Origin of the sequence: Pseudomonas sp. fls2-241-TYG-175 (genome assembly GCF_030209155.1) — a bacterium.
Lineage (GTDB): Bacteria > Pseudomonadota > Gammaproteobacteria > Pseudomonadales > Pseudomonadaceae > Aquipseudomonas > Aquipseudomonas viridiflava.
The window spans coordinates 57,672-115,342 of sequence record NZ_JARVSO010000013.1; the positions used below are offsets into that span (position 1 = coordinate 57,672).

A 57,671-nucleotide genomic window follows, 5' to 3' on the forward strand; every position below is an offset into this window, starting at 1 on the left:
GCAACTTCTCGGTATTCCAGAGCCTGCCGGACACCTGGGCCATTGGTCAGGTGCTGCCGATCCTGCCGCTGCATCGCCTGGGCGAAGAACCTGTACGCCGCGCCGTGCTGCAGGACCTGACCTGCGACTCCGACGGCAAGATCAAGCAATACGTCGACGAGCAGAGCATCGAGACGAGCATGCCGGTCCACCCGCTGAACGAAGGCGAAGACTACCTGCTGGGCATCTTCCTGGTGGGCGCCTATCAGGAAATTCTCGGCGACATGCACAACCTGTTCGGTGACACCGATTCGGTGAACATCTATCAGAACCCGGATGGCAGTGTTTACCACGCCGGCATCGAAACCCACGACACCATTGAGGACATGCTGCGCTACGTGCACTTGTCGCCGGAAGAACTGATGACCCATTACCGGGACAAGGTCGCCAGCGCCAAGATCACCCCGCGTGAACGTACCTACTTCCTCGACGCCCTGCGTCTGGGGCTGACACGCTCTTCCTACCTGTCTTCCTGAACCTGAACGGATGATCGCTCCCTCGCGGGGGCGATCATCCGTCACAGCCCCCTGTGTAAGCCCCTTCCTGCGTGCCGTGTAGGCAACTTCCTTTTCTGTGTGCCACCTCTTTACCGCACGGTCTTCTCCGCCAGAATCGCTGACCGCATTTTCGGTAGAGAACACTTCATGCCCGACTCAGCCAGCGCACCCTTCTTTCGTCTGGAGATTGCAAGCCTGCGTCGCCATTTCAGCGTGTTGTCCTTCAGCGCCACCGAGGCGATAAGCCAGCCGTACGTCTTCCAGTTGCAGGTCAGCGGCGATGAGGTCGACCTGGCGAGCCTGATGTACACCTCCGCCTTTCTGAGCTTCAACGGTAGCCCGCAAGGGTTTCACGGCCAGATTCAGGGCGCCACCCGCGTGCATTATCGACCGGGACCTGCGTGCTACCGGCTGACCGTCGGCCCGAGGCTGACGTGTCTGGGTCAACGCCACAATCACCGGATCTTCGAGCAGATGAGCGCTAACCAGATCATCGCTCAGGTGCTCAAGGAGCATGGGCTGAAAGACAGTTACCGGTTCGACCTGAAGAAAGAATGCCAAACGCGCAAAACCTGTTTTCAGCACAACGAGTCCGACCTGATGTTCATACAGCGGCTGTGCGCCGAAGAGAACATTCACTACCACTTCCATCACTACCGACGTCGCCATGAACTGATATTCAGCGAAGGACTGCGCGGGTTTCGGCGCGCCCCCATCGCAGCCTTGAGCCAGTTTCAGCATCAGCCGGGCGTTACGCAGTTTGCCGTGACCCGGACAGGGACGGACAACCGGGGACCGCAGCGTGCGCAAGGCGAAAGCACCCTGCCCTTCGTCACCAGCGGATTGCTGCTGCCGCTGGCAGGGCTTCCCGAGCGCGACTGGAATCACATGTGGCTGATCACCGGGGTCGAGCACCGCTTCGACGATCAGGCAGCAAAGGATGGCGCGACCCGGCAGCCCTATTCGAACCGTTTCCAGGCCGCGCCCTGGCAAGACGGCTTCGTCTCGGACGAACCCTGGCCGTGGTCCGTCTTCGCCCGGATGCAGCGCGCCTGGCTCACGGGCACTGCGGGCGAACTGCAGGAGCGCGATCCGGACGGACGGGTTCAGGTGCAATTCGAATGGGCCAGACAAGGCCCCGATGCGCGCCACACCACGTGCTGGCTGCCTGTCGATCCGGCGTTGCGACTCTTGTGCCAGGGCGGCATGCAAGTGGTGGTGGATTTCAGGGTGAACGATCCCGACAACCCGGTCATCGTCGCGACGCTGCATTCCGGCTCCACGCAACCTCTCGTGCTGTTGGGCGCAGAAGACGTACAGGACGCGCCATGCGTACGGCTGCTGCTCGACTGGCACAGCGTCCCCGGTGACAGCCAGAGACTGAAGCTGAGCGACGGATCCAAGATTCACCTGGAGCGTGACGGCGATTTGCTGCTGCAGGTGGGCGCCAGTCAAGTCAGGTTCGACTCGGACGGGATGACACTCATCAGCCCGCGTATCGTGCTCGATAGCGAACGACCTGCATGGGAACCTGATGACCGGGATGAACCAGAGTTCACTTACTAACGTACCGAGGTGATGTAACTATAGGGCCTTGCCACAGTCCGAACCTGGACTGACTGATCCGGCCACTTCCCCCTTATCGAGACTCCACCATGCCCCGAGCGATTTTCCGTACGCTGATGACCGGTGCCCTGCTGACGATATTGTCGGGTTGTTCTGTGTTCAAGGTGCTCAATACCCTGACCCCGGCCAACGGCGTTCACGAGGTCCCCGATGTGGCGTACGGCCCGGAAGTGCGCAACCGGCTGGACATCTATACCCCGAAGGCGAACGTTGAACAGGCGCCGGTGGTGGTGTTTTTCTACGGCGGCAGTTGGACCCATGGAGAACGAGCCAACTACGCCTTCGTCGGCAGAGCACTGGCTGAGCGTGGCATCGTGGCCGTCATTGCCGATTATCGGCTGTACCCTGAGGTCACCTACCCGGACTTCGTCGAAGACTCGGCCAAGGCCGTGGCCTGGACCCGCAAGCACATCAAGACCTATGGCGGCGACCCTGACCGGTTATTTGTAATGGGGCACAGCGCGGGTGCCTACAACGCCGCAATGCTGGCACTCGATCCGCGCTGGCTGGCCAGGGAAGGTGTTTCCAACCACATCATCCGTGGCTGGATCGGCCTGGCCGGGCCTTATGACTTCCTGCCCATCAAGGATCCCGAGATCCAGCGTGCGTTTCTGTTTCCGAACACACCTCGCGACTCGCAGCCCATCAACCACATAAATGCCGGCTCGCCAGCGGCCTTGCTGTTGGCGTCAAACAAGGACAAAGAGGTCGACCCGAAGCGAAACACAGGCGGTCTGGCCATGAAGCTGCGTGAAGCCGGCTTGCCGGTCCGCGAGTTGTATTTCTCGCGAACCACTCACGGCTCGCTGGTCGGCGCATTCGCCAAACCCTTGCGCAGTCTGGCCCCGGTGATCGACGAGGTGGTCATGTTCGTGAACGGCCCGCACCCGACTGCAGTTGCAGCCAGCCCGGTGACAGCGCCTTAACGGACGAACCAGCCGTCATTGCGCGTCAGACGCAGGGCAATGCTGCCCAGGCTGATGCCGCGCAACAGGGTGAACGCCAGAAAGGTCAGCCATAGCGCATGATTGCCGTGGCTGGCCGCCAGATACGCGACGGGCGCGATGGCGGCTGCGCTGATCAGCATTGCATTGCGCATCTCACGGGCACGGGTGGCACCGATGAACAACCCGTCGAGCAGATAACTCCAGACGGCCAGCAACGGCATCACAGCCAGATACGGCAGGTAAACCATGGCGGTTTCGCGCACGTCTGGAATGTCGGTCTGCAAGCGAATGAACCACTGACCGCCCGCCAGAAACAGCACGGCAAACCCGACACTGGCAATCAGCGACCAGCCTCCGGCCACTACCAGCGAGCGACGCAGGGTGACTCGATCACGCGCGCCGATGGCATGGCCGCATAGGGCTTCCACCGCATGGGCCAGTCCGTCCAGCGCGTGGGAGGTCAGCAACAGGCCGTTGAGCAGCAGCGCGTTGGCAGCGACCGTCGCATCGCCCAGCCGTGCGCCCTGCACCGTGATCAGAAACATCACTGACTGCAGCGCCAGCGTGCGCAGAAAGATATCGCGATTGACCGCCAGCAGCGGTCGCCAGTTGCTCCACAGCTTCAGCGCCGCCCAGACGATCTGACCGGGCCAGGCGCGCAGCACCTTGTTTGCCAGGATCAGGCCGAGCACGACCCCGGTCCACTCGGCCAGCACCGAGGCCCGCGCCGAGCCGACCACGCCCCAGTCAAGACCCATCACGAACCAGAGATTGAGTGCGATGTTCACCAGATTGGTGGTCAGCAGAATCGCCAAGGGAGCCCGTGCGTTCTGTGTGCCCAGAAACCAGCCGACCAGCGCATAGCTGGCCAGTGCGGCGGGCAGGCCGAACAGTCGGGTGTGAAAGAAATCCAATGTCATCTGCTGCAGATCGGCAGACGGTTGCATCATCGCCAGCGCCAGTTGGCTGAAGGGCACAGCGAGCACACCCAGCAGCAGCGCCAGGCCGACCGCAAGAAGCAGGCCCTGCAACAGAATCTGGCGTAGCGCGGCACCGTCCGAGCGCCCCGCCGCCTGCGCTGCAAAACCGGTGGTGCCCATGCGCAGAAAGCCCATCGCCCAGGCGAGAAAGGTATACAGCGTCGCGCCGACCGCCACCGCGCCCAACTGGTGCGCATGCGGCAAATGGCCGATCACCGCGCTGTCGACCAGCGCCACCAGTGGCACGGAAATGTTCGACAGAATCATCGGCGCGGCCAGCGCCCAGACACGACCGTGGGTGGGGCGATGACGCCAATCGTGGAACAAACTGGACATGAGGACTCCCGGCAAGGCGGGCATTGTAGCCAGCGCTGCGCGGGTTTGCCGACTGAAGATTTTTGCGCCAGCCATAACACTGATTGTTCGGCACGCTCCGCGCTCGGCGTTATACACAAGTCATCTGGCTATGATGATCGTTCCTACGCTCTGCGTGGGAATGCCTCCCAGGACGCTCCGCGTCCGGTTGCGCCACCTGCGAACAACGTCTCAATACGAAGGTCTATTCGCGCGCTTTGTAATACTTGTAACCTTGGCTGATATATAGTCTCACCCGTTACAGCTCCCCCCTCTCAATTGCCGTCGATGAGTGCCCAAATGTTCAACAAAGGACTGTTTTTGGCTTGCGCGCTTGCGCTGCTGAGCGCCTGTGATTCTTCAACCTCGGAAAAGCCTGCGCCCGCAGCAGCGCCAGCCACTCAGGCGGCAACCGAGGCCAAGCCCAAGCCGGCGGTGGATCTGGCTGCGCTGAGCAAGCGCTACGCGGGCCGTGAACTGACGGTCATCGATGTCTCGGAAATCCAGGTCGACGGCGCCAGCACGCTGTCGGTGAGTTTTTCCGTACCGCTGGACCCGGAACAGAAGTTTGGTGAAAAACTGCATCTGGTGGACAGCAAGAATGGCAAGGTCGATGGCGCGTGGGAGCTGTCCGACAACCTGATGGAGCTGCGTCTGCGCCATCTGGAACCGCAACGCAAACTGGTCCTGACCGTCGATGCCGGGCTACTGGCCGTCAACAAGACCAAGCTGGCTGCCGAATTCATCAGCCGTCTTGAAACCCGCGACCTGCAACCCAGCGTGGGCTTTGCCAGCCGTGGCAGCCTGTTGCCGACCCGCCTTGCCGAAGGTCTGCCGGTGATCGCGCTGAACGTCGACAAGGTTGATGTCGAATTCTTCCGCGTCAAAGCCGACTCGATGCCCAACTTCCTCGCTCAGTGGGATGGCGCATCCAGCCTGTCCAGCTACAGCTCCGAGGAACTGCTGCCGATGGCTGATCTGGTGTACGGCGGCCGCTTCGACCTCAAGCCAGCCCGCAACACCCGCGAAACCCTGCTGCTGCCGATTGCCGGGATCAAGGCCCTGCAACAGCCGGGCGTTTATCTGGCGGTGATGCGTGCTTCGGGCACTTACAGTTACTCGCAGCCTGCGACCCTGTTCACGCTCAGCGACATTGGCCTGTCGGTGCACCGTTACAGCAATCGCCTGGACGTGTTCACCCAGGCGCTGGAAGGCGGCAAGGCCATCAGTAACGTCAACGTCGAAGTCTACGATGACAATGGCAAGGTGGTCGCCCAGGGCAAGACCGAAGGCGACGGCCATACGCAACTGCCCTTGCCCGCCAAGGCTGCAGTGGTGCTGGCGCACAAGGATGAACAGACCAGCATGCTGCGCCTGAACAGCTCGGCGCTGGACCTGGCGGAGTTCGATATCTCCGGCCCGCAGGCGCATCCGCTGCAGTTCTTCATCTTCGGCCCGCGTGATCTGTATCGCCCCGGCGAAACCGTATTGCTCAATGGCCTGCTGCGCGACAACGATGGCAAGAACGTCAAGCCTCAGCCGATCACCGTGGAAGTACGCCGCCCTGACGATCAGGTCAGCCGCAAGTTCGTCTGGGAAGCCGACAAGGACGGCTTCTATCAGTATCAATTGCAGCTCGCCGACGAAGCCCCGACCGGGCGCTGGCAACTGGTGTTCGACCTGGGCGACGGCAAGCCGCAGCTCTATGAGTTCAAGGTTGAAGATTTCCTGCCGGAGCGTCTGGCACTGGAACTCAAAGGCAGCGATGTGCCGGTCGCGCCTGCCGATAATCCCGAGTTCGACATCACTGGCCGCTACCTGTATGGCGCGCCAGCCTCGGGCAACACCCTGACCGGTCAGGTGTACGTGCGTCCGTTGCGCGAAGCCGTGCCCAAACTGCCGGGTTATCAGTTCGGTTCGATCACCGAGGAAGACCTCAAGCACGACGTCGATCTTGAGCCTGTCACCCTCGACCCCAACGGCCATACGACACTGGCTGTTGAAACCAAATGGTCCGAAGCCAAATCCCCGTTGCAACTGATTCTGCAGGCCAGCCTGCAGGAGTCCGGCGGCCGCCCGATCACCCGTCGTCTGGTCCAGCCGATCTGGCCTGCCGAGCAGTTGCCCGGCGTGCGCGCGCTGTTCGGCAAGAGCACCGGTGACGATGAATACGACGAGGACGCCAGCAAGGGCGAAGCCCAGACCGATGGCGACGGCCCGGCCGAATTCGAAATTGTCATGGCAGACGCTGCGGGCAACAAGCTGGCAGCAGACAACGTCAAGGTGCGCCTGATTCGTGAGCGCCGCGATTACTACTGGAACTACTCGGCCGATGATGGCTGGAGCTATCACTTCAACGAGAAATTCCTCAACCTGAACGAAGAAACCGTCAGCCTCAAGAAGGACTCCACGGCCAAAATCAGCTTCCCGGTCGAGTGGGGCCCGTACCGCGTCGAAGTGGAAGATCCATCCACCGGCATGGTCAGCAGCATGCGTTTCTGGGCCGGTTACCGCTGGCAGGACAACACTGATGGCGGCGCGGTGAGGCCGGATCAGGTCAAGCTTGCACTGGACAAACCCGCTTACAACGACGGCGACACCGCCAAAATCACAGTCACGCCGCCTGCCGCAGGCAAGGGTTATCTGCTGGTCGAGTCCAGTGAAGGGCCGTTGTGGTGGAAGGAAATCGACGTGCCGGTCGAAGGCAAGTCGTTCGATATCCCGCTGGACAAGAAGTGGGCACGCCACGACCTGTACGTCACCGCGCTGGTGGTACGTCCCGGCGAGCGCAGGGCCAATGTCACACCCAAACGCGCGGTCGGCGTTCTGCACCTGCCGCTGGACCGTTCGCAACGCAAGCTGGCGCTGCACGTCACCGCTCCCGAGAAGATGCGTCCCAAACAGCCGCTCAAACTCAAGGTCGCCGCGAAAAACGCCGACGGCAGCGTGCCGAAACAGGTCCGCGTGCTGGTCTCGGCCGTGGACGTCGGCATCCTCAACATCACGAGCTATGCCACACCGGATCCGTTCGCCAGCCTGTTCGGGCGCAAGGAATACGGTGCCGACCAACTGGACATCTACGGCCAGTTGATCGAAGCCGGTCAGGGTCGTCTGGCCAGCCTTGCCTTTGGTGGTGACGCCCTGGCCAAGGGCGGCAAACGTCCTGACACCAGCGTCACCATCGTGGCCCTGCAAAGCACGCCAGTGACCCTGAACGACGCCGGAGAAGGCGAAGTCAGCGTGGACATTCCAGACTTCAATGGCGAGTTGCGCATCATGGCGCAGGCCTGGACCGAGGACCGCTATGGCATGGCCGAAGCGAAGACCGTGGTCGCCGCGCCGATCATTGCCGAGCTGTCGACACCGCGCTTCCTGGCCGGTGGCGACCAGACCACGGTAGCGCTGGACGTCTCCAACCTGTCGGGCGCCGCTCAGAAGCTGGACGTGAAGATCAGCGCCGAAGGGCAGTTGAGCATTCCCGGCGGCGACCAGCTGAAACCGCTGCAACTCAAGCAAGGCCAGCGCGTCACCCTGAAAATACCCGTGCTGGCGCAAGGCGGTCTGGGTCAGGGCAAGATCAAGGTGTTGGTGGAAGGCCTGAACCTGCCGGGCGAAAACCTGCCTGCATTCACACGCGAATGGACCGTTGGCGTGCGTCCGGCCTACCCGGCGCTGCTCAGGCATTACCGGGCAACGCTGAACGATCAGCCCTGGAACCTGCCGGAAGGCGCGCTGGAAGCCTTTGAACCGGCCGGCCGCGAAGCCATGCTGTCGCTGTCGAGTCGTCCGCCGCTGAACCTGGGTGAGCAGATTCGTGCACTGAAAGCCTACCCTTATGGCTGTCTGGAGCAGACCGCGAGCGGCCTGTACCCGTCGTTGTACGCCGATGCCGCCACGCTCAAGCGTCTGGGCCTGACCGGCGAACCGGATGCCGAGCGCAAGCGCAAGGTCGAAATCGGTATCGAGCGCCTGCTGGGCATGCAGCGTTACAACGGCAGTTTCGGCCTGTGGGGCTCGGACAGCGAAGAGGAATACTGGCTGACCGCTTACGTCACCGACTTCCTGCTGCGCGCCCGCGATCAGGGCTTCGCCGTGCCGCCAGACTCGCTGAAGAAAGCCAACGAGCGTCTGCTGCGCTACTTGCAGGACGCCGGTCAGATCCAGGTCAACTACAGCCAGAATGCCGAGCACACCCGCTTTGCGGTTCAGGCCTACGCCGGTCTGGTGCTGTCGCGCAGTCAGCAGGCGCCACTGGCGGCCCTGCGCAGTCTGTTTGATCGCCGCAGCGATGCACGCTCCGGTCTGCCGCTGGTGCAACTGGCCGTCGCGCTGGAGAAAATGGGCGACAAGCCGCGTGCCGATCTGGCACTGACGGCAGGTCTGGCAATCAGTCGCAAGAACGAATGGCTGGCCGACTACGGCAGTTCGTTGCGTGATCAGGCGCTGATTCTGGCGCTGCTGGAAGAAAACGACATGGCCAAGGACAAGCGCGATGAACGCTTGTTTACCCTGGCCGATGAGGTCGCCGCCAATCGCTACCTGTCCACGCAGGAAAGCAATTCCCTGTTCCTGGCCGGTCGCAACCTGCTGAACAAGCCGGACAAGGACTGGACGGCAAAACTCACCAGCGGCACTGAAACGCGTGACCTGAGCAACAAGCAGCCAGCCCTGAAGCTCGACGGCCCGCTGCTGGCGTCGCCACTGTCGGTCCACAACGAAGGCAGCGACCCGCTTTATCAGCAACTGACTGTGTCGGGCTACCCGACTCAGGCACCGGTTGCCGGTGGCGAAAACCTTACGATTCGTCGTGAGTACCTGAGCCTGAGCGGCGCGCCGCTGAACGTCGGCGCGCTGAAAACCGGGCAATTGGTGCTGGTGCATCTGGAAATCGGCGCCCGTCAGCGCGTGCCGGATGCGCTGGTCGTCGACTTGCTGCCAGCCGGTCTCGAGTTGGAAAACCAGAACCTGGCGCAAAGTTCGGCCAGTCTGGCAGACGCCAGCGAAGAGGTGAGAACCCTGCGCGAGTCGATGGAGAACGCCGGGATCAAGCATCAGGAATACCGCGGTGACCGCTATGTGGCCGCGCTGGATATCAACGGCGGAACCAGCGTGCACCTGCTGTATCTGGCCCGCGCTGTGACACCGGGCACCTATCGTGTGCCGCCGCCGCAAGTGGAGTCGATGTATCGGCCGAACTGGCAGGCCCTGGGTGATGCGCCTGCGCAGATGGTTGTGAAGGGTAAGTGATCTGCCTTACGTGCCCGCTTGCACAGGGGCACGTCGCAGGGTGAAGGGCTGAATCAGTGAATGATCCAGCTCAGCAGCCAAAGGCCCAGTGCCAGCCAGATGATCCCGAGGATGATCGACGCACGCATGAAGGCACGGACGGCGGAGTACAGCAGCATCAGCCCGATGACCAGCGCCACGATGCTGATCAGCGAGGTGTCCATGCCCAATGTGCGGGACAATCCGTCGACAAAGTTGCCGCCCGCGTGGGTGAAACCGTTGAACAGCCATGCCAGACCGTCGACGAAGAAGCGGATGACCGCGCCGATCGCCTGCCCGAGCCACTCAAAAAAGCCTTCTACCTGCATATGTCCATCCTGATTGGGGCCATGAATAAAATGATCTGTGCGCTTTGGCTGTCGCCAGGCGTTTCAGGTTCCGTGGATCATAAAGGCTCTTTGCGTTGAAACCTGAATTTCTTGTGCGTCTCATGACAGTTCTCCAGCCTGCACCGGGCTCGCTGCGCACGTCGCGCCTCTACAAATGCGTGCGCTGGACGGTCTGTGCCTTGCTGCTGTTGGTCGCCCTGCTCTGGCTGGCGGACCGCATCTGGCCCCTGCCGCTGCCCAAGGATGATCTGGCCCGCGTGGTGCTGGCCGAAGACGGCACGCCCTTGTGGCGCTTTGCCGATGCCAACGGCGTGTGGCGTTACCCGATCAGCAACGATCAGGTGTCGCCGTATTACCTGGAAGCGCTGCTCACCTACGAGGATCGCTGGTTCTACAGCCATCCCGGCGTGAACCCGCTGGCGCTGGTGCGCGCCACCTGGCAGAACGTCAGCGGTGCGCGCGTGGTGTCGGGCGGCAGCACGCTGTCCATGCAGGTCGCACGCCTGCTCGATCCGCATTCACGCACGCTGTCCGGCAAGCTGCGCCAGTTGTGGCGCACGGCACAGCTGGAATGGCACCTGTCGAAAGACCAGATCCTCGGTATCTACCTCAACCGCGCGCCGTTCGGCGGCACGCTGCAAGGCGTGGCCGCTGCAAGCTGGGCGTACCTGGGCAAGTCGCCGCACAACCTGACCCGCGCTGAAGCGGCGCTGCTGGCGGTACTGCCGCAGGCACCCAGCCGCCTGCGTCCGGATCGCCATCCGCAACGGGCTCAGGTCGCACGGGACAAGGTGCTCCGGCGCCTGGCCGAATTTCAGGTCTGGCCACAGGGCAGCGTGAACGAAGCGCTGGAAGAACCGTTGTGGCTGGCGCCGCGTCAGGAGCCAAGCCTTGCTCCGCTTTTGGCCCGACGCCTGAATCGTCCGAACAGCCCGCCGCTGATTCGCACCACGCTGGACGCCAGCCTGCAACGACGCATGGAAGACCTGCTGCTGGGCTGGCGGGCGCGTCTGCCGGAGCGCACGTCGGCGGCCATTCTGGTGGTCGAGGCCGAAACCATGGCGGTACGCGCCTACGTCGGTTCGGTGGATATCAATGACGCCAAACGTTTTGGCCATGTGGACATGGTCACCGCGCTGCGCTCGCCGGGGTCGACGCTCAAACCGTTCCTGTATGGCATGGCGATGGATGCCGGGCTGATCCATTCCGAATCACTCATGCAGGACGTGCCGCGCCGGTATGGCGATTACCGGCCGGGCAATTTTTCGACCGGATTTGGCGGCCCCGTCGCGGCCAGTTCCGCGCTGTCAATGTCGCTCAATCTGCCTGCGGTGCAGTTGCTGGAAGTCTACGGACCGAAACGCTTTGCCGCCGAACTGCGCAACGGCGGAGTGCCGCTGACCCTGCCGCCGCTGGCGGAGCCGAATCTGGCGCTGATTCTGGGGGGCGCGGGCAGTCGGCTCGAGGATCTGGTGACCGGTTACAGCGCTTTCGCTCGTGGCGGGCGCAGTGCAGATGTGCGCCTGCAGCCACAGGACCGTTTGCGCGAGCGGCGCATGATGTCGCCCGGCGCGGCATGGATCATTCGGCGGATTCTCAGCGGCCAGTCGCGCCCGGACATCGACCCTCGCGCCGAACTGGTGCAGCGCCCGCAACTGGCCTGGAAGACCGGCACCAGCTATGGCTTCCGCGACGCCTGGGCCATTGGCGTGGGGCCGCGCTTTCTGGTCGGTGTTTGGATCGGCAGGCCGGACGGTACACCCGTGCCGGGACAGTTCGGGCTGGCCTCGGCTGCGCCCCTGATGCTGCAAGTGCACGATGTACTAGTCAATCGCGACAGTCAGCGCGGCATTGCTGCGCCTGTTCAGCCTGTGCCCATGAACGTTGGCGTGGCTGCGATCTGCTGGCCACTGGGTCAGCCGATGAGCAAGAGCGACCCGAACTGTCGCCGCCAGCGTTTTGCCTGGACCCTGGACGGCACCACGCCGCCCACGCTGCAAGCGGCCGACCAGCCGCTCGGACTGGGGTTACAGGAAAGAATCTGGATCAACGCCAAGGGACTGCGCGTCGCCGCCAGTTGCCCGGATGCTCAGCCACAGGACATCGCGCTGTGGCCCGCCCCGCTTGAACCCTGGTTGCCCCGAGCCGAACGCCGTGAAGCGCGCCTGCCTGCTGCCGACCCGGACTGCCCGCCCCAGAACCTCAATCTGGCGCCGCCACTGAGCATCGTCGGCGTGCGCGAAGGCGACCACCTGCGTCTGCCCGCCGCCAGCCGTCAGGCCTTGCGCCTCAAGCTCTCGGCACTGGGCGGCAGCGGTCGCCGCTGGTGGTTCATCGATGGCGCACAAGTGGCGGACACCGAAAACCAGCAGGACTTCACCCCGACCCTGAACAGACTGGGGCGCTATCAACTGAGCGTGCTCGACGAAAGCGGTCAGACGGCCCGGGTGGAATTCAGCGTGGTGGATTGAGGGCCTGCGATCGTTTCCACGCTCCGCACTCATCGTTATACACAAGTCCGGAAGACGCGCAAAACGGGGGGCCAAAACGAAAGTGACGACTGAACCCATACCCCGTGGGAGGCGGCTTGCCGGCGATGGCGTCAGTTCAGTCACTGATAGGTCGCGTCAGAAAAAGCATCGCCGGCAAGCCGCCTCCCACAGTAGTCCGTGGTCGCAGCAAGACCTGGGTATAACGCTGAGCGCAAGCATGGGCACGATCAGTGTCGAGGCAGACTTGTGTATAACGATGAGCGCTCCGCATGGTAACGCCGCCCAGGACGCTCCGCGTCCGCGCTCGAATGTGTCACAGAGCGTCACTGGATGCATGCTCACGCAGAGCGATGGGCACGATCAGTACCGATCAGAACAGGCACAGGGACTCACTGAACCTGAAAGATCTTCGGCTCGGGAAAGAGGTTGTTCAGGGTTTCCAGCAGGCGGACGTGGTAGATGGGTTTGCGGAACAGGTCCAGCACATGCAGCCGCAGCATGTCGCTCACGTCGTCCATGTCGGCATGGCCGGAGGTGACGATCACCGGCAGGTGCTGACGCGAGGTGTGTTCCCTCAGATGTTTGATCAACTGCAGACCGCTTTCCTCGGGCATGCGCAGATCGGTGATCACCAAAGCAATGTCCGGGTGAAGGGTCAATTGCTGCAAGGCCATCTTGACCGACGATGCGGTGAAGCAGCAGAACCCTTCACCTTCGAGCAATTCCGCCAATTCTTCATTGGCATCTTCTTCATCATCGACCAGAAGCAGCTGTTGGCGGGTAGGCTGGACGGCCATCGTGAATACCTTTAAACATAAGTCGTCGCGAGCAGGATATCCAGATTTCCCCGTGTGAAAAAGAGCATCACGGACAATTACCGCTCAAATCACAACGCATTCTGGATACTGGTGAACATTGTACTGAGCTTCCCACTGATGGTCGGCACAAACGCAACCAACGCAACCGCGACCATCGCTGCCAGTAGCGCATACTCGATGCCTGACGCCGCCTCCCTGTCCTTGATAAATGAACTGATCCGGGTGTGACACTCAACGTAAAGCGCGGTAAGGAACATCTTATTTCTCCTTGCGCCGGGAATGGCGCGACATGCATGCACATGTGAAACCGTCTGCACCTACAGCATTGTCTCCAATCCACAAACCCACAATCGTAATAAAGCATTAGTCGAAAAGTGATAGTCGACGTTACACGCGACTTGCTGAAAGATCCCGCCAGCCCAGACTACGCCTCCTCTTTCACTCACCCGTGCAAGAACGCAATCCGACAAAGATGTGGGCACTTTGATAGGCCTCCGAATGGCGTTTTGACTGCATTGGGCTACTTTCATAGAACGAAATGGATGCGTTCATCCTTGCCCGCTTGCGCAGTTCACGCATGGGTTCGAGGTTGTCGTGCGATGACAAAGGGAAAGTTGCCATGAGCAGTCGTATCACCATGGTGCTCGCCGTGCTGTTTTTGCTGGGCGCGATCATCGCCGGGTATCTGGGAATCATCGTGAGTCGCCAGCCTGAAGCCGAACAGCCCGTCGCTGCTCCGCAGGCGCCTGCAGAGCCTGTTGCAGTGCCAGCCGCTCCGGTCACCGCTCCGATGGAAGACACTTTGCGCCAGAACGTCGTTGTGCTGGCGCGGGATGTTCCGGCCTACACGCCGATCACGGCGGATGACCTGACGGTGGAACGCCTCAAGGTCGCACCGGTCGGCAGCTTCGACTCCATCGAGGCTGCCGTCGGTCGCATGAGCTGGCGCGCGCTGAGCGCAGGGGCCTGGCTGAACCAAAGCAGCTTCGACGTCGGTGGCACGCTGGCCCGCATGATTCGCCCGCAGGAACGTGCGCTGGCCCTCTCGGTGGATGAAGTCACTGGCGCGGCCGGGCAGTTGAGTCCTGGTGACTACGTGGATGTACTGCTGTTTCTGCCGACCGACGCCGACAACCCTCGTCGCTCCAGTCAGGTGGCGGTCCCCGCGCTGCGGGTCCTGAGTGTGGGCGAATTGCTCGGACCAGGTCTTGACGGCAAGCCGGTCGATGCCATCAGCGCCAGTGACCGCATCAAACAGGAAGAGCGCCGCGCCACCGCTCGCACTGTGGTGGTGGCCGTACCTCAGGCCTTGCTCGCCCGACTGATGCTTGCCACCCAGAGCGGTACACTGCGTCTGGCCGTGCGCAGCGCGTCCGAGGGTAACCTGCAGGATTACTGGGCCAGCGAGAACACAACTCGCGCCGTGGCCGAACGTCTGGATTCAGCCAATCGCCAGATGGTCAGTTTCAGCCAGTTGAGCCTGAGCCCGGCAGCGGCCCCCATTCAAACCGGTGCACCTCGTACAAAGCATGAAGTCGAGGTCATACGCGGTAACCAGATTACGCAACAAACTCCCTGATCGAGCAAGGATTGCCATTGATGAGCTGTTGTTCTCTGTCCGCTACAAAACGCAGATTGCTGGCGTTGCTGTTAACTGCCTTATCGGCCCAATCGGCTTGGGCAGCGTCTGAAAAGTGCACCGGGCTCGCGGCGCTGCCCGCCGTGGTGGAAGTCAGCCAGGGCGTGCAGCAGAACGTCCAGTCGCCGGTAGCGATCACGCGGATTGCCGTGGGCGATCCGAAAATCGCCGATGTGCATGTGAGCAGCAATGACGGTTTTCTGCTCACCGGCGTTGCCCCCGGCACGACCAGTCTGATGGTCTGGACGGCCTGTTCCAAAGCCCCGCGCCAGAGCATGGTGTTCGTGCGCGGCCGTGCGACCGCTTCGATGGTAGACGTACAGCCCCTGCCCTCTGCCGATGCGCAACTGCCCAGCCAGGTTCAGACCGATATCCGCTTCATCGAAGTGAGCCGTCGCAAACTCAAGGAAGCCAGCACCTCGATCTTCGGCAAAGGCTCGAACAATTTCCTGTTCGGCGCACCCGGCACCGTGCCTGGCGTGAACGTCACACCGGGAACCGTCAGCGGGACAAGGCCGAGCATTCCGCTGAACAACGACACCTTCAACATCGTCTGGGGCGGCGGCAGCAGCAAGGTGCTGGGCATGATCAATGCCATGGAAAACAGCGGCTTCGCCTACACGCTGGCGCGCCCGAGCCTGGTGGCGCTCAACGGACAAAGCGCGAGCTTTCTGGCCGGCGGCGAGTTTCCCGTGCCGGTGCCCAATGGCGAAGGCAACGGCATTTCGATCGAGTACAAGGAGTTCGGCGTACGTCTGACCCTGACGCCGACCGTGGTGGGCCGCGACCGAATCCTGCTCAAGGTCGCTCCAGAGGTCAGCGAACTGGACTTTACCGCAGGGATCACCATCGCAGGCACCTCCGTTCCGGCATTGAACATCCGGCGTACCGACACCAGCATCTCGCTGGCCGACGGCGAAAGCTTTGTGATCAGCGGGCTGATCAGCTCCAGCAACGTCTCGTCGGTGGACAAGTTTCCCGGCCTCGGCGACATCCCGATTCTGGGCGCGTTCTTTCGCAGTTCACAGATCCAGCGCGACGAGCGCGAACTGCTGATGATCGTCACCCCGCACCTCGTCCAGCCGCTGGCCGCCAATGCGCAGCTGCCGTCGCTGCCCGGCGAAAGCCTGCGCAACTACGACCCCAGCTTTCTACGCATGTACTTCCTGGAAAACGGCGACTTTGATCGCCAGGGCGGTTTGTCCCAATGAGTCAGAGCCTGAGCCAGACGTTTCTGGCAATCACCCGCAACACCACGGACCTTGAGTGGCTACAAGGCGCGCTGGGCTCGCTGGGTCAAGTGGTCAGCGCAGGCACCGGCAGTCTGGATGACCTGCTGGCTCTGGTGGATGTCACCTTTGCCAGCGTGGTGTTCGTGGGCCTGGACCGGGAACATCTGATGAACCAGAGCGCGCTGATCGAGGGCGCGCTGGAAGCCAAACCGATGCTGGCGATTGTTGCGCTGGGCGATGGCATGGATAACCAGTTGGTGCTCAACGCGATGCGCGCCGGGGCACGGGATTTCGTGGCCTACGGTTCACGCTCCAGCGAAGTGGCGGGGCTGGTCCGGCGCCTGAGCAAGCGCCTCCCCGCCGTCGCACCCAATCCCAACATGAGCGGGCTGTCGATGCTGTATGGCGCGCAAAGCGATGGCGACGGCGCGCTGATTGCCTCGCATCTGGCCATGACAGTGCAGAAAAGCGGACAACGCGCCCTGCTGCTGGATCTGGGTCTGCCGCGTGGTGACAGCCTGGCCATGCTCGGCCTGGAATCCTCGTTCAGTTTCGGTGATGCCCTGCGCCACTTGCGCAGGCTCGATGCAACGCTGATCGACAGCGCCTTCACGACACACGAAAGCGACTTGCGAATCCTCGCCTACACCGAAGCCGATGATCATCTGGAGCAATCCAGCGCCGCCGAGCTGTACATGCTGCTCAGCGCCCTGCGTCAGCACTTTCAGCACGTGATCGTGAACCTCGTTGGTCAGCCGGACAGTGAAGCGTTGCGCACCCTGGTCAGTCACTGCGACCAGTTGCTCTGGTACACGGACCAGAGCGTGCTGGGCTGTCGACGCAATCTGAACGTGCTCAACCTGTGGCGCGAAAAAGGCATGAAGCTGCAACACGCAGGGCTGCTGGTCGATCGCTACCTGCGTTCGGTCGCGCCCAATTCGGACACCATCGGCAAGACATTTGGCCTGCCGGTACGCGCCGTGCTGCCCTACGCCCCGGAATTGCGCCTCAACGCCAAGAATCAGGGAGTGACGCTGTTCGAGCTGGCCTCGCGGGATTCGCTGTGTTCCGGGTTACGCAGACTGGGCGAGCACCTGGCAAGCAACTCCGAAGCCGACGACAAACCCGGACAAGGCTGGCTGGCCCGGCTATGGGGGAACAGGTAATGGCGGAAAAACTGTTTGGCGTCTCTTCGCGCTCGCAAAACAACGCCGATGACGGACAGGGCCTGAAACTGGTGCTGCACCGCTACATCATCGACGGCATCGAAGAAAGCGGCAAAAACCTGCTGGAAGGTTCAAGGCCGGTGCTGGCGCAGTTTGTCATCGACAAGGTTGCCGAGTACGTCGCACGCCTGCGACTGGCCATTTCACGCTACGAAATGGAGCGTCTGGCAGAAGAACTGGTCGACGAACTGACCGGTTTCGGCCCGCTGGAAGTCCTGCTGCGCGACGACTCGATAACAGAAATCCTCGTCAACGGACCGAGCAAGGTCTTTGTCGAGCGTGACGGTGTGCTGCATCACACCGACCTGCGTTTCATCGACTCGCATCACGTCGAGCGCGTCATGCAACGCATTCTTGCCCCGCTCGGACGCCGACTCGACGAATCGTCCCCCATGGTTGATGCACGACTTCCCGATGGCAGCCGCGTCAACGCGATCATCCCGCCCATTGCTTTGGACGGGCCCTGCCTGTCGATCCGGAAATTCCGTCGCGAGATGTTCAAAAGCGCGGATCTGGTGGCGATGCAGACCATCGACCAGCCGATCTTCGACTTCTTTGCCGAGGCCGTGGGCAAGCGCTGCAACATACTGGTCAGCGGCGGGACCGGCACAGGCAAGACCACTATGCTCAACGTACTCAGCCAACTGGTCGACACGCACCAGCGTCTGGTGACCATCGAGGACGTGGCCGAACTTCAGCTCAATCACCCGCACGTTGTCCGTCTGGAAACCCGACCGCCCAACGCCGAAGGTCACGGTGAAGTCCGCGCCAGCGATTTGATCCGCAACTCGCTGCGGATGCGCCCGGACCGCATCATTCTTGGCGAGATCCGCGGCGTCGAGGTGCTGGACGTACTGACCGCCATGAACACCGGTCACGATGGTTCGATGAGCACTGTGCACGCCAACAATGCCCAGGACGCCCTGCTGCGTCTGGAAACGCTGGTCGGTCTGACCGGACGACAGATTCCGGAAAAGACGCTCAGACAGATGATCTGCGCGGCGCTGGACGTGATCATTCAGCTCACGCGCCTGCCCGACGGACGCCGTGCGGTCAGTGAGGTGGTGGAAGTCGTGGGCATCCGTGACGACGTCTATGTCACCAATACCCTGTTCCGTCTGGATCGCCGCACCGGGTTCGGATTTCAGCGCGAGGCGATGCATGCCGCGGGCGAAAAACTGCGCCCCGGATACTGAGACGAAGGAGGCCCTGACATGAGCGCATCACTGTGGCTGGCCATCATCGCCGCGCTGTTGCTCTGCGCCTCTGCCTGGCTGTTTCTGACGGCGTTGAGTCGCGCCGACAGCGAGCGGATCATGGAGCGCCTGATTGCAGGCCAGGTAAAGCCAATCGTTGAAAGGCCGGGCTGGGTCTATCTGGACCGGGCTTTCCTGCGCGCAGGCCTTGGGCACCCGACCGAGCGTTTCCGTCTGGTGCTGATGACATGGGCGGGAATGATCCTGATCGGCTATCTCATGCTCGGCTGGTTTGGCGCCGCGACAGGCCTGATCGGCATGCCCTTGATGCTGCGGCTATTCGTTTCGTGGCGCTACCACAAGCGAGTGCGACGCATGGTCGAGCAGTTGCCGCAGTTGCTCGATCACACCGTTCGCAGCCTCAAGTCCGGCAGAACGCTGGCGGACGCCGTTCTGCATGGCATAGAAGCCGCCGACCAGCCGTTGCGGGACGGCATGAGCCGCATCGAACGCAACGTGCAACTGGGCGTCGGCCTGCCGGATGCTGCACGGGACTTTGCCGAACTGTACGAACGGGACGAGTTTCACCTGTTCGCACTGGGCCTGCGCGTCAACCACCGCTACGGCGGCAACGCCAGCGAGCTGATGGAAAACCTGATCAGGTTGATTCGCGAGCGGGAACAGGCCAGTCGTCAATTGCGCGCCATGACCGGCGAGACGCGCATGACCTCCGTGGTGCTGGCGCTGCTGCCAGTGGGCATGGCGGGCTACTTCCTCGCGGTGAACCCGACTTATCTCATCCACATGTGGAACGACAGCGGCGGCCGAATCATGCTGATGGCAGCCTTCATCCTGCAAGTAGTGGGCTGTCTGGCGCTGTGGCGCATGTTGCGGAGTATCTGAAATGGCCATCGCACTGTGCGCAATGATGCTGGTGGCTGCCGCACTGCTTGTGCTGTCCAATATCGCCCGCCAACGTCGCAGTGAGCGTCTCGTCGTTCAGCGTCTCAAGGGCCAGACCGTGCGCGAAAGCCGCATCGGCAGCTGGCTGCGCCTGCTGGGTGACACCCGCCTGGGCCAGCGCACTGTCAGCCTGGACAAAGAAACGCAACTGCTGCTCAACCGGGTCGGCTGGCGGCGGGCCAGCAAGCGCTCTTTGTATGCAGCGTGCCAGATCGGCGTGCCGTTCGGGCTGGTTACTGTGGTGGTGCTGGCTCAGATGCTGTTCTTCAAAGAGGTCCCACAACCGTTGGTCGCGCCCATGTTCGCGCTGTGCATCGGCTACCTGCTGCCCAAAAGGGTTCTGGCCGCCTACGCCAAGGCACGCCAGAAACAGGTCGTCGTCGAGATATCCACCTTTATCCCGCTGCTGCGCATTTTGTTCGAATCCGGCATGGCGGTGGAACAGGCGTTGCGAGTACTCAGCAGTGAAGGCAAGGACCTGCTGCCGGTCCTGTCGGAAGAAATCCGCGTCATTCTTACCCGGGTCGACTCGGGTCTGGAGCTGGGTGAAGAGCTGCGCAAGGCCTCGATCCTGATGGATGTGGATGAATTCAGCGACACCTGCGTGATTCTCAACCAGTTGATCCATCAGGGCGGCGGTGCGTTGAAATCGCTGCTGACCCTCAAACAATTGATCGACGATCGCCGCCTGACGCGCCTGCAGGAGTACATCTCCAAGCTGTCGGCGAAGATGTCGGTGGTCATGATGCTGTTTCTGTTTCCCGCACTGCTGATCGTGCTGGCAGGCCCCAGTTTTGTCGCCCTGAGCCGTGCTCTGGGCGGTTGAGGTTCAGGTTGTTCAAGGAAGAGATGCAATGAAGGCAATCATCACGTTACTCGGGCTGTTAGTGCTGAACGGCTGTGCCAGCGACGGCAGCGCGCTCTGGATGCAGTCATCCACTCAGGCACAGAGCTGTCCAAAACTGACATCGGATCAGGAGCTGGCCCTGAATCTGGCCCAGAACATGGCGGACGAAGGCCGCCTGCACGCCAGCCTCGCCCATCTGGAAGAGCTGCCGGACAACCTGGGCGAAGTGCGCCTGCGCAAGGCCCGAGTGTTGCGGCTGCTGGGCAGCAACGAGGCAGAACCGCTGTACCGCAGCCTGCTCGGCACCTGTCGCGCGGCTCAAGGTGAACATGGTCTGGGGCAACTGGCCGCCGCACGGGGTGACAATGCCCAGGCTCAGCAGCATTTGCTCAGGGCCAGCAAGCTGGAGCCCACCGACGAGAAAATCCGCAATGATCTGGGCGTGGTCTATCTGAATCAGTTGAAGCTTGAACAGGCGCGCTTTCAATTCCTGACGGCCATGGAGCTCAAGCAGTCCGATCCGCTGGCAGCGGTGAATCTGGTCACCCTGCTGATTTATCAGGACAACTGGAAACAGGCAGCCGAACTGGCATCACGGGCCAACCTGACGCCCGAGCAGATCACCGACGCGACCGCGCGGGCTGAAAAGCTCAAGGTCGCGGCCGCCCAGCCTGCGACCCAGAAGACCCCGATCACCGCCAGGCTTGATCAGCCAGGCCAAGGAGCACGACCATGACCCGTACGACCCGGACGTTCTGCATCATGTGCGCTGCCGCAATCTTTTTTTCATCTGGCGCTCGGGCCATTGATGGCGGCACCTCGTCAAACAGTCAGCCTGCGAGCCAGAGCCAGACCGAAACCTGGCTGAATGTACAGGCCAAGGGCTCTGCCGCTTCTGCGATACCTCAGACCAGCACCTCTGCCGAGCGTGATCTGAGCCTGCAACGATGGCTCGACACCTTTAAGCATGAGATACCGGCGTATTACGACCAGAAAGCCGGTGGCAGCGTTTCTTCCGGCAAGTAGGATCGGCCCTTCGGAGTCCTCCTGAAATTGGCTCTTACAATCCTTGCCGCAGCACGCAGCGAAGCACTCCGTTATCATGCGCCAACTTCGAGCTCCGAGATTCTGGACTGCCATGCGCCGCTTGCTATGCCTGATGCTGTTGATCCTGACCTTGCCCGCCTTCGGCGCAAGCCTGCTGGAAAGTCGTCCCGCCCCGACTCTGGGCGGCGCTGCCCTCGATAACAGCAAGCAATTCCTGCCCGTTCGTCAGGCCTTTCAACTGAGCCTCATCGAAACCACACCCGAATCGATCAAGCTGCGTTTCGTCGCCACCGAAGGCTACTACCTGTATCGCCATCGTTTTCAATTCCGCACCGAGCCGGCCGACATTGGTCTGGGCGAGGCACAACTGCCCAAAGGCGAGCAGAAGCACGACGAGTACTTCGGCGACGTTGAGGTCTACCACGGCATTCTGGACATCGACCTGCCGCGCAAACCCGGCGAAGAGCGACCTTTTACCCTTGCTGTCACCTATCAGGGCTGTGCCGACAAGGGCTTGTGCTATCCGCCCGAGACCGAACGCCTGGACATTGGTGATGTGAAGGCCAGTCAGCCTGCTTCCACGTCAGCCTCCGTTGCAAAAACCGCGTGGAGCTGGAAAGAGCTGGCGCTGTTTTTCCTGGCAGGTGTGGGCCTGACGTTTACGCCGTGCGTGCTGCCGATGCTGCCGATTCTGTCCGGCGTGGTACTGCGCGGACAGGTCGGTGGTCTGCGTGGTTTGAGCCTGTCGCTGGCTTACGTGCTGCCGATGGCGATCTGTTTTGCATTACTTGGCGCGCTGATGGGCATGTTCGGCGCAGGTCTCAATCTGCAGGCACGCCTGCAATCGGCCTGGGTGCTGGTGCCCTTCTCGGCCTTCTTCGTCATTTTCGCCATTGCCATGTTCGGCCTCTTCGAACTGCGCCTGCCGCAGGGCCTGAGCAATCGTCTGGATCGCATTGCGGGCAAGACCGAAGGCGGCTCGCTGTGGGGCGCTGCGGTGTTGGGCGTAGTTTCCAGTCTGCTGGTATCGCCCTGCGTTTCAGCACCTCTGGCGGGCGCACTGCTGTATATCAGTGCCAGCGGCGATGCAGTGGGCGGTGCCTTGAAACTCTTCGCATTGGGCCTGGGCATGGGCGCTCCGCTGCTGCTGGTGGCTACCGGTGGCGCCGCTTGGCTGCCGAAAAGCGGACCTTGGCTGGTCACGGTAAAAAACGCCATCGGCGTGTTGCTGCTGGCATTGGCCATTGGCTTGCTGAGTCGCGTTCTGCCCGGCCAGATCACCCTGTTGCTGGTCGGTTTGTTGAGCGCTGGTGTCGCACTGTTCATGGGTACGCTGCAACTGACCGACAAAACGCCTCGCCAAAAGCTCGCCCAACTCATCGGCCTGCTGCTATTGGTCTACGCTCTGGCATGCTGGTACGGCGCATTGACCGGCCAGACCGATCCCACACGCCCGCTGGGCCGCGCGCAGACGACGGCCAGCAGCGGTGCGGTAGCGTTGGCGGCCAACCCATGGCAAACCATCACCACCTCCGCAGAGCTGGACCGCGTGCTCGACGAAGCGAAGCGCGACGGCAAACCGTTGATGCTGGACTGGTACGCCGACTGGTGCATCAGTTGCAAGGTCATCGAACATGAAGTGCTGCCTGACCCTGGCGTTGTTGCACGATTGTCGGGCTATCGACTGGTGAAGTTCGACATGACGGAGAGCAACGCCGAGCAACGCGCACTGCTGGATCGCTACAAGCTGTTCGGCCCGCCAGCGTTGCTGTTTTTCAGCAAAAGCGGCGAAGAACTACAAAACGTTCGGGTCGTCGGCGAAATCGACGCTGCGGGGCTGATCGAGCGCCTGAATGGAGCAAATGACCAAATCTAGCGCCCGAGTCACAAACTTTGCGCGAATATCGCTCATCGTGCTGGCTACTGTTGTTAACTGGACAGTCCATTGCCCTTCCGGCATAGTCGCCGGGCGTAAACGCTCGCAGACAATAAAAGGACTACACAATGGCGACCATTCTGGTTCTTCACGGACCTAACCTGAATCTGCTGGGCACTCGGGAACCGGGTGTCTACGGCACCGTCACCCTGCCTCAGATCAATCAGGACCTGGAACAGCGCGCCCGCGACGCTGGCCACCATCTGATGTACCTGCAAAGCAACGCCGAATACGAACTGATCGACCGAATTCATGCCGCTCGCGACGAAGGTGTGGACTTTATTTTGATCAATCCGGCCGCTTTTACGCATACAAGTGTGGCAATACGTGACGCGCTGATGGGAGTGAGCATCCCATTCATCGAAGTGCATTTGTCAAACGTGCACAAGCGCGAACCTTTCCGCCATCACTCCTACTTTTCAGATGTCGCTGTAGGAGTGATCTGCGGCCTTGGCGCCAGCGGTTACCGACTGGCCCTGGAGGCCGCCCTGGAACAATTGGCCGTTGGCTCCAGGCCATGAATGGTGCAGCCAGACGCTGACCTCATGGCTTGAACCGGCTGCCGAACTGACTTACAGACCCCTTGGGAGTTGATGATTGATGGATATTCGCAAAGTCAAGAAACTGATCGAATTGCTGGAAGAGTCCGGCATCGACGAACTGGAAATTCGTGAAGGCGAAGAGTCCGTACGAATCAGCCGTCACAGCAAGACCCCGGCGCAACCGTATTACGCACCGGCGCCAGCGCCTGTAGCTGCACCGGTTGCCGCACCTGCGACAGCCGCTCCGGTTGCTGCCGAAGCGCCATCGGCCCCTGCGCTGAACGGCCACGTCGTCAAATCGCCAATGGTCGGTACGTTCTACCGCACCCCTGCGCCGACTTCGCCTGCATTCGTTGAAGTGGGCAAGACCGTCAAGGTCGGCGACACCATCTGCATCGTTGAAGCGATGAAAATGATGAACCACATCACGGCCGAAAAAGCCGGTGTGATCGAATCCATCCTGGTAGAAAACGGTCAGCCGGTTGAATTTGACCAGCCGCTGTTCACAATCGTTTGAACCGGGGAGAGCCTGCGATGTTGGAAAAAGTTCTGATCGCCAACCGCGGCGAAATTGCCTTGCGCATCTTGCGTGCCTGTAAGGAACTGGGCATCAAGACCGTCGCTGTACACTCCACGGCAGATCGCGAGTTGATGCACCTGGGCCTGGCAGACGAGACCGTCTGCATCGGTCCGGCGCCAGCCAACCTGTCCTATCTGCACATCCCTGCAATCATCGCGGCCGCCGAAGTCACCGGCGCCACGGCGATTCACCCGGGCTATGGCTTTCTCGCGGAAAACGCCGACTTTGCCGAGCAGGTCGAGAAATCGGGTTTTGCCTTCATCGGCCCCAAGGCCGACACCATTCGCCTGATGGGCGACAAGGTATCGGCCAAGGACGCCATGAAACGCGCCAACGTGCCTACCGTTCCAGGTTCCGATGGTCCACTGCCTGAAGACGAAGCCACTGCGCTGCGTATCGGCCGTGAAGTCGGCTACCCGGTGATCATCAAGGCCGCCGGTGGCGGTGGTGGTCGCGGCATGCGTGTGGTTCACAAGGAAGAAGACCTGATCGAAGCTGCTGCCCAGACCCGCGCCGAAGCGGCTGCCTGGTTCAGCAACCCGATGGTCTATCTGGAAAAATACCTGACCAACCCGCGTCACGTGGAAATCCAGGTCATTTCCGACGGCCAGGGCAATGCGATTCACCTCGGTGATCGTGACTGCTCGCTGCAACGCCGCCACCAGAAAGTACTGGAAGAAGCACCGGCTCCGTTCATCGATGAGCAGGCGCGCAAAGACGTCTTCGCTGCCTGCGTCAAGGCATGCGTCGACATCGGCTACCGCGGCGCGGGCACGTTCGAGTTCCTGTACGAGAACGGCCGCTTCTACTTCATCGAAATGAACACCCGTGTTCAGGTGGAGCACCCGGTTTCGGAGATGGTCACCGGTATCGACATCGTCAAGGAGATGCTCAGCATCGCCGCCGGCAACACGCTCTCGTTTACTCAGGATGACGTAGTCATCAAGGGTCATTCGCTGGAGTGCCGGATCAACGCTGAAGATCCGAAAACCTTCATCCCGAGCCCAGGCCTGGTCAAGCATTTCCATGCACCGGGCGGTAACGGCGTTCGTGTCGACTCGCACCTGTACAGCGGTTACAAGGTGCCATCGAACTACGACTCGCTGATCGGCAAGCTGATCACCTGGGGCGCGACCCGCGAAGAGGCCATGGCACGCATGCGCAACGCCCTGGACGAAATCGTGGTCGACGGGATCAAGACCAACATCCCGCTGCACCGTGATCTGACCCGCGATGAAGGCTTCTGCGAAGGCGGCGTCAACATTCACTACCTGGAGCACAAACTGGCCAATCAATAAGCCAGTGTGTTTCAAAACGACGAAGCCGCAGTGATGCGGCTTTGTTGTTTGCACCGCTTGGAAGTAAACTTGCCCGCTTCTCGCGGCCAAGCCCGCACTTATTTTTGAATCGAAGGTAATCCGCCATGCCTTGGCTGCAAGTCCGTCTCGCCATCAGCCCAGAACAAGCCGAAACCTACGAAGACGCTCTTCTCGAAGTCGGCGCCGTGTCCGTGACCTTCATGGACGCTGAAGACCAGCCGATTTTCGAACCCGAACTCAACACCACCCCGCTGTGGGCACACACCCACCTGCTGGCCCTGTTCGAAGCCGACACGGACGCCGATCTGGCGCTGGCGCACCTGCGCCTGCTGACTGACGCCGAATTGCCCGAGCACACCGCCGAAGTCATTGAAGACCAGGACTGGGAACGCAGCTGGATGGACAACTTCCAGCCAATGCGCTTTGGCCAGCGCCTGTGGATCGTCCCGAGCTGGCATGCCGCACCCGAGCCTGAGGCGGTGAATCTGCTGCTCGATCCAGGCCTGGCGTTCGGCACCGGCACGCATCCGACCACCGCACTGTGTCTGGAATGGCTCGACAGCCAGGACCTCAAGGGCTGCAACGTGCTGGATTTCGGCTGCGGATCGGGCATTCTGGCCATCGCCGCACTGTTGCTGGGCGCCGAACAGGCGGTCGGCACCGACATTGACGTGCAGGCCCTTGAAGCCTCCCGTGATAACGCCGGGCGCAACAACATCGCCGAACAACGCTTTGCGCTCTACCTGCCGGAAGACCTGCCCCGTGAACCCGCCGATGTACTGGTCGCCAATATTCTGGCCGGCCCGCTGGTATCGCTGGCACCGCAACTGGCAGAACTGGTCAGGCCGGGCGGGCGTCTAGCGCTGTCCGGCATTCTGGCCGAGCAGGGAGAAGACGTGGCTGCAGCCTATGCTGCTACATTCGATCTGGACCCGATCGCGAACCGTGATGGCTGGGTACGCATCACGGGCCGTCGCCGTTAACCGCCGCCTGAACCGGACCGCCGCATGACCGACAGTTTCGTCACCCAGTGCCCTCACTGCCAGACCAGTTTCCGAGTCAGCCACGCGCAACTGAGCGTGGCACGCGGCGTGGTGCGCTGCGGCGCCTGCCTGCAGGTCTTCAACGCCGCCCGACAATTGCTGGAGCAGCGAGCGAGCGACGAGCCCGGGAAACCGGTGCAGACCGACGCGCCATTGATCGTCGACCCGCCGATTGCCGAGCCTCTTCAGCCCACTCTGCCCGTTGCGCAGGTGCCCGCTGCAGAGCCTGCTGCGCCAGCCCGCGTCGAGCCAGCCAGAGTTCAGGACGAAGACGAGGACCTGTGGCAGGTCAGCGAAATGGACCTGGACAACCTGAACCTGGACGAAGAACTGGCGCGCCTCGAAAAGCGCGACAACCCGCGGTCAGACAGCTTTGCGCGCCACAACCGTAACGATGACAGCATGCTGACGGCGCAGCGTGACAACCCCAAGGCGGATGAATCCGCGTGGGTCGACACGCTGCACAACGATGACGTCAGTCATCTACCTGAACTGCAGGCCGAAGTGGTCGACGAGCCTGCGCATCATGATGATGAAGAGCACAGGCACTCAGACAACGACCGCACCGAACCCTCGCTGTCGGCAGGCAACCACCTGGACGATGACGAGCCTATGGCGCCGCCGGTCAGTCTGCGCAAACAGCCTGTAACCGAAAAAGCCGAACGCTGGTCCGCAGTCGACGACGATGACATCGATGATCATGATGACGAATACGTCAACGACGAGCCGGAACCAGATCCGCGCAGCAAACGCACGCGCAATGAACCTGCGGTACGCGACAAGCCCCTGATTGACCTGACAGACGACCCTCTGCAACTGGACTGGCAGCCACCAAAGCCGCGATCGGGCCGTCGCCTTGCGTGGGCACTGCTGATCCTGCTGGCCCTCGTGGGACTTGCCGGGCAATACATCTGGTATCACTTCGATCAACTGGCACGTCAGGATCAGTACCGCCCATGGTTCCAGCAGTTGTGCCCGCAGATTGGCTGCAAGGTGCCGTCGAAAGTCGACATTTCCCTGCTCAAAAGCAGCAATCTGGTGGTGCGCAGTCATCCCGAATTTCAGGGTGCCCTGATCGTGGATGCAATCATCTATAACCGGGCCTCTTTCTCCCAGCCGTTTCCACTGCTGGAGCTGCGTTTTGCTGACACCAGCGGTCAACTCATTGCCAGTCGTCGGTTCAAACCGGGCGAATACCTGAGCGGTGAAATGGCGGGCAAGGAAGAGATGCCGCCGCAGACTCCCATCCATATTGCGCTGGATATCCTCGATCCGGGGGCGAAGGCCGTGAATTACAGCCTGAACTTCCGTTCGCCCGAATAGCGATCCTGCAGGGTGAAACCACCCTGCACAGACCTGCTTTATCTGTTGTTTTCCCCGAACAACCCAGCATTTTCGCCAGGCATTCTCTGACAATCGCTCTGGAATCCCGGTCTTGGCGAGATGGAAAAAGTTGTTCAGATTTTATCCAATTCAGCCTTTATCCAGTCATCGAGAGCGGGTATCATGCCCACCCTTTTTCAAACTCTCGGCTCGGTCTGACGGTTGCACAAGCAGCTGGCTGAACGACCCGTTGCAGACCGTGTGAAACGGTTGTTTACACGGCCTGCGGATGATTCGGCCCCACTATAGGTAAGGCTATGTCGGCGGTACGCATCGGCCCATATACATTGCAGAACGGCTTGATCCTCGCCCCTATGGCGGGCGTCACTGACCAGCCTTTCCGTCAGCTGTGCCGTCAACTCGGCGCAGGGCTGGTGGTCTCGGAAATGGTGACCAGCGACATGAGCCTGTGGAACAGCCGCAAATCGCGTCTGCGCATGATCCACGAAGGTGATCCCGAGCCCCGCTCGGTACAGATCGCCGGTGGAGATCCGCAGATGCTGGCGGACGCGGCACGTGCCAATGTCGAGCTGGGCGCCCAGATCATCGACATCAACATGGGCTGCCCGGCCAAGAAGGTATGCAACAAGGCAGCCGGTTCAGCGCTGTTGAAAGACGAACAACTGGTGACCGAGATCCTGCAGGCGGTGGTGGCTGCGGTCGATGTGCCGGTCACGCTGAAGATACGCACCGGCTGGGACCGGGAGAACAAAAACGGGCTCACCGTCGCAAGAATCGCCGAGCAGGCCGGCATTCAGGCCCTCGCGGTCCACGGGCGAACCCGTGCAGACCTTTACACCGGTGAAGCCGAGTACGACACGATTGCTGCCATCAAGCAGGCTGTGTCGATCCCTGTATTTGCAAACGGCGACATCGATTCACCTGAAAAAGCCCGGTATGTATTGCAGGCCACCGGAGCGGACGGGTTACTGATTGGCAGGGCAGCCCAGGGGCGGCCGTGGATTTTTCGCGAGATAGAACACTACCTGCGTACCGGCGAGAAACTCCCGGCGCTGCAGCTCGGTGAGGTGGAGCGGATCCTGCTGGAGCATCTGGCAGCACTTCATGTGTTCTATGGCGACGTGATGGGCGTGCGAATTGCACGCAAACATGTCGGCTGGTATCTCGCAACCTTGCCGGGCGCCAGGGAGTTTCGCGCCCGATTCAATCGATTGGAAGATACGGAAGCACAGTGCGCCAACGTTCGGGAGTTCTTCAGCCAAGGCTGCAAGGGCCCGGATAACCAGAACGATAAAGAGGTGGCCGCATGACGATGATGACCGAGACTTTAGTGAGTGGAACAACACCCGTGAGCGACAACGTCAATTTGAAACAACACCTGAACACGCCGAGCGAAGAGGGTCAGACCCTGCGCGGCAGTGTCGAGAAGGCGTTGCACAATTATTTCGCCCACCTCGAAGGCGCATCCGTCACTGACGTCTACAACCTGGTGTTGTCGGAAGTCGAGGCTCCGCTTCTGGAAAGCGTGATGAACTACGTCAAGGGCAACCAGACCAAGGCCTCCGAGCTGCTGGGCCTCAATCGCGGCACGCTGCGCAAGAAACTCAAACAGTACGATCTGCTTTAAGCATTCAAAACAGAAAAGGCGACCCACCTGACAGCGGTCGCCTTTTTTTGCTGACTTCTTTTGCTTTTGATGGAAATCGAGATGACCGACCAGACTACCCGCCTGCCGATCCGCCGCGCTTTGATCAGCGTATCCGACAAGACCGGAATCCTCGAATTCGCCCGCGAGCTTGAAGCGCTGGGCGTCGAGATCCTGTCCACTGGCGGCACGTTCAAGCTGCTCAAGGACAATGGCGTTGCGGCAGTGGAAGTGGCCGACTACACAGGCTTCGCCGAAATGATGGATGGCCGGGTCAAGACCCTGCACCCCAAGATCCACGGCGGCATTCTGGGTCGTCGCGGCATCGACGATGCAATCATGAACGAGCACGGTATCAATCCGATCGACCTGGTTGCCGTCAATCTCTATCCGTTCGAAGCCACCGTCTCCAAGCCGGGCTGCGACCTGCCGACCGCGATTGAAAACATCGACATCGGTGGCCCGACCATGGTCCGTTCCGCCGCCAAGAACCACAAGGACGTCGCCATCGTCGTCAACGCGAGCGACTACGGCCAGGTGCTGGAAAGCCTCAAGGCTGGCGGCCTGACCTATGCCCAGCGTTTCGACCTGATGCTCAAGGCGTTCGAACACACCGCCGCCTACGACGGCATGATTGCCAACTACCTGGGCAGTGTCGATCAGACGGCACAGACCCTGAGCACCGAAGGCCGCAGCCAGTTCCCCCGCACCTTCAACACCCAGTTCGTCAAGGCACAGGAAATGCGCTACGGCGAGAACCCGCACCAGAGCGCGGCGTTCTACGTTGAAGCCAAACCTGCCGAAGTCGGCATCGCGACCGCCACCCAGCTGCAAGGCAAGGAGCTGTCGTTCAACAACGTGGCCGACACCGATGCCGCGCTGGAATGCGTGAAGAGCTTCGTCAAACCTGCCTGTGTGATCGTCAAGCACGCCAACCCGTGCGGCGTCTCGGTCTGCCCGGACGAGGAAGGCGGTATCCGCCAGGCCTACGAGCTGGCCTACGCGACAGACACCGAGTCGGCCTTTGGCGGCATCATTGCGTTCAACCGTGAGCTGGATGCCGAGACGGCCAAAGCCATCGTCGAGCGTCAGTTCGTCGAAGTGATCATTGCCCCGAGCGTCAGCGCCGAAGCGCAGGCCATCGTGGCCAGCAAAGCCAATGTGCGCCTGCTGACCTGCGGCCAGTGGAGCGAGCGCACCCCTGCGTGGGACTACAAGCGCGTCAACGGCGGTCTGCTGGTGCAGAGCCGTGACATCGGCATGATCACGGCCGACGACCTCAAGGTCGTTACCAAGCGCGCCCCGACCGAGCAGGAAATCCACGACCTGATCTTCGCCTGGAAAGTCGCCAAGTACGTGAAGTCCAACGCCATTGTCTACGCCAAGAACCGCCAGACCATCGGCGTCGGCGCAGGCCAGATGAGCCGCGTGAACTCGGCACGCATCGCCGCCATCAAGGCCGAGCACGCCGGTTTGCAGGTTCAGGGCGCAGTCATGGCTTCCGACGCATTCTTCCCGTTCCGTGACGGCATCGACAACGCGGCCAAGGTCGGCATCACCGCTGTCATCCAGCCGGGCGGTTCGATGCGTGACAATGAAGTCATCGCCGCGGCAGACGAAGCCGGTATTGCGATGGTTTTCACCGGTATGCGCCACTTCCGCCACTAACTCAGGAAACGGCCGCACTGCCGCAGGCGTCTGCTGCGTTGGATGGGGCTCCGCTGATGCTCATTGCCAGGAGGCAACTCCGCTCAGCGAAGCCCCATCCGCCTTGCATACACCTACGTCATTGCGACCTCGTACCGCGGGGTCATCTGACGATGAACTGCCGCGTTACCTCCCAGAATCAGCGTCATCGAGGTTTTTGACATGAATGTTTTGATTATCGGCAGTGGCGGTCGTGAACACGCCCTGGCATGGAAAGTCGCGCAGGATCCACGTGTAGAGAAAGTATTCGTTGCGCCGGGCAACGCAGGCACGGCCATCGAAGCCAAGTGCGAAAACGTTGCAATCGACGTGCTGGCGCTGGAGCAACTGGCTGACTTCGCCGAGAAGAACGTCTCGCTGACCATCGTCGGCCCGGAAGTGCCGCTGGTCGCTGGCGTCGTGGACCTGTTCCGCAGCCGCGGCCTGGATTGCTTCGGCCCGACTGCCGGTGCAGCCCAGCTTGAAGGTTCCAAGGCGTTCACCAAGGACTTCCTGGCACGCCACAAGATCCCGACCGCCGATTACCAGAACTTCACCGAAATCGAGCCTGCGCTGGCCTACCTGCGCGAAAAAGGCGCACCGATCGTCATCAAGGCCGACGGCCTGGCGGCCGGCAAGGGCGTCATCGTTGCAATGACCCTGACCGAAGCCGAAGACGCCGTACGCGACATGCTGGCAGGCAATGCCTTTGGTGACGCAGGCTCGCGCGTCGTGATCGAAGAATTCCTCGATGGCGAAGAAGCCAGCTTCATCGTCATGGTCGACGGCAAGAACGTTCTGCCCATGGCCACCAGTCAGGATCACAAGCGTGTCGGCGATGGCGACAGCGGCCCGAACACCGGCGGCATGGGTGCCTACTCCCCTGCCCCGGTGGTGACCGCCGAGGTTCATCAGCGGGTCATGGACCTGGTCATCTGGCCGACCGTCCGGGGCATGGCAGAGGAAGGCAACGTTTACACGGGCTTCCTCTATGCTGGCCTGATGATCGACAAGGCTGGCAACCCCAAGGTGATCGAATTCAACTGCCGTTTCGGCGATCCGGAAACGCAGCCGGTCATGCTGCGACTGCAATCGAGTCTGGTCCTGCTGGTCGAGGCCGCCCTGGCACAGGCGCTGGACAAGATCGAAGCGCAATGGGATCCACGCCCGAGCCTGGGGATCGTTCTGGCAGCAGGCGGCTACCCTGCCGACTACGCCAAGGGCGATTTCATCAACGGGCTGGATGAAGCCGCTAAACTCAATGGCAAGGTTTTCCACGCGGGCACCGCTCTGCAGGATGGCCGTGTCGTGACCAGCGGTGGTCGTGTACTGTGTGCGACAGCCCTGGGCGACAGCGTGGGCACCGCTCAGCAGAACGCCTACGCGCTGGCGGCAAAGATTGATTGGGAAGGTTGTTTCTATCGCAAGGACATTGGCTACCGGGCCATTGCCCGTGAGCGTGGTGAGAGCCAGGAATAAAAGACCAGGCCAGCCCTTTTCGGAGGCTGGCCGGTGTTCCCGGCGCTGCGCAGTTTTACCAGGTATTCACTCACGAAGGGATTTCATTGTGCGCTGGCTCAGGATTGCCATAGCCTCAACCGTCGGGTTGATGACCTTGCTCTTCATGCTCTCGGCTCAAGCCGAACATGGATCGGGCTGGTCAACGTTGCTCGACGAAAAGGCAAGCCTGGACCTGGAGGAAATCCGTTCGGCGCGCTATCAGAATCAGTTCAGCCCTGTCGAACTCGAACGCGTCACTGCAGCGGGCAGACACAGTGCTGTCTGGCTGCACTATCGACAGCATCCGACACAGCACGAGCAACTGCTGCGTATTTTCGCACCCGACCTTGCCACCGCCGACATGTACGTCATGGACGGAGATCGTCTGGTCGATTACATGCGCACAGGCAATGAAGTACCCAGGCAGGATCAGCGACTGCCATCCAACGACTTTCTGCTGACCGTACCGCAGAGCAGCGTCCCGCTGGACATCTACCTCAGGCTGGTTTCAACCCAGCAAATGCGCCCCAGCATCACGCTGGAGCCCGCCATCGAAAGCGCGGCCGACGAAACCGAGCCGTTTCTGTTCGGCCTGCTGTTCGGTGCACTGGCCATGCTCATTGTTCAGAACCTGACCCGCTACGGACACTCACGTTCGCGCAGCAACCTGTGGCTGGCGGCCTGTGAGGCCTTGCTGGCACTGAGCGCCCTGCTGCTGCTCAACCTGCTCAGCCCACTCGAGTCCTGGAACATCGCACAGACTCCCGGCGCCCATCTCGCCTTGCTGATGGCCGCCATTGCCGGACTGATCTACACCTACTGCTTCTTTGTGCATCGCAACGTGAAAGTGCTGGATCGTCTGCTGCTGGGCAATGCCGTGCTCATGGGCATCGGTGCGCTGCTTGTGATGCTCGACGATGACCTGCCCATCAACATCCTGACGTTCGTACTGGTTTCCATGACCACACTGAGCATCCTCGCGGTCTCGGTGTGGCACTGGCAGAAAGGCTACCGCTCGGCGCGTCTGTTCGTGCTGGGCATGATCACCTTCAACATCGGCTACATGATCGTGCTGCCCGGCCTGCTGTGGCTGAGTCTGGTGCCGCCACAGTGGCTGATCCTCGCCCTGCTGTGCGTGTTCTGCATCAGCGGGCTGTTGATGAGCATCGCCCTCAGCGAGCGCCAGCGCAGCATCACCGAGGACCGATTCAGCATCAGCCGCGATCAGGCCGCCAGCACGGCCGAAATCAACGCCAAGGCCGAATTCCTGGCCAAGATCAGTCATGAAATCCGCACCCCGATGAATGGCGTGCTGGGCATGACCGAACTGCTGCTGGGCACACCGCTGTCGGTCAAGCAACGCGATTACGTGCAGACCATTCACAGCGCAGGCAACGAACTGCTCACGCTGATCAACGAAATTCTCGACATCACCAAGCTTGAATCGGGGCAGATCGAGCTGGACGACGTGCAGTTCGACATCAGCGCACTGGTCGAGGACTGTCTGAACATCTTCCGCGCCAAGGCCGAGCAACAGCAGGTCGAACTCATCAGCCTGATTCAGCCGCAGGTGCCTCGCGTGATCGGCGGTGACCCGACCCGACTGCGCCAGACACTGTTGAGCCTGCTGGAAAACGCACTGAAGAAAACCGAAGAAGGCGAAATCCTGCTGGCCGTTGCGCTGGACAGCGCAAAGTCCGGCACGCCGCGTCTGCGCATCTCCGTGCAGGACACCGGTGAGTCGCTGTCGGATGAAGAGCGTGACGCGTTGTTGCATGCGGAACTGCACAGCAAGAATTTCCTGGCCAGCAGCAAGCTGGGTGGCCACCTCGGGCTGGTGATCGCACGGCAACTGATCGTGCTGATGGATGGCGAATTCGGCATTCAGAACAGCGGCACGCCGGGCAATACCCTGTGGCTGACGCTGCCGCTGGACGCCAAGCTGCTGGAACAGCCCACCATCGATCTGGACAGTCCGCTGAAGGATGCCCGCGTGCTGGTGGTCGACGACAATGACACCTGCCGCAAGGTGCTGGTGCAGCAATGCAGCGCCTGGGGCCTGAACGTGAGTGCCGTGGCCTCCGGCAAGGAAGCGCTGGCCCTGCTGCGCACCAAGGCGCACTTGCGGGACTATTTCGACGTGGTGCTGCTGGATCAGAACATGCCGGGCATGACGGGTATGCAACTGTCGGCCAAGATCAAGGAAGACCCGAGCCTCAACCACGACATTCTGCTGATTATGCTGACAGGCATCAGCAATGCGCCAAGCAAGATCATCGCCCGTAACGCGGGCATCAAACGCATTCTGGCCAAGCCCGTGGCAGGCTACACGCTCAAGACCACGCTGGCTGATGAACTGACCCAGTTGAACAAGGGCGTCACACCGATCAATCCGGCGCCGGTGCTGAACATGCCGGTTCGTGTGCCAAGCGATTTCCGCATTCTGGTGGCTGAAGACAACAACATCTCGACCAAGGTGATCCGCGGCATGCTGGGCAAGCTCAACCTGCATCCCGATACCGCCAGCAATGGCGAGGAAGCCCTCCGCGCCATGAAAGCGCAGCGCTACGATCTGGTGCTGATGGACTGCGAAATGCCGATCCTCGACGGGTTCTCGGCCACCGAGCAGTTACGCGCCTGGGAAGTCGGCAATCAGCGCGTACGCACGCCGGTCGTGGCCCTGACCGCGCACATCCTTACCGAACACAAGGATCGTGCACGTCAGGCTGGCATGGACGGCCACATGGCCAAGCCTATCGAACTGTCTCAGTTGCGTGAACTGGTCGAGCACTGGGTGGCGCAACGCGACAAGGTTCGCGGCCTGACATCGGCTGGCGAACTCTACCAGCAGAACTGACAACGTCAGGTCAGGCAGCGCGCTGCCTGATAGACTGCTCTCGCCCGCCCCCTGCTGCCAAGAGCCCATGCCATGCTCCATGTGTTGTCCAGCGTTTACCTGAAGATGCTGGTGCTTTACAGCCCGTTCTTCGTCCTGTCCTGCTTTATCAGCCTGACCCGTGGCCATTCGCGCAAGGAACAGAAGCGCCTGGCCTGGAAAGTCGCGCTGGCAACGCTGGTTTCAAGCGTCCTGCTGTACCTGTTCGGGCGGGTGATTTTCGATGTGTTCGGCATCACGGTCGATGCATTCCGGATCGGCGCCGGCAGCGTCCTGTTCATCTCGGCGCTGGGCATGGCTCAGGGCAAGTCCGCAATCCAGACCGACAACATCCAGCAAGACGTGACCATCGTCCCCCTGACCATCCCGATCACCGTCGGCCCCGGTACAATCGGCGCCCTGCTGGTCATGGGCGTGAGCCAGCCACATTGGGATGACAAGCTCACCGCCATTCTGAGCATTGCGCTGGCCAGTCTCACAGTCGGTGTGGTGCTTTACCTCTCCAACCGTATCGAGCGGATCCTCGGCGATCAGGGCCTGCAGATCGTCAGTCGGCTGATGGGGCTTTTCGTCTGTGCGCTGGCCGCGCAGATTATCTTTACCGGTGTCCGGGGTTATCTGATTACCTGACTGACTCAGGCCAGGTTCTCGAAGTAGATACGTGTGTAGCGATCCAGATTATCGACGACCTTTTCACGAAAGGGCTCGTAACTGTCCGCAGAGTAACGATAGGCGCCACCGTCGATACGAATGTTCAGGGTAGACGTGGGCCGGGTAAACCATGAACCGCCTGTTGATTCTGTCTGCATATGAATGCCACATACAAGCACATCGACAGCGCCAGCCGTTGACTGTCGGCAAGGTACAATCTGCAAGCTTTCGCCTCGACTGGTACTGAACCAATCCTCGAAAAAAGCCTTCATCTGATGGCTGCTCAGGAGTTTTCCCAGCGCTTCGCTGGCCAGACTCGCCAGCTCCGCATGGCCGGATCCGCGAATGACGTCTCGCGTCGCAACAAGCAAATCACGAGGCTTGTTAATTAGAAATGTTTCTTTATTCAATGCGCCACTCAGGCTGAAGCCGTTCTGATATAGGCCTGCCTGATACCGGTTTATCCATTTGGACCAGTCTTGCTGACGATCAAATTTACGGCCTGCTCTGATTTCCGAGTAATTCAGGCAATCAAGGATATCATTCGTCTCTTGCTCCGATGCGTCAGCAAAAAAGGACACCAGACTATGTCCAGTCATCAGGAGCGGAGCCTGCGCGTTACTCATCTCCTTCATCCAATGCAGGCGTACAAAGTAGAGGCAGTATCAAACCGTCTTTTTTGCCGACCAGAAAACTCTGGACCTTTTTACGCACACTCTGATATCCACTGACGTCCCAGTTGTGCGTGGAAAACCGCAGATCAATCTCGCCCACAATTTTGTCAGGAGAAAATACCTGCCGGTACACATCAGGCTCTGCTTCAGCTGTCGTCGTGAATGTCATGAATAATGACGTCAGTGTGGCCACTCCATCCAGAGCACTGAGCTGCAGGGTAAAGGTCGAATGCCCGGGCTTTTCGACGCGCACCTTCACGGTAAACCGCTGGAACAGGGTTGAGCAATGATCAGTAGGCGCCAGAATGGCTATACAACGCAGTAACTCCTTGAAGTGCCCCTGTGTCTCTGGATGGCTTGAGGTGCCCTGCTTGATCAGCCATTCAAAAGAAATAGCTGCATCGTCCGCAGGCTCGAATGCACGCCGCTGATAGTATGAGGAGGCCCACTTCAACTCCTGCATCGCTTTCTCATGCAGGGAATACCAAGTGAAGGGCGCATCAAATTTTTGGGTCTTGAGATCAGCGTACAGTTGACAAAACAGCAGGGCGTCGCTGGTGTCGCTCAGACTCTTTAAAGACAGCGCACTGTTCACTGACAGCAACTGACCGGCCAGCACAAACCTTTCATATTTAATATTCATCGCGTGCATCCTTGCACTCACTTAAATGAATGGAGGTTGCTGCAAAGCAACCTCCAGCCCAACCGTTAGTTCAGTCCGTCGAAGAAATCATCCGCATCCCGGTCCAGATACTTGAGGATTTTTGGTTTGTAACGCTCATGCGAAGCCTTGTCGAAGTTCAGGCCTTTTACCAGACGCCTGATTTTAAGACGTGAAACCGACCATTTCCAAAACAGTGCGCCTCCCGAATCACTCATGTAGTCGCAATGCATGGACAGCAGATAGGTCACCGGAATGCCGCTGGCAGACTCCAGGCAAGGCATGATGCGGAACGTCGAGGTGTTGCCCTTTTTACTATTGTGCTCGAACAGCTTCATGAGCGGTTCGTTCTTCTGCAGTTTATCCAGAGTCAGACTCAGCAACTGAATGAGCGTTGCCTTGTTGGGGCCTGCAATTGCGCCGATCAGCTCAAGCACCACTGAATCCATGGTCAGCGACTGATCGTGGGTAGTGTACTCACCGTACTCATGCCCACCGAGCGTGAGCCATCCGCCGTAACGCATGGCAGTGGAGTATTCCTCTAACCACTTGATGGGATCACTGCTGATATCCGACTTGCTGTGCGCAACTGTTTCGGCGAAGGCGACGGACAACATGACAGCCTCGCGATTCTCTGCACTGACGCCGTCAGCAAACGCGATGATCGCAGGCGATTCTTTATTTATCTGCCCAACAGGATCATTAACATCGCTCATACCAACGCTGCTCGACAGGGCCATTGCCTGAGGCACAATCACATGATCAGCCTGCGTCAGCGCCGGCAACGCCTCAAAGTAAGTATCTGCTTCTTTATCCGTCGGGAACGATGGGGTTTCTTCGTAAATCATTTTGCATTCCTTGCATTAATGAGTTTCAGACGGGCCGTTTTTGGCCTCTCATTAAAACTATCGACGAAACCGAAACCCCACAACCTTGGCACTTGGCCTGCCTCGCACTCAAACCAGGACCCAGCCCATTGAGCCACTGAATGACCGAAACAGCATGGACACGGGACACTTATAAGTTTCCTTCGCTGCCATTTATATATGCCTTCGAAGCACAGTAACGCTACTGCGGATACGGAAAGAAAAAACAACAAGCCTCGTTGATAAAGCCCACTTCTTTTAGGGAATGCTCCTCAAACCACGCAAGTATTCTCCTACAAATCCTCACCAACAAAAGAAGCCTCGGCTTTTCAATGGTTGATGAGGTTTGTACATGAGACGTATTGAGCAGTGGAGGCTAAGGCTTTTTTCCATACCAGCGCGGTGTATAGACCCACTGACTTCCGTCGGGACGCGCGAAGACGCAGGTCAGAGACGAGCCCACCAGAACCATAGTGCGCATGTCCACCTGCTCGGGCGTCAACTCGCCCAGCGTAATGATGCGCAGGGTCTGACCCGGACGGCCAATGTCTCGGCCCAGCGTGACCGGCGTCTCGGGTGTGCGGTGCTGACGCACGATCTCCAGTGCCCGGCCCAGTTGCCAGGGCCGCGAGCGGGAAATCGGGTTGTAGAACGCCAGCGCAAGGTCCGCCTGAGAGGCCAGGTCCAGACGCTTTTCGATGACGTCCCACGGCTTGAGGTTGTCCGACAGCGAGAGTACGCAGAAGTCATGCCCCAATGGCGCACCGGCCTGGGCTGCGGTGGCCAGCGAGGCCGAGACGCCGGGCAGGATTTCCAGCTCGACAGCATGCCACTGCGGATTGTCTGACTCGTGCAGCGCTTCAAGCACGGCCGAGGCCATGGCGAACACACCGGGATCGCCCGACGACACCACCACCACCGAGCGACCTTGTGCCGCCAGCTCGAACGCATGGCGTGCCCGCATCATCTCCTCGCGATTATCGGTGCAGTGCAACACCTGATCCGCACGAAACGGTCCGGCCATGCGCACGTAGGTTTCGTAACCCAGTACGTCATTGGCCCGCGCCAGTTCGGCCTTGACTGCGGGCACCATCAGATCAGCAGCGCCCGGCCCCAGGCCGATCACAGCAAGACGCCCACGGCCACGACCGATGCGGCTGACGTCCAGCGGCTGAGCCGCGACCGAGATAGCCAGGCCCGAAGTGCTCACAGGTGGCAGTAATTGCGGGACCGCACTCATCGCCATCTCACTGGGCGAGCCCGCAGCGGCAAAACGCACCGGCACGTCCAGCTCTGCGGCAGCCTGATGCAGCAGCGCATTGGCCATGTGGTGCTCACCCGCCAGCAGGCAGGCCAGAGACTGTTCGGCAATGCGGGCATCACGCAGGGCCTGACGAACCCGAGACGCCAGTTCAGGCGAGCAATCGTCCACCGCCACCAGCACGTTGCGCGGATAGATCAGCAGTTCGTTGGCCGACAGTTCACGCAGACCGGAGCCAATGTGGATCGACAATTCTGCCTGCGGATCTTCAGGCAGTTGCGCCTGAGCCAGCCAAGGCGCGTCACCTTCGATACGCACCTGTTCGCCGGACAGCAGATCGGACACGAAGCGCTTGCCCAGTTCCAGGTCGCCCAACGCATAGCCACTCGGCGGATTGAGCAGGCAGGTGCCGAATCGCAGTTCGCCACTGGTGGTGATCGCCGGATTGACCGCGAGGCCTGCGGCAATCGTGCGGGCCATGACGTTGACGCCGCCCAGCCCGCCGAGCAGCGGCACCACCGCGCTACCGTCTTCGGCCACGGCCAGCACTGGCGGCTCGACGCCCTTCTCCAGCAACAGCGAGGCCAGTGTACGAATCACGATGCCCGCCGCGCACAGCGCAATGATCGGGGTGTTCTGCTGATACAGCTGACGCACGGTGGCGCCGAATTCGGTGTAGGTGCTATCAGCGCCCTGTACTCGTTCAGCCAGACCGTGAATCACTGCATCGGGATACAGACGCTGGATACGCCGTGCGGTCGCAAGGCTGCCGTTGCCGAGAATGACGATGGCCGGAATGTTGTGCGCCATCAGCCTTGCCACCTGTCGCCGGGAACAATGATCAACGAGAAATAGGGCGAGGACATCGGATCGACCTGATCCAGCGGCACGATCTTCTGATTGGCCATGGTGGCCCGCTCGACGTAAAGCGCACGTTCGTGCATGCCCAGTTCGGTCAGCACTTCTCGCACCTTATGGAAGTTGCGACCCAGCTTCATGATCACCGCCGCGTCGGCATCGGCGAGCTTGCGTTTCAGGTCTTCATGGGAGAGCACGCCAGACAGCACCGACAGGCTCTGATTGCGGTACACCAACGGCGCACCCAGCACCGAAGCGCCGCCCAGCATCGAGCAGACGCCCGGAATCACCTCAGCCTCGTAACGCTCGGCCAGACGGTCGTGCAGATACATGTAGGAGCCATAGAAGAACGGGTCGCCTTCGCAGATTACCGCCACGTCCCGGCCGGCATCCAGATGTGCAGCGACCTGTTGGCTCGACTCGTCATAGAAATCACTGATGACTTTTTCGTACGACAGCGGCGCGGGCAGCGCTTCGGTGGTGACCGGGTAGACCAGCGGCATCAGCGTCTGCACCTCCTGAAGGTGCGCCTCAATAATGCCGAACGCGTTGCCTTTCTTGCCCTTGGCCACGAAATACGCGACCACTGGCGACTCGCGCAGCAGGCGTAGGGCCTTCACGGTAATCAGTTCCGGGTCGCCGGGGCCGACACCCAGGCCAATCAATCGACCGCGTGCCTGCATCATTCGATCTCCGTGGCCAGTGCGTTGACGGCGGCCACGGCCATGGCGCTGCCGCCACGACGGCCCTGCATGATCACGAACGGCACGCCACGGCTGTCAGCGGCGAGCATGGCCTTGGACTCGGCGGCGCCAACGAAACCAACCGGGAAACCGAGGATCAGCGCAGGCTTCGGCGCACCCGCATCGAGCATTTCCAGCAGATAGAACAGCGCCGTCGGTGCGTTACCGATCACCACCACACTGCCTTCCAGGTACGGACGCCACAGTTCCAGCGCCACGGCGGAACGGGTGTTGCCCAATTCCAGCGCCATCTCGCGTACGCCTTCGTCGTGCAGCGTGCAGATGATTTCGTTATTGGCCGGCAAACGCGTGCGGGTGATGCCCTCGGACACCATGCGCGCATCACACAGGATCGGTGCGCCCGCCGCCAGCGCTTCACGCCCGGCCTTGCCTGCGCCCGGCGAGAAGCGCAGGTCTTCGATGACTTCGACCATTCCGCAGGCGTGGATCACGCGCACGGCGAGTTTTTCCAGGTCGGCAGGGATCGTGTCCAGGCGCGCTTCAGCGCGAATGATCGAGAAGGAGTTGCGATAAATCTCCTGACCATCGCGGATGTAATCAATCATGCAGTGCTGCTCCGTGAGTCGGCGTTCAACAACGCACCGACTGCTTCAATAGTGAGGTCACGCGCGCGCAGCACACCGAAACCGGCATGGGCTGCGTCGCGAAAATAAAGGTCATAGCGGCCGGGCGAGACGGCCAGCAGGGTCACGGGTGCCACATGCGCCGCCGCGCAGGAACGTCGGCAACCCGTGAGGTGCACCGCCTGGCTTTCATGCAAGCTGGCGGCCAGCAATCGGGCGTCAGCCTTGGTGTCGGCCAGTCCCTTGGCGCACCCGGCAGAGCCGGTGCAGGCAACAATGTGCGCCAGCGGCTCCTCGACCGAGCCGATCAGGCCGGCAGCCTGCAACGCATCGAGCACATCCGGCCCTCGTTCGACCGGAACGTTGGGCAGCATCAGGCTTTGCCAGGGCGTCAGACGCAAAGAGCCGTCGCCCTGCTCCGTGGCCAGTTGAGCGACAGCCGAGAGCATCCCGGCATCGAGACGTCCCAGCGGTACGGCAGCGCCCACCGCGACCAAGCCTGCATCGGCCTGTGGATAAATCCCGATATGGCGATCTGGCTGGATGGCAGGACGTTGCCAGTCCGTAATCCCGGGCTCGACGCACAAGGCGACGTTCAAACGCGCCGAAAGCCGACTGAGGATTTCGTCGGTCGATACCTCGGCCAGCAGATGGCGCATGCGGGTGTGCTCCGGGCGCGCCAGATCGAGAAACAGCTCCAGCAACGCCACGACCAGTGCCTGACCGTGGACCAGAGGCACTGCAGCCAGAGGCTTGTCACGAGCCGGACAGCCTGCCAGACCGAACGCCAGCATCACCTGGTCGCCATGCTTCAGCGCCGAAAGCCACAGGTCATGAGGATGCTCCAGCATCACCAGCGCTTCGCCAGCGTCCAGCGAAATCGCGAACTTGGGCGACAGCTCGTGGAAGCGCGGATGCGTTTCCAGCGCCGCGAGAATCTGCGCTGCCAGCGGCCGGGCATCGAACAGGCTCTGCGCATCCAGGCCGGCCACCGGGCTGAGCATCAGGTTGCGCACATCGTCGCTGTCGGGATTGTCCGGGCCGAGACCTGCGTCCATCAGGACACGGATCAGCCCATCGTGGTCATCGCCTACGCCACGAATCTGCAGGTTGGAGCGGTTGGTGGCTTCGATCACGCCCTGTGCATAAGTCCGCGCCGCGTGAGCCACAGCCCGCGCCTGCGCGGCCAGCAGCACCCCGCCGGGCAGTTTGATCCGGCAGATGCCACCGTCCAGCGCCGGGACGATACGCAGCAACCCCGGACAGGCCGAGGGGCGTAGCGTTGCGCTGGATGTGCGAGCGTACTTCTGCTCGTTCAAGGGATCACCTGGCAGGAACCGGCTGGAGCCGTACGTGGATTAGAGCACTTGTACCCCGTCGGGCGCGGTATTATGCCTGCTTTGTCCGCAGGCATGAAAAGGCGCTCTGTCGGAAGTTCGGATTGAGGGGTGTGCATGTCGCCTTGGCTGACAGTCGTGGGAATCGGAGAGGACGGTTACAAAGGCCTGGGCAGGAACGCCCGGCATGCTCTGCTGCACGCCGATCAGGTGTTCGGCGGGCCACGTCAGCTGGCCTTGCTGCCGCCCTGCATCCGCGCGGAACGTCGTACATGGCCGAGTCCTTTTTCGCTCAATCCCGTTCTGGAACAGCGCGGCGCCGAAGTCTGCGTGCTGGCCAGCGGTGATCCGATGCTGTTCGGCGTTGGCGCCAGCCTGAGTCGTGTCGTCGCCATCGATGAGATGCGCGTCCTGCCAGCCCCCTCTTCCTATTCACTGGCCGCAGCGCGGCTGGGCTGGCCGTTGCAGGAGGTCGTCACGCTGTCGGTGGTTGCCCGCCCGGTCGCCGCGCTCAACGCACACATTCATCACGGCGTGCGCCTGCTGGTATTGAGCAACGACGGCAGCAGCCCGGCGATCATTGCCGGTCTGTTGCGTGAGCGCGGTTTCGGCCCCAGTTACATGACCGTGCTGGAGCACCTGGGCGGCGACGCCGAACGACGTGTCGACGGACTGGCCGGCGAATGGGGCAACCCTGACATTGCGGCGTTGAATCTGGTCGCCATCGACTGCCGCGCCGATGCCAGCGCCACGCGCCTGACGACGCTGGCAGGCTTGCCGGACAGCGCGTTCGAGCATGACGGCCAGCTGACCAAGCGTGACGTCAGGGCAATCACACTGGCGCGTCTGGCCCCGGTGCCGGGCGAGTTGCTGTGGGATGTCGGCGCAGGTTGCGGTTCGATAGGCATCGAGTGGATGCGTGCCCACCCGACCTGTCGCACGCTGGCCATCGAGGCTGACGAAGGACGCCAGCAACTGATCGAGTTCAATCGCGATGCACTCGGCGTGCCCGGCCTGCAACTGGTGCGCGGCAAGGCGCCTCAGGCCCTGAGCGGTCTTGAACGGCCGGACGCAATCTTCATCGGCGGTGGCGTGACCCGTACCGGCGTGCTGGACGCCTGCTGGGAGCAGCTGCGTTCTGGCGGCAGGCTGGTCGCCAATGCGGTCACGCTGCAAAGCGAAACAGCACTGATGGCCTGGCGCGAGCGTTACGGCGGCGAACTGACCCGCATCCACGTCGCCCACGCCCAACCACTGGGCGAGTTCGATACCTGGCGTCAGGCCCTGCCGATCACCCTGCTGGATGTGGTCAAGCCCTGATGCGCGACGAGACCGCCGAACAACCCGCACCGCTGCGCAGCGGCCTGACCACGGGGAGCTGCGCGACTGCGACCAGCCTCGCTGCGGCCAGGTTGCTGCTCAGCGGACAGGTGAACGATGCGGTGGAGATCGTGCTGCCCAAGGGCAAGCAGGTGCAGATGCGCCTGGAGTTCTGCCGCTGCGTGGATGACTACGCCGAGGCGGGCACGCTGAAGGATGCAGGCGACGATCCTGATGTCACACACGGCGCGCTGGTATTCGCCCGTGTCAAACTCGAATCCGAGCCCGGCGTGCGCTTCATCGCGGGCGCAGGCGTGGGCACGGTGACCCGCCCCGGTCTGGTGCTGGGCGTTGGTGAGCCCGCCATCAATCCTGTGCCACGTCGCATGATGACCGAGCATCTGATGCATCTGGCCGAATCGCTGAGCTATGAAGGGGGATTCGAGGTCACGATCGGGGTCGAGGGTGGTGAAGCACTGGCGCTCAAGACCATGAACCCGCGCCTGGGGATTCTCGGCGGGTTGTCGATTCTGGGCACCAGCGGCATTGTCCGGCCGTTTTCCTGCGCGGCCTATATCGCCTCGATTCATCAAGGCATCGATGTGGCGTTCACCAACGGCTACGTGCACATCGCCGCCTGCACCGGCAACGCCAGCGAAGACACGATGCGCCGGGTCTACAACATTCCAGACATCGCCCTGATCGAAATGGGCGACTTCGTCGGCGCAGTACTCAAGCATCTGCGCAAGGTGCCTGTGACTCGACTCAGCCTGTGCGGCGGCTTCGGCAAGATCAGCAAACTCGCCGCCGGGCACATGGACCTGCACAGCCGTCATTCCAGCATCGACCTGCCACAGCTTGCACGTTGGGCGGCAGATGTCGGGGCCGATGCTGCCTTGCAACAGCAGATACGCGACGCCAACACGAGTCAGCAGGCCCTGGCGATGAGTGCTGCGGTCGGTGTGCCGCTGGGTGACGCCGTCTGCCAGCACGCCCTGAATTTCGCCCGAAACGTAGTGCCCGCCAGCGTGCAGGTCGAGGTGTTTGCCATTGACCGCCAGGGCGGGATCGTCGGGCAGGCGGGCGTTGCGTCACGTGGAGAAACCGTATGAAACGCATTCTGTTGTTGGGTGGCATTACCGAAGCCCTGGCCATCGCCCGAACGCTGGGGCCAGAGCATATTTACAGTCTGGCGGGCGTCGGACGGGTGCCGACCGATCTGAAGTGCCAACTGAAAGTCGGTGGTTATGGCGGCGCCGAAGGCATGGCGCAGTACATTCGCGAGCAGAACGTCGACCTTTTGCTGGACGCCACACACCCTTACGCAGCACAAATCAGCCACAACGCTGCGCTCGCGGCGAAGAGCGCGGGCATTCCCTGCTGGGCCTTGCGCCGCACCGCCTGGACAGCAGGCCCCGGCGATGACTGGCGGGAAGTGGCTGACTGGCCGGAACTGGTCGCGGCGCTGGCGCCGTTCGAACGCCCCTTCTTCACCCTGGGTCGCGAGCCGCTGCAGCATCTGGAAGAAATCCCCGAGCATCAGTTCTGGACCCTTCGCGCACTGGACAGCTACCCCGGTAACGAGCGCTGCGACGTCATCGGCGCGCGCGGCCCCTTCCATCTGGAGGACGAACGACAGCTGTTCGAGCAACGCCGGATCGATGTACTGATCAGCAAGAACAGCGGCAGCGGCTCCACCGAACCCAAGCTCGACATCGCGCGCGAACGCGGCTTGCCGGTACTGATCCTGAAGCGGCCCGAATTGCCGGCAGTGGATCGGGTGCTGTGGAGCGTGGACGAGGTGTTGCAAGCGCTTGGGTCATGACAGGGTTGCGCCAATACGGCCATAGCAGAGTTCTATTGGACACACGCCCTACCCTGTCCGATCATTCCCGGCACATTGCAACACCCTTCCCAAGGAGCACCCTGCCATGAGCAAGCCAAAGCGGCCGAACAAGGCCAAATCCATCATCGCCCAACCGTTGTTCCGCAGCCGACAGGAACAACCCGCCAAGGGCAAAGGCAGCTACCGCCGCGAAGCCTTCCAGTCTAAAAGCTGGGAGGCTTCTTCCGTTATAGCGGCCTGATATCAAGCAACATCTCCGGGGCGCTTTTGGATGCTTGGCCGTGTTATGGTCTGCACCTAACGGTAATACCCTTGGACTCAAGCATGCCTTCTTGTTTTACCCATCGCCCGCAGTTGCGCCAACTCATCGCCGCCTCCAGCCTTATCGCATTGGTAGCTTGCGCAGAAAAACCCACTGCAGCCGATGCCACGCCTCTCCAAGCCGCCAAAGCCCAGACCGCCGCTCCGGCCGTTGCGCCAACACCCGCACTGGTTGTCGATGACTCCCTGACCATTCAGCCCGCCGTCAGCTTCGCCGAATGGCAGGCAGGTTTTCGCGCTCAGGCTCTGAAGGCCGGGATCCGCGCCGACGTCTTCGATCAGGCCTTTACCGGGGTCACGCCGGACATGAGCGTCGTCAAGGCCGATCGCAGCCAGCCCGAGTTCAGCCGTCCGGTGTGGGAATACCTGGATGGTGCGATTTCTGCCGCTCGCGTGCGTAAAGGTCAGGCACTGCTCTCGCAATACGCTGATGATCTGCAGAAGATCGAACAGCAGTACGGCGTGGACCGTCAGGCGCTGGTCGCGGTGTGGGGCATGGAGAGCAACTTCGGGCAGTTCCAGGGTTCGCAGTCAGTCATCCGCTCACTGGCAACGCTGGCCTACGAAGGCCGCCGTCCGGGCTTTGCGCAGAGCCAATTGCTCGCCGCACTGGAAATCCTTCAGCATGGCGACATCACGCCAGACAGAATGCTGGGCTCTTGGGCTGGCGCGATGGGTCAGACCCAGTTCATTCCGACGACCTACAACACCCACGCCGTTGACTTCGATGGCGACGGCCGCCGCGACATCTGGAACACGCCAGCCGACGCCCTCGCCTCCACTGCGCATTACCTGCAAAGCTCCGGCTGGCAGCGCGGTCAGCCATGGGGCTTTGAGGTCGTTCTGAGTTCAGGTTTCGACTATGCACTGGCCGACTCGACGACTCGCAAAAGCCTGGCCGAATGGCAGCAACTGGGTCTGAAACAGCCTGACGGTTCAGCGATTCCGGTCGCGGCCAGTCAGCAACAGGCAGCGCTGCTGTTGCCAGCCGGTTATCGCGGTCCGGCGTTCCTGGTGCTGGATAACTTCCGCGCGATCCTCAAGTACAACAACTCGACGTCCTACGCGCTGGCGATCAGTCTGCTTTCTGATCGATTCAAGGGCGCAGGCTATGTCGTGGGCAGTTGGCCACGCGGAGACGTGCCGCTGAGCCGCTCTGAGCGCATCGAGCTGCAAACCCTGCTCTCTGCCCGTCAATACGACGCAGGCGCGCCAGACGGCATCATCGGCGCCAATACGCGCAAGGCCATCCGGAGCGCACAGCAATCATTCGGCTGGCCCGCCGATGGCTACCCAACGCATGAACTGCTGAACAACCTGCGCAAGCCGTGAGAATGTGACGCAGAGCGTGGGCACGATCACCTTCCCGACACTGATTGTTCCCATGCTCCGCGCTCATCGTTATACACAAGTCTGCCTCGACACTGATCGTGCCCATCGCTCCGCGTGGGCATGCATCCTGTGACGCTCCGCGTCACAAATGGCACAGACTGAAGACTCAGTGAGCCGAGCGCATGACGTGGATAACGCTGGAGCTTGGGCGCGCATCTGCGCCACATTCAAGAGCGGACGCGGAGCGTCCTGAGCGGCATTCCCACGCGGAGCGTGAGGAACGATCAGAGTGATCTCAGGCACGCCGATCATGCCCCTGCCAGCTCAATAATCCAGAGATAAAAAAAGGCCAGGTATCACTACCTGGCCTTTTTTGTCTTGCCGCGTATCGTCAGAGCATCGCTTTGGCGATCTTGGCTTGCTCATCGGCGTGGTACGAAGAACGTACCAGCGGGCCTGAAGCGACGTTCTTGAAGCCCATCTTGTAGCCTTCTTCGGCGAACCAGGCGAACACGTCCGGGTGAACGAAGCGTTGCACCGGCAGGTGGTTACGCGAAGGCTGCAGGTACTGACCCAGGGTCAGCATGTCGATGTCATGCTCGCGCATGCGCTGCATGACTTCGATGACTTCCTCGTCGGTCTCGCCCAGACCCAGCATCAGGCCGGACTTGGTCGGTACGTGCGGGACCATCTGCTTGAAGCGTTGCAGCAGGGTCAGCGACCACTGGTAATCCGAACCCGGACGCGCAGCCTTGTACAGGCGCGGCACGGTTTCCAGGTTGTGGTTGAACACATCCGGTGGCTCGGCAGCCGTGATTTCCAGCGCCACGTCCATACGACCGCGGTAGTCCGGCACCAGCGTTTCGAGCTGCACGCCCGGCGAAAGCTTGCGGATTTCGCGGATGCAGTCGGCAAAGTGCTGGGCACCGCCGTCACGCAGGTCATCACGGTCAACCGAGGTGATCACGACATACTTCAAACGCAAGTCGGCAATCGCGACAGCCAGGTTCATTGGCTCATCGGTGTCCAGCGCCTTGGGACGACCATGGCCGACGTCGCAGAACGGACAGCGACGGGTGCAGATGTCGCCCATGATCATGAAGGTCGCGGTGCCGCCGGAGAAGCACTCGCCCAGGTTCGGGCAGGACGCCTCTTCGCAGACGCTGTGCAGCTTGTGCTTGCGCAGCAGTTGCTTGATGCGGTCGACTTCCGGGGAAACCGGAATACGTACACGGATCCAGTCAGGCTTTTTCGGCAGATCGACCGTCGGAATGATCTTCACCGGAATGCGCGCAACCTTCTCCGCGCCGCGCAGCTTGACGCCGGCTTCGACTTTCGGACGGGCCACACGCTCGGATACGTCGAGCGCCGGGATCAGGGTTTGCACGGTGTCAGTCATATTCGTTTATTCCGCCCGTTAGGGTCGCCTGCTCAGCGTAGTCGAGGTGTCTGACGAGCTGCGCGCGCAGTCGGGCACTTACCTCGGAAAATTCTATCTGCTCTGCGTGATCGCTCAGCTGGGTCATTGCCAGCCCGGCGTAGCCACAGGGGTTGATCCGGCGGAACGGCTCAAGGTCCATGTCGACGTTCAGCGCCAGACCATGAAACGAGCAACCGTTGCGAATGCGCAAACCCAGCGATGCGATCTTTGCGCCATTCACGTATACGCCCGGTGCATCCGCCTTGGCGGCTGCCGTCACCCCGTAACTGTCCAGCAGGGCGATGAGCGTGTTTTCGATCCGGGTGACCAGATCGCGCACGCCGAAACCGAGACGCCTGACATCCAGCATCAGGTACGCCACCAGTTGACCGGGTCCATGATAAGTCACTTGGCCGCCACGATCGACCTGTACGACAGGAATATTGCCCGGCAACAGCAAATGCTCCGCCTTGCCGGACTGTCCCTGGGTAAAAACAGGAGGATGCTGCACCAGCCAGACTTCGTCCGCCGCGTCTTTGCCGCGGCCATCGGTGAAGCGCTGCATGGCGTGCCAGGCGGTTTCGTAATCGATAAGACCCAGATCACGAAAGCCCAGAGCGTCACCCATCAGAGCACCATGTGCACGACACCCGTAGCGCGCAGAGCACTATTGATATCGCGCAACTGGTCTTCGCCCGTGGCGACGATATGCAGTTGTACGGTGGTGTACTTGCCGTTGCTGCTCTGACGCTCGGCGAGCGTCTTGATGTCGATCTTGGCATGTCGGCTCAAGACCTCGATCACGGCATCGGTGAAGCCGACGCTGGTGTCGCCGATCACCTTGATCGGGTAGTCAGCGCAGGGGAATTCGATTTTGTGCGACTTGACGTCGGTATCGGTCATGGCAGTAAAGGTCTCACAAGCCGTGACGACGGACACGCGGCCCGCTCAGATCATGAGCAGGCCGCGAGAAGGTCGGCATTGATTACTAATAAGGTCAGTTGAACAAGCCGTAGAAGAACAGGCGGATGCTATCCCACACGCGGCGGAAAATGCCACCTTCCTCGACAGGTTCCAGCGCAATCAGATTAGCGGTGTGAACCACCTTGTCTTCCATCTTCACTTCAACCTTGCCGATCACGTCGCCCTTGGCGATTGGCGCAACCAGTTGCGGGTTCATGGTCATGCTGGCAGACAGTTTTTTCATGTCGCCTTTTGGCATGGTCATGCTCAGATCTTCAGCCAGACCGGCCTTGACCTGACGAGCCGTACCTTTCCAGACCGGAGCCTGGGCCAGTTCGGTGCCCTTCTGGTAGAAGTTCTGGGTTTCGAAGAAGCGGAAACCGTAGGTCAGCAGCTTCTGGGTCTCGGCTGCACGGGCCTGCTCGCTGTTGGTACCGAATACCACGGCAATCAGACGCATGCCGTCACGCACAGCGGAGGACACCATGCAGTAGCCGGCCTCTTCGGTGTGGCCGGTTTTCAGACCGTCAACGGTCTTGTCGCGCCACAGCAGCAGATTGCGGTTAGGCTGCTTGATGCCGTTCCAGAAGAACTCTTTCTGCGAGTAGATCGCGTAGTGAGCCGGATCTTCGTGAATGATCGCGCGGGCCAGCTTGGCCATGTCGTGAGCCGACGAGTAGTGGTCCGGGTTCGGCAGACCGGTCGGGTTCATGAAGTGGCTGTTGGTCATACCCAGATCGCCAGCCGTCTTGTTCATCATGTCGGCGAACGCGTCTTCGCTACCGGCGATGTGCTCGGAGATCGCGACGCTGGCGTCGTTACCCGACTGGATGATGATGCCGTGCAGCAGATCGCTGACGGTTACCTGGCTGCCCACCTTGATGAACATCCGCGAACCGCCTGTGCGCCAGGCGTTTTCACTGATGGTCACCGGATCGTTCTCGCCGATCTGGCCACGACGGATTTCCAGGGTCGCGATGTACGCGGTCATCAGCTTGGTCAGGCTCGCAGGCGCCAGACGCTGATCACCGTTGTTCTCGACCAGGACGTTGCCACTGGTAGCATCCATCAGCACATAGGCCTTGGCGGCCAGCTGCGGCGCGGCCGGTGTCATCTGTTCTGCGGCCCAGGCAGCCGGAGTGATTATCAGGGGTACAAGCAGGCACAAACGTTTTGCAAAGGTGGTGATGTTCATCCGTCTCTCGAAAATGCTAATGGGCAAACATGCCCTTGCGGGCAAAGCTGAACAGACCGGCGAAGCGAAAACACTTCGGTACGGCTCGTGGCGCCAGGCTGTAACCCTGGCTGACAAAGTCGTCTGTTCGACACACGACCTCGTGGGCAGTTGCCTGCATCGCCTGCCAAGAGGCAAAGGCGAGAAGCCTGCAACTGCAACTCGCCCTCCACTACTGCTGGAGGGCGACTGTCATAAAATCCGTTACTGGTCCGATGTCACAACGCTCGGCTGACCGAGGTTGGCCGACCGAACGCTGTCCTGCAACTGCTGGGCTTCACCCGGCGTGCCGACGGGTCCCATCCTGACGCGATAAAGCGTCTGCTGATTGCGTGCTATCGAACTCACGAAAACCGGCGCTCGAACCATCCCGCTCAGCTTCGACCTCAGGAGCTCCGCAGCGTCCGGATTCGCGAAGGCTCCGACCTGGAGAAATAGCCCAGCGGCTTGTCCTGAATCGTTTTTTTTTGCGTCAACCTGTACAGGCACGACGGGAGCAGCGTGTTGCTGAGGTGGCGGGGTGTACTGTTCGACCGTTCCGGTGGAGGTACTCAACGCAGGCGGTGTCGCCTGTGCCACCACTTGCGGCTGATTGAGCATCAGCGGCGCAGGGCGCCCGCGCTGCGCCCACCACTCCTGCGGATCGATGCCTTCGACCTTGACCCGCGCGGTACCGCTTTCGGCGTAACCCAGCTTCTTCGCAGCAGCGTAGGACAGGTCGATGATGCGATCCGAATAGAACGGACCACGGTCGTTGACCCGCAGAATCACCGTGCGGTTGTTGTCCAGGTTGGTCACTTTGACGTAACTAGGCAGTGGCAGCGTCTTGTGCGCCGCGCTCATGCCGTAAAGGTCGTAAACCTCGCCGTTGGCGGTGTTCTGGCCATGAAACTTGGTGCCGTACCAGGACGCGGTGCCCGAAGCGACGTAGCGCTTGGACTCGCTCATCGGGAAGTAGGTCTTGCCCAGCACGGTATAAGGGTTGGCCTTGTAGGGACCGGTGTGCAGGGTCGGCGTCGCGTCCGGGATGCGTGAAACATCCACATCCCACCACGGCGCGCCGTCCTTGTGGGCACGGTTGATGTCCAGGCCCGGCATCGAGCGCACCACCGCGCCGCCCTTGGGCGACTGCTGCGTGGTACGCGATGGAGACGAGCAACTGGCGACCAGCAGGGCCAGCCCTGAGAACGCCAGTAATTTCAATGATGTACGAATCGGCAATGCCCGCATTACTTGACGCCTCGAGCTTGAACCAACGATTCAGACAGCTGATACACGGCCATGGCGTACATCACACTGCGGTTATAACGGGTGATTGCATAAAAATTGTTCAAACCCATCCAGTATTCGGGACCCTTGTCGCCGTCGAGGCGAAACGCTGTCACCGGCATGTCGTCGCGCAGCGCATCATGACTCGCCCAGCCCAGCCCTCGCAACTCCCCGACCGACATCACCGGATCAAGGCCCGGACTCAATCCCTCGTCAACGCGGTCGCCACGAGCATCTGCACGGCTGACGACCTGCTGTCCGCCCTCCCAGCCGTGGCGCTTGAAGTAGCTGGCCACACTGCCGATGGCATCATCAGGATCGGTCCAGATATTGATGTGGCCGTCGCCGTCGAAGTCCACGGCGTAGGCGCGGAAGCTGCTCGGCATGAATTGCGGCAGGCCCATGGCACCGGCGTATGAACCCTTCAGCGTCAACGGATCGACCTGCTGTTCACGCGCCAGCAACAAAAACTCTCTCAGTTCCTTGCGAAAGAACGGCGCGCGGGGCGGATAGTCGAAACCCAGCGTCGACAGTGCATCGATCACGCGGTAATTGCCGGTGTTGCGACCGAAGAAGGTTTCAACGCCAATGATCGACACGATGATCTGCGCCGGAACGCCGTATTCCTGCTCGGCACGCGCCAGGGCGGCCTCATGCTGACGCCAGAAATCGACGCCGCGGGCAATGCGCGTGTCGGTGATGAACATCGGGCGGTAGTCTTTCCACTGTTTCACGCGCTCGGCAGGACGGGAAATGGCATCGAGGATGGCCTGCTTGCGCTCGACCTCCCGGAACAACCCCATCAACTGCTCGCCGGCAAAACCGTGGTCACGGGTCATCTCGCCGACGAATTCGGCCACTTGAGGCGAGCCATCGTAATCCCCGGCAATGCTCTCCTGCACCGATCCAAGGATGCCCACCAGGCCGACCACCGGAGCATATCGAGCCCAGTTACGCATTGCTTGCATTGAGTTGTTCACCTTAATCAAACCTGAGCGATCCATTTACGATGCGTATGGATCGACATCAAAACCCCAAACGCTGACAGTAGGGTCACGAGCGAAGTTCCGCCGTAACTAATGAAGGGCAGCGGGACACCTACAACCGGCAGCAGGCCACTGACCATACCGATGTTGACGAAAACGTAAACAAAAAACGTCATGGTCAGCGCCCCTGCGAGCAACTTTCCGAATAATGTCTGCGCCTGGGCGGTAATCACCAGCCCGCGACCGATCAGCAGCATATAGATGATCAGCAGCGCACAGATGCCCACCAGACCGAACTCCTCGCCCAGTACCGCGATGATGAAGTCAGTGTGGCTTTCCGGCAGGAAGTCCAGGTGCGACTGGGTGCCCAGCAGCCAGCCCTTGCCGAAGACGCCACCCGAACCGATGGCCGCCTTGGACTGGATGATGTTCCAGCCGGTGCCCAGCGGATCGCTTTCCGGGTCGAGGAAGGTCAGGACGCGCTGCTTCTGATAGTCGTGCATGAAGAAAAACCACATCGCCACGGCCGCCGGCACAGCTGCGGCCAGTACGCTGATGATCCAGCGCCAGCGCAAACCGGCCATGAACAGCACGAAGGCACCCGATGCCAGAATAAGCAACGAAGTCCCGAGGTCCGGCTGGCGCACAATCAGAATAAACGGCACTCCGACCAGCGCCAGGCTCACCACCACATGCTTGAGGTGCGGCGGCAATGTCCGCTTGGACAAGTACCAGGCAATGGTCGCCGGCATGATGATTTTGAGGAATTCGGAAGGCTGAAAGCGGATGACGCCCGGAATATTGATCCAGCGCGTCGCGCCCATGGCGTTGTGCCCCATGACATCCACGACCACCAGCAACAGCACGCCAATCACGTACAGGACCGGCACCCAGCGGGCCATGAACCTGGGTTCCAGTTGGGCGATGACCACCATGGCAACAAGACCGATGCCGAACGAGCTGGCCTGCTTGATCAGCAGGTCCCAGTTCTTGCCGCTCGCCGAATACAGAACGAACAGGCTGCCCGCCGCCAGCGTCAGCAGTAGAATCAGCAACGGACCGTCGATGTGAATACGCTGCAAAAAAGTGGCGCGGCGGCGCATCACGTCTTCGCTGGACAGGATGCGGTCGAAATTACTCTTCACGGGCCGCAGCCTCCAGATTCATGGAATCGGCGTACTCAGGCTTGAGCTGGCCGTTCTCGTCGAGCAGCCAGGCATCCATCACCTGACGAACAACAGGTGCCGCCACGCCGGAGCCGGACTCGCCGTTCTCCACCATCACTGCGACGACGATTTTCGGATTGTCGGCAGGCGCAAAGCCGACGAACAGGGCGTGGTCACGATGCCGTTCCTGAACCTTGGTGCGGTCGTACTTCTCGCCCTGCTTGATCGCCACGACCTGTGCCGTACCGCTTTTGCCGGCGATGCGGTATTGCGCACCGATGGCCGCCTTGCGTGCGGTACCGCGCGCACCGTGCATCACTTCCTGCATGCCGTGGTTGACCCTGGCCCAGTTGGCCGGGTCGCGCAGGATGATGTCAGGCATCGGGTTCTCATCCACCGGCGGCTTGCCTTCGATGGTTCTGGCCAGATGCGGCCGGTTCCACACGCCCTTGTTGGCCACCAGCGCAGTGGCCTGAGCCAGTTGCAGCGGCGTGGCCTGCATGTAGCCCTGACCGATACCGAGAATCAGGGTTTCGCCGGGGAACCAGGCTTGACGGCGAGTGGCCCGTTTCCAGTCACGGGACGGCATCAGGCCTGGGGATTCTTCGAACATGTCCAGGGAGACTTTCTGGCCGATGCCGAACTTGTTCATGTACGTGGAAAGCCGATCAATGCCCAGCTTGTGGGCCAGGTCGTAAAAATAGGTGTCGTTGGAGCGCATGATGGCGGTGTCCAGATCGACCCAGCCGTCACCGGTACGGTTCCAGTTACGGTATTTGTGGTCGTAATTGGGCAGTTGATAGAACCCCGGATCGAACACACGCGATCCCGGTGTCACGACACCTGCATCAAGACCGGCAATGGCGACCGCAGGCTTGATGGTCGAACCCGGTGGATAGAGCCCGCGCAGAATCCGGTTGAACAGCGGCCGGTCGATGGAATCACGCAGCTCGGCGTACGCCTTGAAGCTGATACCAGTCACGAACAGGTTCGGGTCGAAGCTGGGTGCGCTGACCATCGCCAGCACTTCACCGGTTTTCGGGTCCAGCGCCACGACGGCGCCGCGACGCCCGCCCAGCGCAGCCTCGGCCGCTTCCTGCAGATTGATGTCCAGGCTCAGGACAATGTCCTTGCCGGGGATCGGATCGGTACGCTTGAGCACCCGCAATACGCGGCCGCGAGCGTTGGTTTCGACTTCCTCGTAACCGACCTGACCGTGAAGTTCGGGCTCGTAGAAACGCTCGATGCCGGTCTTGCCGATATGGTGGGTGCCGCTGTAATTGACCGGGTCGAGGCTTTTAAGCTCTTTCTCGTTGATGCGGCCCATGTAGCCGACCGAATGCGCGAAATGCGGCCCCTGCGGATAATGCCGGACCAGTTGCGCCACGACCTCGACGCCCGGCAGGCGGAACTGATTGACCGCAATCAGGGCAATCTGCTCTTCCGTCAGCTCGAACAGAATGGGAACGGGCTCAAATGGACGCCGCCCCTGCTTCATGCGTTTTTCGAAAATGATCCGGTCGTCAGGCGTGAGCTGCAGTATCTCGACGATGGTGTCCAGCACTGCGGACCAGTCGCCGGAACGCTCACGCGTAACCGAAAGACTGAAACTGGGCCGGTTGTCCGCCACCACAACGCCGTTGCGGTCATAGATCAGGCCCCGGCTGGGCGGGATCGGCTGAACGTGAACACGGTTGTTTTCCGAGAGCGTCGAGTGGTAGTCGTACTGAATGACCTGCAGAAAATACAGGCGAGCGATCAGCACGCACACCAGCAACACGACCGCCACAGCACCGAACACGACCCTGCCGCGCACCAGGCGTGCGTCTTTCTCATGGTCTTTGAGGCGGATCGGTTGAGACATTTAGGCCGTATTCACAGTAAAAACGATGCTACTTGTGATAAGGGTGCCCGGACAGAACTGTCCAGGCGCGATACATCTGCTCACCGATCAGGATACGCACCAGCGGATGCGGCAAGGTCAGCGGCGACAGCGACCAGCGTTGCTCGCTGCGGGCACAGACTTCCGGCGCAAGCCCCTCGGGACCGCCCACCATCAGATTGACCGTGCGTGCATCCAGGCGCCAGCGATCGAGTTCGACCGCCAGCTGTTCGGTGCTCCACGGTTTGCCCTGCACTTCCAGCGTGACAATGCGCTCGCCCGGCTGCA

Annotated in this window: 50 protein-coding genes (2 of these 50 cut by a window edge); 30 read left to right on the forward strand and 20 right to left on the reverse strand. The window is 61.1% G+C overall.

What is annotated here, in order from left to right:
• The 3 genes from speA to QRN20_RS10710 all read left to right on the forward strand — a co-directional run.
• Positions 1–515, forward strand: partial view of an arginine decarboxylase gene (gene speA, locus QRN20_RS10700; RefSeq protein ID WP_004882932.1) — the 3' end only. It extends 1,399 nt beyond the left edge of the window; 515 of the gene's 1,914 nt are visible here — the last part of the coding sequence; the start codon falls outside the window, past its left edge; its stop codon occupies positions 513–515.
• A gap of 168 nt (positions 516–683) precedes the next feature.
• The gene (locus QRN20_RS10705) at positions 684–2,102 is read left to right on the forward strand and encodes a type VI secretion system Vgr family protein (RefSeq protein WP_058431564.1); all 1,419 of its coding nucleotides are present in this window, start codon (positions 684–686) and stop codon (positions 2,100–2,102) included.
• A gap of 89 nt (positions 2,103–2,191) precedes the next feature.
• Positions 2,192–3,088, forward strand: coding sequence for an alpha/beta hydrolase (locus tag QRN20_RS10710; RefSeq protein ID WP_122605519.1), 897 nt, complete (start codon positions 2,192–2,194; stop codon positions 3,086–3,088).
• Here the strand turns inward: QRN20_RS10710 and QRN20_RS10715 are convergent.
• Positions 3,085–4,425, reverse strand: coding sequence for an MATE family efflux transporter (locus QRN20_RS10715; RefSeq protein ID WP_122500118.1), 1,341 nt, complete (start codon positions 4,423–4,425; stop codon positions 3,085–3,087). The two genes, QRN20_RS10710 and QRN20_RS10715, sit on opposite strands and share 4 nt — an antisense overlap.
• A 318-nt stretch (positions 4,426–4,743) precedes the next feature.
• Between QRN20_RS10715 and QRN20_RS10720 the strand changes: the two genes are divergently transcribed.
• Positions 4,744–9,690: an alpha-2-macroglobulin family protein gene (locus tag QRN20_RS10720; protein ID WP_122605517.1), complete on the forward strand. Its 4,947-nt coding sequence runs from the start codon at positions 4,744–4,746 to the stop codon at positions 9,688–9,690.
• A 53-nt stretch (positions 9,691–9,743) separates the two neighbouring features.
• On the opposite strand, the gene QRN20_RS10725 is transcribed toward QRN20_RS10720, so the two are convergent.
• Positions 9,744–10,037 carry a hypothetical protein gene (locus tag QRN20_RS10725; RefSeq protein WP_004888398.1) on the reverse strand — a complete coding sequence of 98 codons (294 nt, stop codon included), beginning with the start codon at positions 10,035–10,037 and terminating at the stop codon, positions 9,744–9,746.
• Between the two features lie 95 nt (positions 10,038–10,132).
• On the opposite strand from QRN20_RS10725, the gene pbpC reads away from it, so the two are divergent.
• A complete protein-coding gene (pbpC, locus tag QRN20_RS10730) occupies positions 10,133–12,529 on the forward strand; it encodes a peptidoglycan glycosyltransferase PbpC (RefSeq protein ID WP_122605515.1) in 2,397 nt (798 codons plus the stop codon).
• A 410-nt stretch (positions 12,530–12,939) separates the two neighbouring features.
• On the opposite strand, the gene QRN20_RS10735 is transcribed toward pbpC, so the two are convergent.
• A complete protein-coding gene (locus tag QRN20_RS10735; RefSeq protein WP_058432827.1) occupies positions 12,940–13,347 on the reverse strand; it encodes a response regulator in 408 nt (135 codons plus the stop codon).
• Between the two features lie 89 nt (positions 13,348–13,436).
• Positions 13,437–13,625, reverse strand: a complete 189-nt coding sequence (locus QRN20_RS10740; protein ID WP_058432828.1) for a Flp family type IVb pilin — start codon at positions 13,623–13,625, stop codon at positions 13,437–13,439.
• Between the two features lie 362 nt (positions 13,626–13,987).
• Here QRN20_RS10740 and cpaB point away from each other — a divergent pair, with 362 nt between their 5' ends.
• From cpaB to tspR, 20 genes are all read left to right on the forward strand, one after another.
• On the forward strand, positions 13,988–14,947 hold the full coding sequence (cpaB, locus tag QRN20_RS10745) for a Flp pilus assembly protein CpaB (protein ID WP_058432834.1): 960 nt from the start codon (positions 13,988–13,990) through the stop codon (positions 14,945–14,947).
• A 20-nt stretch (positions 14,948–14,967) separates the two neighbouring features.
• Positions 14,968–16,218 carry a type II and III secretion system protein family protein gene (locus QRN20_RS10750; RefSeq protein WP_058432829.1) on the forward strand — a complete coding sequence of 417 codons (1,251 nt, stop codon included), beginning with the start codon at positions 14,968–14,970 and terminating at the stop codon, positions 16,216–16,218.
• A complete protein-coding gene (locus tag QRN20_RS10755; protein ID WP_122468358.1) occupies positions 16,215–17,405 on the forward strand; it encodes a CpaE/TadZ family protein in 1,191 nt (396 codons plus the stop codon). Before QRN20_RS10750 ends, QRN20_RS10755 begins: the two co-directional genes overlap by 4 nt.
• Positions 17,405–18,661, forward strand: coding sequence for a TadA family conjugal transfer-associated ATPase (locus QRN20_RS10760; protein WP_029244000.1), 1,257 nt, complete (start codon positions 17,405–17,407; stop codon positions 18,659–18,661). Before QRN20_RS10755 ends, QRN20_RS10760 begins: the two co-directional genes overlap by 1 nt.
• Positions 18,662–18,679: 18 nt before the next feature.
• On the forward strand, positions 18,680–19,564 hold the full coding sequence (locus QRN20_RS10765; RefSeq protein ID WP_029244001.1) for a type II secretion system F family protein: 885 nt from the start codon (positions 18,680–18,682) through the stop codon (positions 19,562–19,564).
• 1 nt (position 19,565) lies between these two features.
• Positions 19,566–20,450, forward strand: coding sequence for a type II secretion system F family protein (locus QRN20_RS10770; protein ID WP_122425691.1), 885 nt, complete (start codon positions 19,566–19,568; stop codon positions 20,448–20,450).
• A gap of 28 nt (positions 20,451–20,478) precedes the next feature.
• A complete protein-coding gene (locus QRN20_RS10775) occupies positions 20,479–21,207 on the forward strand; it encodes a tetratricopeptide repeat protein (RefSeq protein WP_122425690.1) in 729 nt (242 codons plus the stop codon).
• On the forward strand, positions 21,204–21,497 hold the full coding sequence (locus tag QRN20_RS10780; protein ID WP_240054471.1) for a DUF3613 domain-containing protein: 294 nt from the start codon (positions 21,204–21,206) through the stop codon (positions 21,495–21,497). Before QRN20_RS10775 ends, QRN20_RS10780 begins: the two co-directional genes overlap by 4 nt.
• 112 nt (positions 21,498–21,609) lie before the next feature.
• Positions 21,610–23,394, forward strand: coding sequence for a protein-disulfide reductase DsbD (locus tag QRN20_RS10785; RefSeq protein WP_240994251.1), 1,785 nt, complete (start codon positions 21,610–21,612; stop codon positions 23,392–23,394).
• Positions 23,395–23,522: 128 nt separating this feature from the next.
• Positions 23,523–23,975, forward strand: coding sequence for a type II 3-dehydroquinate dehydratase (gene aroQ, locus QRN20_RS10790; protein WP_004885752.1), 453 nt, complete (start codon positions 23,523–23,525; stop codon positions 23,973–23,975).
• Between the two features lie 79 nt (positions 23,976–24,054).
• Positions 24,055–24,513 (forward strand): acetyl-CoA carboxylase biotin carboxyl carrier protein, encoded by a 459-nt coding sequence (gene accB, locus QRN20_RS10795; protein WP_122501376.1) that lies wholly within the window; start codon positions 24,055–24,057, stop codon positions 24,511–24,513.
• 17 nt (positions 24,514–24,530) lie between these two features.
• Positions 24,531–25,874, forward strand: coding sequence for an acetyl-CoA carboxylase biotin carboxylase subunit (gene accC, locus QRN20_RS10800; protein ID WP_029244007.1), 1,344 nt, complete (start codon positions 24,531–24,533; stop codon positions 25,872–25,874).
• A gap of 125 nt (positions 25,875–25,999) precedes the next feature.
• Complete coding sequence (prmA, locus tag QRN20_RS10805; protein WP_029244008.1) at positions 26,000–26,878, forward strand: 50S ribosomal protein L11 methyltransferase; 879 nt, start codon at positions 26,000–26,002, stop codon at positions 26,876–26,878.
• A 24-nt stretch (positions 26,879–26,902) separates the two neighbouring features.
• Complete coding sequence (locus QRN20_RS10810; RefSeq protein WP_122412364.1) at positions 26,903–28,261, forward strand: DUF3426 domain-containing protein; 1,359 nt, start codon at positions 26,903–26,905, stop codon at positions 28,259–28,261.
• 317 nt (positions 28,262–28,578) lie between these two features.
• Entirely contained in the window at positions 28,579–29,592 is a 1,014-nt protein-coding gene (dusB, locus tag QRN20_RS10815) for a tRNA dihydrouridine synthase DusB (RefSeq protein ID WP_122412363.1), read from the forward strand.
• Positions 29,589–29,909 (forward strand): DNA-binding transcriptional regulator Fis, encoded by a 321-nt coding sequence (fis, locus tag QRN20_RS10820; RefSeq protein WP_002555375.1) that lies wholly within the window; start codon positions 29,589–29,591, stop codon positions 29,907–29,909. The genes dusB and fis overlap by 4 nt, the downstream gene beginning before the upstream one ends.
• An 81-nt stretch (positions 29,910–29,990) precedes the next feature.
• Positions 29,991–31,595: a bifunctional phosphoribosylaminoimidazolecarboxamide formyltransferase/IMP cyclohydrolase gene (gene purH / locus QRN20_RS10825; RefSeq protein WP_122429223.1), complete on the forward strand. Its 1,605-nt coding sequence runs from the start codon at positions 29,991–29,993 to the stop codon at positions 31,593–31,595.
• 201 nt (positions 31,596–31,796) lie between these two features.
• Positions 31,797–33,092: a phosphoribosylamine--glycine ligase gene (gene purD / locus QRN20_RS10830; RefSeq protein WP_029244011.1), complete on the forward strand. Its 1,296-nt coding sequence runs from the start codon at positions 31,797–31,799 to the stop codon at positions 33,090–33,092.
• 88 nt (positions 33,093–33,180) lie between these two features.
• On the forward strand, positions 33,181–35,970 hold the full coding sequence (gene retS, locus QRN20_RS10835; RefSeq protein WP_122418137.1) for a hybrid sensor histidine kinase/response regulator RetS: 2,790 nt from the start codon (positions 33,181–33,183) through the stop codon (positions 35,968–35,970).
• Positions 35,971–36,042: 72 nt separating this feature from the next.
• Entirely contained in the window at positions 36,043–36,639 is a 597-nt protein-coding gene (gene tspR / locus QRN20_RS10840; RefSeq protein WP_029244013.1) for a type III secretion system genes modulator TspR, read from the forward strand.
• 5 nt (positions 36,640–36,644) lie between these two features.
• Here tspR and QRN20_RS10845 read toward each other — a convergent pair whose 3' ends face one another.
• From QRN20_RS10845 to cobG, 7 genes are all read right to left on the reverse strand, one after another.
• Positions 36,645–37,286, reverse strand: coding sequence for a hypothetical protein (locus tag QRN20_RS10845; RefSeq protein ID WP_029244014.1), 642 nt, complete (start codon positions 37,284–37,286; stop codon positions 36,645–36,647).
• Positions 37,279–37,977, reverse strand: a complete 699-nt coding sequence (locus tag QRN20_RS10850) for a hypothetical protein (RefSeq protein WP_029244015.1) — start codon at positions 37,975–37,977, stop codon at positions 37,279–37,281. Before QRN20_RS10850 ends, QRN20_RS10845 begins: the two co-directional genes overlap by 8 nt.
• A gap of 65 nt (positions 37,978–38,042) precedes the next feature.
• Positions 38,043–38,843 carry a hypothetical protein gene (locus QRN20_RS10855; protein WP_029244016.1) on the reverse strand — a complete coding sequence of 267 codons (801 nt, stop codon included), beginning with the start codon at positions 38,841–38,843 and terminating at the stop codon, positions 38,043–38,045.
• A 394-nt stretch (positions 38,844–39,237) separates the two neighbouring features.
• Positions 39,238–40,932 carry a precorrin-3B C(17)-methyltransferase gene (gene cobJ / locus QRN20_RS10860; protein ID WP_088234503.1) on the reverse strand — a complete coding sequence of 565 codons (1,695 nt, stop codon included), beginning with the start codon at positions 40,930–40,932 and terminating at the stop codon, positions 39,238–39,240.
• Positions 40,932–41,663: a precorrin-2 C(20)-methyltransferase gene (locus tag QRN20_RS10865; protein WP_004885798.1), complete on the reverse strand. Its 732-nt coding sequence runs from the start codon at positions 41,661–41,663 to the stop codon at positions 40,932–40,934. Before QRN20_RS10865 ends, cobJ begins: the two co-directional genes overlap by 1 nt.
• Entirely contained in the window at positions 41,663–42,289 is a 627-nt protein-coding gene (locus QRN20_RS10870) for a precorrin-8X methylmutase (RefSeq protein ID WP_122414898.1), read from the reverse strand. The genes QRN20_RS10865 and QRN20_RS10870 overlap by 1 nt, the downstream gene beginning before the upstream one ends.
• Complete coding sequence (cobG, locus tag QRN20_RS10875; RefSeq protein ID WP_122605511.1) at positions 42,286–43,626, reverse strand: precorrin-3B synthase; 1,341 nt, start codon at positions 43,624–43,626, stop codon at positions 42,286–42,288. The genes QRN20_RS10870 and cobG overlap by 4 nt, the downstream gene beginning before the upstream one ends.
• Before the next feature lie 135 nt (positions 43,627–43,761).
• Here cobG and cbiE point away from each other — a divergent pair, with 135 nt between their 5' ends.
• The 5 genes from cbiE to QRN20_RS10900 all read left to right on the forward strand — a co-directional run bounded on the left by cbiE (position 43,762) and on the right by QRN20_RS10900 (position 48,463).
• On the forward strand, positions 43,762–44,964 hold the full coding sequence (gene cbiE, locus QRN20_RS10880) for a precorrin-6y C5,15-methyltransferase (decarboxylating) subunit CbiE (protein WP_122581937.1): 1,203 nt from the start codon (positions 43,762–43,764) through the stop codon (positions 44,962–44,964).
• The gene (locus QRN20_RS10885; protein WP_122605509.1) at positions 44,964–46,076 is read left to right on the forward strand and encodes a cobalt-precorrin-5B (C(1))-methyltransferase; all 1,113 of its coding nucleotides are present in this window, start codon (positions 44,964–44,966) and stop codon (positions 46,074–46,076) included. Before cbiE ends, QRN20_RS10885 begins: the two co-directional genes overlap by 1 nt.
• Positions 46,073–46,789: a cobalt-precorrin-6A reductase gene (locus tag QRN20_RS10890; protein WP_122517479.1), complete on the forward strand. Its 717-nt coding sequence runs from the start codon at positions 46,073–46,075 to the stop codon at positions 46,787–46,789. The genes QRN20_RS10885 and QRN20_RS10890 overlap by 4 nt, the downstream gene beginning before the upstream one ends.
• A 106-nt stretch (positions 46,790–46,895) precedes the next feature.
• Positions 46,896–47,051, forward strand: a complete 156-nt coding sequence (gene arfA / locus QRN20_RS10895) for an alternative ribosome rescue factor ArfA (protein WP_004885826.1) — start codon at positions 46,896–46,898, stop codon at positions 47,049–47,051.
• Between the two features lie 83 nt (positions 47,052–47,134).
• Positions 47,135–48,463, forward strand: a complete 1,329-nt coding sequence (locus tag QRN20_RS10900; RefSeq protein ID WP_285360359.1) for a lytic murein transglycosylase — start codon at positions 47,135–47,137, stop codon at positions 48,461–48,463.
• 391 nt (positions 48,464–48,854) lie between these two features.
• On the opposite strand, the gene lipA is transcribed toward QRN20_RS10900, so the two are convergent.
• The 9 genes from lipA to rlmH form a co-directional block, all read right to left on the reverse strand.
• Positions 48,855–49,862, reverse strand: a complete 1,008-nt coding sequence (gene lipA, locus QRN20_RS10905; RefSeq protein ID WP_004885832.1) for a lipoyl synthase — start codon at positions 49,860–49,862, stop codon at positions 48,855–48,857.
• Entirely contained in the window at positions 49,855–50,511 is a 657-nt protein-coding gene (gene lipB / locus QRN20_RS10910) for a lipoyl(octanoyl) transferase LipB (RefSeq protein WP_004885835.1), read from the reverse strand. Before lipB ends, lipA begins: the two co-directional genes overlap by 8 nt.
• Entirely contained in the window at positions 50,511–50,786 is a 276-nt protein-coding gene (locus QRN20_RS10915) for a DUF493 domain-containing protein (RefSeq protein WP_004885838.1), read from the reverse strand. The genes lipB and QRN20_RS10915 overlap by 1 nt, the downstream gene beginning before the upstream one ends.
• Positions 50,787–50,880: 94 nt before the next feature.
• Positions 50,881–52,041 (reverse strand): D-alanyl-D-alanine carboxypeptidase family protein, encoded by a 1,161-nt coding sequence (locus QRN20_RS10920; protein WP_004885841.1) that lies wholly within the window; start codon positions 52,039–52,041, stop codon positions 50,881–50,883.
• 243 nt (positions 52,042–52,284) lie between these two features.
• Positions 52,285–53,310 carry a septal ring lytic transglycosylase RlpA family protein gene (locus QRN20_RS10925; RefSeq protein ID WP_004885844.1) on the reverse strand — a complete coding sequence of 342 codons (1,026 nt, stop codon included), beginning with the start codon at positions 53,308–53,310 and terminating at the stop codon, positions 52,285–52,287.
• Positions 53,310–54,317 (reverse strand): lytic murein transglycosylase B, encoded by a 1,008-nt coding sequence (mltB, locus tag QRN20_RS10930; protein ID WP_285360362.1) that lies wholly within the window; start codon positions 54,315–54,317, stop codon positions 53,310–53,312. The genes QRN20_RS10925 and mltB overlap by 1 nt, the downstream gene beginning before the upstream one ends.
• A gap of 17 nt (positions 54,318–54,334) precedes the next feature.
• Positions 54,335–55,438, reverse strand: coding sequence for a rod shape-determining protein RodA (rodA, locus tag QRN20_RS10935; RefSeq protein ID WP_043305283.1), 1,104 nt, complete (start codon positions 55,436–55,438; stop codon positions 54,335–54,337).
• 31 nt (positions 55,439–55,469) lie between these two features.
• Positions 55,470–57,365, reverse strand: a complete 1,896-nt coding sequence (gene mrdA, locus QRN20_RS10940) for a penicillin-binding protein 2 (RefSeq protein ID WP_029241195.1) — start codon at positions 57,363–57,365, stop codon at positions 55,470–55,472.
• A gap of 28 nt (positions 57,366–57,393) precedes the next feature.
• Positions 57,394–57,671 carry the 3' portion of a 23S rRNA (pseudouridine(1915)-N(3))-methyltransferase RlmH gene (gene rlmH, locus QRN20_RS10945; RefSeq protein WP_003313894.1) on the reverse strand. The gene runs 190 nt beyond the window's last position, so the window shows 278 of its 468 coding nt (coding positions 191–468); its start codon lies beyond the right edge, outside the window — the gene reads right to left on this strand; the stop codon is at positions 57,394–57,396.

Bases quoted from the DNA above. Each gene is read 5' to 3' on its own strand.
- QRN20_RS10810 (WP_122412364.1), top strand. From the start codon at position 26,903: ATGACCGACAGTTTCGTCACCCAGTGCCCTCACTGCCAGACCAGTTTC.
- QRN20_RS10765 (WP_029244001.1), top strand. From the start codon at position 18,680: ATGAGCGCATCACTGTGGCTGGCCATCATCGCCGCGCTGTTGCTCTGC.
- cpaB (WP_058432834.1), top strand. From the start codon at position 13,988: ATGAGCAGTCGTATCACCATGGTGCTCGCCGTGCTGTTTTTGCTGGGC.
- cbiE (WP_122581937.1), top strand. From the start codon at position 43,762: ATGTCGCCTTGGCTGACAGTCGTGGGAATCGGAGAGGACGGTTACAAA.
- QRN20_RS10775 (WP_122425690.1), top strand. From the start codon at position 20,479: ATGAAGGCAATCATCACGTTACTCGGGCTGTTAGTGCTGAACGGCTGT.
- QRN20_RS10705 (WP_058431564.1), top strand. From the start codon at position 684: ATGCCCGACTCAGCCAGCGCACCCTTCTTTCGTCTGGAGATTGCAAGC.
- QRN20_RS10885 (WP_122605509.1), top strand. From the start codon at position 44,964: ATGCGCGACGAGACCGCCGAACAACCCGCACCGCTGCGCAGCGGCCTG.
- purH (WP_122429223.1), top strand. From the start codon at position 29,991: ATGACCGACCAGACTACCCGCCTGCCGATCCGCCGCGCTTTGATCAGC.
- prmA (WP_029244008.1), top strand. From the start codon at position 26,000: ATGCCTTGGCTGCAAGTCCGTCTCGCCATCAGCCCAGAACAAGCCGAA.
- QRN20_RS10780 (WP_240054471.1), top strand. From the start codon at position 21,204: ATGACCCGTACGACCCGGACGTTCTGCATCATGTGCGCTGCCGCAATC.
- rodA (WP_043305283.1), bottom strand. From the start codon at position 55,438: ATGCGCCGCCGCGCCACTTTTTTGCAGCGTATTCACATCGACGGTCCG.
- accC (WP_029244007.1), top strand. From the start codon at position 24,531: ATGTTGGAAAAAGTTCTGATCGCCAACCGCGGCGAAATTGCCTTGCGC.
- lipB (WP_004885835.1), bottom strand. From the start codon at position 50,511: ATGGGTGACGCTCTGGGCTTTCGTGATCTGGGTCTTATCGATTACGAA.
- QRN20_RS10715 (WP_122500118.1), bottom strand. From the start codon at position 4,425: ATGTCCAGTTTGTTCCACGATTGGCGTCATCGCCCCACCCACGGTCGT.
- QRN20_RS10845 (WP_029244014.1), bottom strand. From the start codon at position 37,286: ATGAGTAACGCGCAGGCTCCGCTCCTGATGACTGGACATAGTCTGGTG.
- lipA (WP_004885832.1), bottom strand. From the start codon at position 49,862: ATGACTGACACCGTGCAAACCCTGATCCCGGCGCTCGACGTATCCGAG.
- QRN20_RS10755 (WP_122468358.1), top strand. From the start codon at position 16,215: ATGAGTCAGAGCCTGAGCCAGACGTTTCTGGCAATCACCCGCAACACC.
- mrdA (WP_029241195.1), bottom strand. From the start codon at position 57,365: ATGTCTCAACCGATCCGCCTCAAAGACCATGAGAAAGACGCACGCCTG.
- QRN20_RS10925 (WP_004885844.1), bottom strand. From the start codon at position 53,310: ATGCGGGCATTGCCGATTCGTACATCATTGAAATTACTGGCGTTCTCA.
- tspR (WP_029244013.1), top strand. From the start codon at position 36,043: ATGCTCCATGTGTTGTCCAGCGTTTACCTGAAGATGCTGGTGCTTTAC.
- purD (WP_029244011.1), top strand. From the start codon at position 31,797: ATGAATGTTTTGATTATCGGCAGTGGCGGTCGTGAACACGCCCTGGCA.
- QRN20_RS10740 (WP_058432828.1), bottom strand. From the start codon at position 13,625: ATGTTCCTTACCGCGCTTTACGTTGAGTGTCACACCCGGATCAGTTCA.
- QRN20_RS10850 (WP_029244015.1), bottom strand. From the start codon at position 37,977: ATGAATATTAAATATGAAAGGTTTGTGCTGGCCGGTCAGTTGCTGTCA.
- QRN20_RS10920 (WP_004885841.1), bottom strand. From the start codon at position 52,041: ATGAACATCACCACCTTTGCAAAACGTTTGTGCCTGCTTGTACCCCTG.
- QRN20_RS10865 (WP_004885798.1), bottom strand. From the start codon at position 41,663: ATGCAGGCACGCGGTCGATTGATTGGCCTGGGTGTCGGCCCCGGCGAC.
- dusB (WP_122412363.1), top strand. From the start codon at position 28,579: ATGTCGGCGGTACGCATCGGCCCATATACATTGCAGAACGGCTTGATC.
- cobJ (WP_088234503.1), bottom strand. From the start codon at position 40,932: ATGGCGCACAACATTCCGGCCATCGTCATTCTCGGCAACGGCAGCCTT.
- QRN20_RS10735 (WP_058432827.1), bottom strand. From the start codon at position 13,347: ATGGCCGTCCAGCCTACCCGCCAACAGCTGCTTCTGGTCGATGATGAA.
- QRN20_RS10725 (WP_004888398.1), bottom strand. From the start codon at position 10,037: ATGCAGGTAGAAGGCTTTTTTGAGTGGCTCGGGCAGGCGATCGGCGCG.
- QRN20_RS10750 (WP_058432829.1), top strand. From the start codon at position 14,968: ATGAGCTGTTGTTCTCTGTCCGCTACAAAACGCAGATTGCTGGCGTTG.
- arfA (WP_004885826.1), top strand. From the start codon at position 46,896: ATGAGCAAGCCAAAGCGGCCGAACAAGGCCAAATCCATCATCGCCCAA.
- accB (WP_122501376.1), top strand. From the start codon at position 24,055: ATGGATATTCGCAAAGTCAAGAAACTGATCGAATTGCTGGAAGAGTCC.
- QRN20_RS10915 (WP_004885838.1), bottom strand. From the start codon at position 50,786: ATGACCGATACCGACGTCAAGTCGCACAAAATCGAATTCCCCTGCGCT.
- fis (WP_002555375.1), top strand. From the start codon at position 29,589: ATGACGATGATGACCGAGACTTTAGTGAGTGGAACAACACCCGTGAGC.
- aroQ (WP_004885752.1), top strand. From the start codon at position 23,523: ATGGCGACCATTCTGGTTCTTCACGGACCTAACCTGAATCTGCTGGGC.
- QRN20_RS10720 (WP_122605517.1), top strand. From the start codon at position 4,744: ATGTTCAACAAAGGACTGTTTTTGGCTTGCGCGCTTGCGCTGCTGAGC.
- QRN20_RS10770 (WP_122425691.1), top strand. From the start codon at position 19,566: ATGGCCATCGCACTGTGCGCAATGATGCTGGTGGCTGCCGCACTGCTT.
- QRN20_RS10785 (WP_240994251.1), top strand. From the start codon at position 21,610: ATGCGCCGCTTGCTATGCCTGATGCTGTTGATCCTGACCTTGCCCGCC.
- QRN20_RS10710 (WP_122605519.1), top strand. From the start codon at position 2,192: ATGCCCCGAGCGATTTTCCGTACGCTGATGACCGGTGCCCTGCTGACG.
- QRN20_RS10900 (WP_285360359.1), top strand. From the start codon at position 47,135: ATGCCTTCTTGTTTTACCCATCGCCCGCAGTTGCGCCAACTCATCGCC.
- QRN20_RS10890 (WP_122517479.1), top strand. From the start codon at position 46,073: ATGAAACGCATTCTGTTGTTGGGTGGCATTACCGAAGCCCTGGCCATC.
- QRN20_RS10760 (WP_029244000.1), top strand. From the start codon at position 17,405: ATGGCGGAAAAACTGTTTGGCGTCTCTTCGCGCTCGCAAAACAACGCC.
- QRN20_RS10855 (WP_029244016.1), bottom strand. From the start codon at position 38,843: ATGATTTACGAAGAAACCCCATCGTTCCCGACGGATAAAGAAGCAGAT.
- mltB (WP_285360362.1), bottom strand. From the start codon at position 54,317: ATGCAAGCAATGCGTAACTGGGCTCGATATGCTCCGGTGGTCGGCCTG.
- QRN20_RS10870 (WP_122414898.1), bottom strand. From the start codon at position 42,289: ATGATTGATTACATCCGCGATGGTCAGGAGATTTATCGCAACTCCTTC.